Genomic DNA, 56,101 nt, shown 5'->3' on the forward strand with positions numbered 1-56,101 from the left:
ACCGGAGGTGCGGCGCGGTGCCGGCCGACAGCGCCTCCAGTGCCGCTCCGGTCCGGTCGGCAAGCCTCCGGGCCCCTAGCTCCCACGTGCCGCGCCAGTGCGGTACGAGGGGACGGACGATGCGGACGGCCGCGCGGTGGAAGGCGTCCAGCGCGCCCGGCCCCTCCTCGTCGTATGCGGCGCGCAGTGCCGCGAAACCCTCCAGGGCCAGGTCACGGCGGTGGACGGCGGAGGCCGTCCGGACTTCTCCCTCGCCGGTGAGCGCGGCCGCCTCCAGGTAGGTCTCACGGTCGGCGAGGAGGTGCGGCGGCAGAGTGAGCACGGCGTCCCCGGCCTCGGGCAGTCCCGAGTTGGACATGATGACGAGGATCTCCAGTCCGCCGCCGTCGACCAGCCGGTGGATCGTGCCCGGGTCGAACCAGACGAGGGTGCCCGGCCGCAGGGGCGTCGTGGCGAACCCGCTCGCCACGCCCAGGGTCTGCACGGCGCCGGAGCCGGACAGCACGTAGTACCCCTCGGCGCAGGCGAGGTGGACGTGCGGGGTGCCGCCCGCCTGGCCGTGCGCGTCCTCGACGTCGTACACGCGAAGCCGTGAGACGCCGATTCCTCCCGGCAACGCGGGGAAGGACGCGTCGGTCTGCTCGCCGTCGACCGTGCACATGTGGGTCTCCTGGATCGTTGTCGGGTCGGTTGTGTGGTGGTGCGGCGTCCCGTCGGCTTGCCGGTGGGGCCCTCGGCCGACCGTCCGCCCGGGTCACCGCGCGGACAGGCGCTGGTCGACCGCCTCGGCGCAGAAGACCTGCTCCCGCACGGTCGCCGTGGCGCCCGCGATCCCGACGCGGTCGCCGAGTTCGCTGGTGGCCAGTGTCAGCCCTCGCGTGGCGAGGGGCTGGGTCCGTCGCAGCAGTGCCTCGTGCACGCTGCGCAGGAGGTGTTCGCCCGTGTCGGCGATGTCGCCTCCGAAGACGAGGGTCCGCGGATTGACCAGGCTCACCACCGTCGCCAGCACTTCCCCGAGCAGCGCTCCCGCCGCCTGGACGGCCGCGCGTGCCCGCCGGTCGCCGTCGCGGACCAGCCGGACGACGTCCCTGCCGGAGCCGGCGTCGATGCCGAGGGCGCGCAGGTCCCGGCAGATCGCGGAACCGCCGGCACCGGCCGCCAGGCAGCCGACGGCTCCGCAGGCGCAGGGGTGGGTGATGCCGGGGACGCGCACGTGGCCGAGGTCGCCCTCCGCGCCGTCCACTCCGCGCAGGAGCCGGCCGCCGACGACGATGCCGGATCCGACCCCGGTGCCGACCTTCACGAAGATCAGCGAGGAGGTGTCGGGGGCGGCCTGCTCGTACTCCCCCATCGCCATCATGTTGGCGTCGTTGTCCAGCAGGACCGGTACGTCGAACCGCCGTCCCACGAAGGAGCGGACGTCGAAGCCGTGCCAGCCGGGCATGACCGGTGGCCGGACCACGCGACCCGCGCGGAAGTCGACCGGCCCCGGCACGCCGATGCCGATACCGCACACGCTGTCGGTGCCGCGGGCCGCCCGCTGCAACAGCCCTTCGAAGGCGTCGCAGACGCTCGACAGCGCGCGTCGCGGACCGACGTCGATCCTGCTTTCCAGGACGTCCTCCGCGAGGATCCGGCCGCCCGCGTCGGTGACCGCCACGCGCCCCCGGGAGGCGCCCAGATCGGCGGCGAGCACCGTCGGCGTCCGGTCGTCAAAGGCCAGGAGTGTCGGCGGGCGCCCACTGGAGGAGGACGCGGTGCCGCCCTCCCGTAAGTAGCCGGCGCCGATCAGCTGGTCGACCCGGGCGGTCACGGTGGTACGCGACAGGCCGGTGGCGTCACCGAGTTCGCGGCGGGTAGCCACCCGCCCCTGACGGAACAGCTGGAGGAGGCGGCCCGCGCTGTCCGGTGGGAGTGGGCGCTCCTTCCTCATCCCTTCTCCGCGCCCGAGGTGAGGCCCTCCACCAGGAGTCGCTCACCGGTGAAGAACAGCACCACGATGGGCACGGTCAGCACCACCGAGCCGGCCATCAGCACCGTCGTCGGGACCTCGATGCTCCCCGAGAGCTGGGACAGTCCCAGTGACACGGTCCACTGGTCGCGTCTTTCCACCAGGAACAGCAGGGCGAACAGGAACTCGTTCCAGGCGATCATGAAGACGTACAGGGCGGTCGCCATCACCGAGGGCTTCGCCAGCGGCAGGCTGATGCGGCGGATGACCTGGAGGCGGGTGCAGCCGTCGACCAGGGCCGCCTCCTCCAGGCTGACCGGGATGGTCGCGAAGTAGCCGCGCAGCATGTAGATGGCGACCGGCGCCGTGTGCGCCACGTAGACGATGGCCAGTCCGACGAGCGAGCCCCGCAGTCCGAGGCGGGTGAAGATGACGAACAGGGGCACCGCCACGATGACGGACGGGAAGAGGTAGACGGCCAGGAAGAGCGCGCTCACCTGCCGCCGCCCCTTGAACGCGATCCGGCTGATGGCGTAGGCGCCCGGTATGGACGCGAGGAGGGTGACGACGACGGTCAGGCCGGCGACGACCAGGCTGTTGCCGATCAGCGCGAGGAAGCCCTGGCCGCCGGCCTCGGTGGAGCTGAGGACGCGGTCGTACGCGTCCAGTGACACGGTGCGCAGGTCGACCCACAACGAGGCGGGGTTGAGCAGGACTTCGTCGATGCTGCGCACCGAGAGAAGCAGCATGTAGTAGAAGGGCAGTGCGGAGGCGAGGACGAAGCAGCCCATGGCCACCCATCGGAGCACCCGCAGCACTTCGGTCTCGACGCGTTCGCGCGTCCACGGTCTGCGGGGCGGACCGGCCGGCGCCGGGCCGGCCGCGGTCCGGCCGGAGTTCTCCCTGACGGTGGTCGTCACAGTTCCGACCCTCCCTTTCGTCGGCCGATCCACCACTGGAAGACCAGGTAGCCGGCCAGGACCAGGGCGAGCACCGCGGCCTGGGCCGAGGCGGCTCCGACGTCCTTGTGCGCGGTGAGGAAGTCGAAGACCCTGACGCTGACCACTTCGGTACCGGCGCCGCCGCCGGTGAGCAGGAACACGTCGTCGAACTTGTTGAAGGTGAAGACGAACCGCAGGGCGAAGAGCACACCCATGGTGGGCAGCAGCTGCGGCAGGATGATGTGCCAGAACACCTGGAGCGGGGTGGCGCCGTCGACGCGTGCCGCTTCCTCGATCGAGTCGGGCACGGCCTGCAGCCTGGCCATCATGAAGAGGAACGCGAAGGGGTAGTACCGCCAGATCTCGAAGGCGATGACGGTGAGCAGGGCGGTCGACGGCTGGGACAGGAAGGCGACCGGGGCGTCCCACCCCAGGTACCGGGTGCCCCACTCGTTGACGATGCCGAACTGGGGATTGAGCATCACCGACCAGACGAAGGTGACGGCGACGACCGGAGCGACGTACGGCAGCAGCATCAGCGCTCGTACCAGGGACCGGCCGCGGAACTTCCGCCGCACCACGAGGGCGGCGACCATGCCCACCACGATGGAGCCGGCGGTCGACCCGAAGGTGTAGAGCAGGGTGGTCCACAGTGCCGAGTAGAACCCCGGGGAGGTGAGGACCGCGCGGAAGTTGTCCAGGGTGAACGTGCCGAAGAACCCGGCGTAGCTGACGTTCAGCAGCGTGATGGGCTGGAAGGCCAGCGAGAGGGTCCACGCCAGGGGGATCAGCACGACCAGCACGACCACGACGAGTGTGGGGGTGATCAGTGCGAGGCCGGTTCTCGCGTCGCGTTGGCTCAGCGTCCTGCCACGGGGCGCCGTGGTGCGCTGCTTTCCCGGTGTCCTCACTTCAGCGACTCGGCGATCTCGGTCACCGCGGCGTCGGCCTGCCGGGCCGCCTTCTCCGGCGCCGTCCCGTTGACCATGTCGTTGACGGCCTCGGCGACGGGGAGCCGGCCGTTGGTGGCTCCGACCAGCGCGCCCTGGCCCTGACTGAAGCCCCAGGGGGCGACCTCGTCTGGGCCCGTGATCAGGGTCTTGATGACGTCGGCGGGATAGAAGTCGGTGAGCGGGGCCTTGCGGTCCACGCCCGCTTCGAGTCCACCCCACGCCTTCACGAACTTCTGGGGGTCGCGTGCGGTGCCCTTGCGTACCGGCACCTTGCCCTCGGGCGCGACGGCGAGCCAGTCGGTGTAGGCCTCGTCCATCATGTACTGGACGAACTGCTTCGAGGCGGCCGCGTTGCCCGCCTTGGTGAGCGCCCAGGAGGTGACCCGGCCGTACTGCGCGGGCTTGCCGGAGGGGCCGCTGACCGGACCGACGACGCCGGTGTTCTTCGCCAGGAACCCGGGATCGTCCTTGCACGCGGGGCAGGTGGGGAGCGCGTCGTCGCGCAGTCCGGCCAGTTCGTCCAGCAGGAAGGTGGACCAGATCACCATGGCGGCCTTGCCGGAGAAGTAGTTGGCCCGGGTGGTGTCCACGTCCTGGTTGCCGTCGGCCGAGTACGAGCGGGCGAGGTCGCCGTAGAAGGCGAAGGACTCCTCGCAGGCCGTGCTGTCCAGTGTCACGGTGCCCTTGCCGTCGACCATCTCGCAGCCGTTGCCCAGCGCGAGGTGCTCGAAGGACTGGTGGGTGAAGGGGTCGCCCGCCTTCGTCGAGAGCGCGATGCCCGAAGTGCCGCCCTCGGTCAGCTTCTTGGCGGCCGCCTCGATCTTCTCGTACGTGTCCGGCGCCTCCAGACCGGCCGCGGCGAAGAGGTCCTTGCGGTAGTAGAGGAGCTGGGTCCAGGCGTCGCTGGGGACGGCTGTCTGCTCCTGGCCGTCGCGGGTGAGTTGCAGCGCGGCCGGGGAGAAGGTGTCGCGGCCGAGGCTGTCGACGACCTCGCCGGTGGCCTTGGTGTCCAGCAGGCCGCTGACCGCCATGGACTGCACGCCGGCGGGGCTGAGGGCGGCCACCACGTCGGGCAGGGTGCCGCCGGCGGCCGAGGTCGTGACGACCTTGTCGAACTGGGCCTCCGAGATGGCGACGAGCTTGACCTTGACGCCGCTCTTCTCGGTGAACCCGGCGATGATCTTCTCGGTGGCGGTGATCCGGTCCTGCACGTCCTCCACCGTCCACACGGTGATCTCGTCGGCGACCCCGGTGTCGGCGGCCGCGTCGTCGGGCGGGGCGCCGGTCGTGCAGCCGACTGCCAGCGAGAGGAGGAGTCCCGCCGCGATGACGGGTCCGGTTTTCATGCGAATCGCTCCTGAAGGTAGGGAGGTGGGGTGGGAGTGGGGTGGTGAAGGAGGTTCTGGGGGTGCGGCCCTTGTCCGTCCGTCCGTCCGTCCGTCCGGCCGTCCTGCCGCCCTGCCGGTCGACGGGGCGCGGACGCGTGCGGGGGCGTGGGGCGGATCGGCGTGCGGCCGCCCGCGTCAGGCCGACCAGTCGATGACCACACCGAGGTGGCCGGCCGGTTCCTCGGCCAGGGCGCGGAAGGCCTCACCGCCCTGTTCCGGTGGCACGACGTCCGTGATCAGCGAGTCGACCTCGAGGGCTCCGTCGCGGATGAGTTCGAGGATCACCCGGCGGTTGGCCGCCTCCGTCCACCTGTCGTGCACGGTCGCGCTCTTCGGTGCGGTGGAGACGTGCGCACCGATCACGTGCAGGCCCTTGAGGTGCAGGGCCGAGTACGGGTCGAAGTTCTCCACCCGTCCCCGGGTGCTGCCCAGCAGGACGACCCTGCCGCCGCGGGCGGCGAGTTCGAGCGCCGGTACGAAGGCGGAGGGCGCGCCGGTGGCTTCGACCACCACGTCGTACCCGTCCGGCGCGAGCGCCTGCAACCGCTGGTCCGTGTCCGGGTCCGCGGGATCGGCCACGAGGTCCGCACCGGTCGTGCGGGCGGCCTCGCGCCGGGGCGCCAGCAGCTCCACCACGGCCAGGCGGTGAGCGCCGTCGAGGCGGGCGAACCGCGCCGCCAGCAGGCCGACGAGTCCGGCGCCGACCACCGCCACCCTGTCCCCGAGCTGGACGGCGGCCGGCCGGACGGCGTTCAGCGCGATGCAGGCGAGCTGGGTCATGGCCGCCTGGCGCGAGGTGACGCCCTCGGGGATCGTCGTCATGCGGGCGAGACGTTCCGGACGGTCCTCGACGGCCCACGACGCGTGCGGGAGCGGCCCGCAGATCCGGTCGCCCGGACGGAAGGCGTCCACTCCCTCGCCCACGGCCTCCACGACGCCGGCGCACGAGTAGCCGGGGTGGTAGGGCTCGGTGCTGGTGAGCGTGCGCTGCGCCGTGCGGCCGAGGTAGTTGGCCACCTCCGTGCCGGGACTGATCAGCGTCACGTCGGCCCTCACCAGGATGCCGCCCGGCGGCGGCTCGTCCGGTATGTCGTGGCGCTCCAGTTCCATGCGGCCGGGTCGGTGGGACACCAGTCGGCGGGCGGTGCTCATCGTGCTGCTCCTTCGTCGGGGGCGGCGTCGCCACGTGCGGCGCGCACCGCGCAGTCGCGCAGGTAGGTCAGGCTCCGGCGGGCCACGGTCTCGGCACCGGGGGTGGCGTCGAACGCCTCGACCGACATGTCGCCGTCGTATCCGACGGCGGCGAGCGCCCGGAACACGGGGACGAAGTCGGTGGTGCCGAAGCCCGGGCCGCCCCGGTTGGCGTCGTTCGCCTGGAAGTAGGCCAGGTGCGGTGCGGCGAGTTCGACGAGCTGTGGGATCGGCACCCGCTCGTCGCTCATGCTCTTCACGTCGAGCACCATCCGCACGGCGGGCGAGTCGATGGTGCGGACGACGTCGACGACCTCCTGGGTGGTGTTGAGCGTGTCGGTCTCCGCGACGGGCAGTGCTTCGAGGCATACGGTCACGCCCAGTTCCGCGGCGGTCCGGCCCCAGGCGGCGAAGGTGTCGACGGCACGGGCGAGGTCTCCTCGGGGGGTGTGCCCGGCGGGGTGGAGCGCTGTCCGGGGGACCCGAAGACCAGGACACGGCCACCGAGGTCGGCGCACAGACGCGTGAGGTGCGTCAGGTGGTCCAGGGTCCGTCGGCGCCGTTCGGGGTCGGCGGCGCCGACGTGCAGATCCCGGGTGCCGGCCAGCAGCCAGTGCAGTCCGGTGAAGTCCAGGCCGTAGCGGGCCGCGAGACGTGCGACCTCCGCGGCCCGTTCCGGCGTCACCGTTCCGTCGCTCCCGGCGATGGTGAAGGGCGCCAGCTCGACCGCTTCGTAGCCGGTCTCGGCGATGAGGCGGAAGGCCCCGTCGAGGGGTCGGTCGTCGAGGAGTTCGTTGCAGAGGGCGAAGCGCATCCGTCACACGCCCCGCTCGGCGGCGTAGTCGACGAAGCGGTCCGCGACGTGTCCCGCGGCCGCGTCACCGGTGTGCAGCACGAGCCGGTACCGGAAGGTCACCGGTGCGTCGGAGTCCAGGAGAAGGCTGCCGTCGCCGTCCTGACCGGGGAAGAAGTCCTTGTGGCCGAAGGGGTTGGCGGCGAGGAGGCCGTAGTCGCGCACATGCCACGGTGTGGGGTGGCGGGGATTGTCCGGGTGATCGAGCACCGCGACGCCGACGACCTCGCCGTCGACCGGACCGGAGTAGTCGCACCACGCCGCGGGCCGGCCCCAGCACCGGTCTTCTCCGACGGCCCCCTCGGCGTTCTCGATGCGCCCGCCCCGCGCCTCCTCCATCGGCGGAGCGACGCGCAGCGCCACCATTCCGGCTTCCTTGGTGTCGCCCAGCCGGAGCGGACCGTCCGCCGGCGCGAGCATGGTGCTCACGTCGATGAGCCGGGACCCGTCCGGCAACGGGCTGTGGAAGCGCAGTGTCCTCCGCTCGGTCAGGCGGGGCGCACCGGATGCGTCCAGCCAGTCCAGGGTGTGGCGTACCCGGGCCTCGCCGGGCCGCTCGGTCAGTTCGTCGAGCGCGCGGTGCGCGATGCGGCCGTGCCCTTCGAACTCGGTCCAGAAGTCCGTGCCGTCGACATCGCGGTGGCCGGTCCAGACGCCTCGGTGGTGCGGGTGGTCGGCGTTCTCCCCGGCCGGATGGCGTCTGGTGAGCCGGCGCCGGCGCGGGCCGACGAGGTCGGTCAGGTAGGGGCGGGGCCCCGACACTCCCAGGTGGTAGGTGGCCAGAGGCGCCTCGCCGAGCAGCACACGGATCGACGAGGCGTCGGCACTGAGGAGGAGAGTCGGTTGATCGATCACTGAGGCTCCGATCGCGCACAGGCGTGGGCGGGGTGGGGTGGGGTGGGGTGGGAGACATACGTCTGGTGGCTGGGCAGAAGAAACCTACAGGGCGATCGAAAGTTTGGTAAGCGCTTTCTCACAATGTTTGTGTGCCACCGTGTGATCTGGGCGGGCGGGCGTCGGTACCGAGGTGCCGACCGTCGAGCGGCTTCGGAGGGCCTGCCGTACACGCGCCGAACCGGCAGCGTCGCGACCTGCGCTCGGAGCAAGGGGACGTCCGGGACGGCAGGAACGGGGCGGCCTGGACGGGCCGGGGCCCAACGAGAGAAGCCCCGGTCGCCGACTCACGGGGGAGCGAGTCGGCGACCGGGGCGCCGTACCTGCTGGGCGCTGGACACGGGTACGGCAACACATGTTCCCGCACCGCCCCACGGGATCGTCCTGCCGTGCGGGAACACTGTTCACACTATAGGGGATCGTGTTGATCCGGGTTCACGCGGTGGGACATGGTCCGGGCGAGCGGCAAGTGCTCCGGGCTTGACGTCCCCGGTCAGACCCCGAGCACCGTGAAGCTCCCGGCGGACAGCCGCGCGCTCAGTTCGGCCAGGGCTGCCGGGTCCTCGCAGGAGCCGTTCGGGGCGAGGCCGTTGTCGTTCTGGAACGCACGGACCGCGCCCTGGGTACGCGGCCCGTCGGCCCCGTCCTGGGCCCCGGGGTCGTACCCGAGAACGAGCAGCGCGCCCTGCACGCCGAACACGTCGGACAGGTCGAGGGCCAGCCGGTCGGCGGGCAGGCCGCGGTCCTCCACGATCCCGGCCAGCAGGAAGTGCGCCCGGTCGAGTCTGTTCCGGATCCTGATGGTCCCCTCGTCCGGGGTGAAGTGGCACTCGTCCGCGGCGCCGTTCCACTCCCGCGCCGCCACATGGCTCTGGAACCTGGGGAACCGGAAGGCCGGTCCGAGTGCCCAGCACATGCTCAGCGTCGCGAGCTGCGCGTTGGCCGGCCAGGAGGCGAACCCGGAGAAGTCGGGGGCCTGTGCCGTGCGGAACGCCTCCATCTGGTCCAGCTTGGCGAACACATGGCGGTCGATCTCCTCGTCCGACAGGTGCAGTGAGGTGAACGGCGGCTGGAAGGCCTTGTGCCCCTGCCGGGCGAGGTGCAGGTGCGCCTTGACCTTGTCCCAGTCGTGGGCGACGAGGTCCGCCGTCGCCGGGGAGCCGTCGGCGTCCAGCCACCGCAGCTCGCCCGCGAGCGCCAGGGACGCGGACCGCTCCGCGGGACTCGGTGCGGAGTCGGCCGCCTCCGTCTGGTCGATCTTGTTGCCGATCCCCGTGCTCACCCATCCCTTCTGGTCCAGGTACATGAAGTGCACTCGGCCCTCGAGCGGGTCGTTGAAGGTGATCCAGTGATCACGGACGCTCTGGTGCATGGTGGCGGGCCTCTCTGGGAACCGCCGGTATGCGACCGATCGGCAAGCGGCGACGGCTGCCGCCGATGGCGCCGCGGCGGGAGAACCGGATACGTCGACCCGCCCGGGCGGCCGGGACCGGCGGCCGGAGCGAGTGGGCCGTAACTCCCTTCCAGCATCCGTCCGTTGCCCGGCGTCCGCAACCAGGATGAGTGCGCTCGGCGCCGGCCGGCACCACCGGTCGGACCCGCCCCGCCGATGGCCACCGGGACGCCCGCGGCCGCCGCCTTCGGCCCAGTTCCTCGCGTCGCGCGGCGCACCGGACGGTGTCACCCTGGAAGTGGTGCCGTGCGCCGCTCCACGGCATGCGCGAGGAGGGATGATCATGTCCGCGCGTCTGGTGGTCTGTTGCGACGGTACGTGGAACTTCGCGGACCAGCCGAGCAAGACGAACGTCGCCAAAGTGGCTCTCTCCGTGCGGCCCGGGTCCGTCGCAGGGAGGGATCAACGCGTCTACTACCACAGCGGTGTCGGCACCCATCGGCGCGAGCGCCTGCGCGGCGGCGCGTTCGGCATGGGGCTCTCGCAGAACATCGTGGACGCCTACCGGTTCCTCGTCGAGACGTACGAACCCGACGACGAGCTGTTCCTCTTCGGGTTCAGTCGAGGTGCCTTCACCGTCCGCAGCCTCGCCGGGCTGATACGCAACAGTGGCATCCTGCGCCGCGACCACGCCGACCGTGTACCGGACGCGTGGGCTCTCTACCGCGACCGGATCGAGCAACCGAACGGCGCGGCCGCCACGTTGTTCCGGCGTTCGTACGCGCGGGAGACGGACATCGCCTTCGTCGGGGTGTGGGACACCGTCGGCGCCCTGGGCATCCCGGCACCGAGCACGACGTGGCTGCGGCCGGCGGCGAGCCGCTTCAACCGCCGATGGGCGTTCCACAACACCGAGCTGAGCAGTCGTATCAAGGCGGCTTTCCACGCGCTGGCCGCCGACGAGCAGCGCTCTGCGTTCCGGCCGACGCTGTGGCACCAGCATCCCGGGGCGGCGGCGCGGGGTCAGGAGCTGAAGCAGGTCTGGTTCGCCGGGGTCCACAGTGACGTCGGCGGCGGCTACGAGGAGACCGGACTGTCGGACATCGCCCTCCTGTGGATGGTGGACCACGCCCGCAGGCACGGGCTGGAGTTCGACTCCGAGGTGCTGAGCACCACGGGGCCCCAGGTGATGCGGCCTCAGGAAAGCACCGACTTCCGCGTACGACCGGACGGTTCCGGCCCGCTCCATGTCTCCCGGACGGGCATGTACCGCTTGTCCACGCCCTTGCACCGGCCGCTGGGGCAGGCGGTGAACGACGACGGCGAGCCCGACGGCAACGAATTCCTGGCGGTACCCGCCAAGGAGCGGTACGACCGCGACACGGGCTACCGGCCGCCTGAGCTGGAACGCTACCTGAGCAGGCAGGATCGGGTCCGGCTGGAACCGGTCCTGGTACCGGGCGCGTTCTCGGGGCTGCCGCCCCTGCATCCGTCCCAGGGCGGCGCGTTGTCCAAGTGAGGGCCGGTGAGGGCCGGTGAGCGCCCTGTGCGCTGTCCCAGCGGGCCGGTGCGGTGCCCATGTCGACGTGTGCGCCGATCAAGTCGACAGTGCGGTGTTCAGGGTGGCTGCGTAACGCCGCTCACAGGGTGGCTGCGTAACGCCGCTCACAGGGCGGCTGCGTAGCGCCGCCTGGTCCGCGTCGGCCGGTGCGACCGCGGCCGCCCACAGGGGGCGCCGCGGGAGCCGTGCGGCCCGCCGAGGGGCACGCACGCACGCCTCCCGCGACGCACCGGTGTCATCAGCAGCGAGGCGGCTTCGGTGTACCGCCCCTACGTCGGTGCCAGGTCGGAGCCGAAACCGCCACCGGCCGGACGCTTCTCGAAGTGCAGGTGGGGCCCGGTGGAGTTCCCGGTGGAGCCCACCTCCCCGATCTTCTGGCCCGCTCTGACCGAACCCCGCTTCACGGTCTGCTCGGAGAGGTGGCAGTACCAGTAGTCGAATCTTCCGGCACGCAGGACGAGGAAGTTGCCGAAGCTGCCGTCCTTGCCACTGCGGACCATGGAACCGCTCCGTACCGCGACACAGGGAGTGCCGTTCGGCGCGGCGTAGTCCGCGCCGGTGTGGTAACCGAGGCTCCAGTGCCGCCCCTTCACCCGGTAGCGGGTCGAGACGGGGTGCCCCGGTACGGGGGACGCCACGCGCCCGCCGGAGGCCGACGGTGCCGGCGACGACGAGGGGACACGCAGCCGGTCCCAGGAGAGCTTCCCCGGAATGCCGTCCGCGTCGTCCTTGCTGAGGCCCAGCTTCTTCTGCCAGGCGGCGTACGAAGCCCGGTCGGCCTCCGTCCACACGGGCCCCGGACCGCTCTTGTACTTGCCGCACCCTTCGGCCACCAGTCGCTTGCCCATCGAGGCGATCACGGGACTGCGCTGCCCGTTGTGGAAGAACGCCGCTCCTGGGAATGGCGCCAACGCAGGCATGGCCCTCACTCCTTCCTCATGTGCCCCCACGGCACCCGACTCCCGACCCGAGTCGCCCTGGTGTACACGAGGTGCCCGCGCATCGGAGTGCGCAGGAGAGGTCAGTCCTGTGGCCGCCCCCGGGGCACTCGCAAGGCCGCCGGTCAGATGCATGCCACTTCCACCATGCGCCCGGAAGAGGGCCCGCGCAAACCCGGAGGCGCGCCGGCGGGTGAGGTTCTGACGATGCGTCGGACCACACCCGTGCCCGGCGTCCCCCGGCATCCGGGCGGCTTCATGACGGGGGCACTTCGAGCTGCTCCCAACTGAATCGTCCAGGGACACCGTCTGCCTCGTCCCCCTCGAAGCCGAGCTTCTCCTGCCAGGCGGTGTACGACCGGACGTCACCCGCGCCCCACACGTCCTTCCGGCTGCCGGTCGCGTAGCGGCCGCATCCTTCGGCGACCAGCCGGCCGTGCATGCTCGCGATGACGGGCGAGGTGCGACCCGCCTGGAAGAAGGACGCACCGGGGAACGGCTCGAACAGCGGCCTGGCAGGGGTCGGTTCTCCCGGCCCGGTGAGGAACGAGGGCCAGGAGCCGGGGTCGACGTGATCGTTCTCCGGGACCTGACCGTGGGCGTACCACCCGCCTCGCGTCCGCCACGTACCGGCCGGGCAGGTGTTGCGGGACAGGGAGGTCGGGCGGCCCATGGGCCAGACGTCCGGCACGCCCCAGGAACTGATCCAGGAGTGCAGCTCGGCCCAGCCCCTGCACGGGGTGTCGACCAGCCTCGCGAACACCTCGTCCCCGACGCGGCAGTGCGGGAAGAACAGGGCCTCGATCTGGAGGACGACCTTGCCCGCCCGGTTGGTGCGCGTGCCGCCGGGGGCGTCGGACAGGGCCTTGCTGCGGGATGTGGCGGGCAGGAACTGGGCGAACGCTCCGGTGAAGGGGTCCCAGAGGACGTGCGGCGCCGAACCCCTGCCGCCGTCGGTGAAGAAGCCCTTGAGATTCGCGAAGGGCACCAGGTCCTGGGGGGCGGCGGCGGTGGCCTCCCGGTCCGCCGTGATGTGGGCGATGGCGCGGGCCGGGAACTCAGCGTCACACGGCGCGTGGTCCCCTACGTCCGCTTTGAGTGCTTGAGGCATCCATGGAGTGGGCACGGCGGGTCCTTCCCTCTGCGTCACACGGGATCGTGTCGACCACGGGGTGAGACCGAAGGGGGCGGCGGGAGCCGTACGAGCCACCGGCCGCGCAGCCGGCACTCCCCCGTCCTTCCACGATGCGTCCGACGAGGAGGGCCGGCAAACCCTGGGCGCTCCGGGACGGGCCTGCCCTCGACTGCCGCTGCGACGTTGCCGGTTGAACCGTCGACGACACCGGCGGCACCGCACGGGGGGCGCACGCGGACGTGCCGGATCAGCGCCCTCCGAGAGGCCCGCTGGTGAGCGCCGGCACGTTTGCCGCCCCCTGGTCATCGTCGTAGCGTGGTGTGTAGAGGACCTGAAGTTGCCGTGGTCCGTCATGTCAGTCGCGCAGTCGGGGGTGCGCGAGAACAGCACGGCGCCAAGCGTGTCTGGAACCATCATGGCCAGAATTTCTCGGCGACACCTCCTTCGCACGGCCGGTGCGTCCGTTGTGGCAGCGGCACTTGCCCTGCCCGTGGGTGTGGCGGTGGCCGCGGCGGATCCCCGGGACATGCCCGGAGGCACCGCCGGAGCGCCGGCGCGGGTCACGGACCCGCCGCCCTCTCCTTCGTCGACGCCGGGTGAACCGGACGGTCCCGTGACGCCCCCGGCGCCGGACACCACGACGGAGCCGGAGCCGGGCGACACGACGGAGCCGGATTCCGACCCGCCCGGCGAGCCGCCCGAGGACTCCCCGCCGCCGGACACCGACACCACGGACGGACAGACCTCAACCCCTTCGCCCGACCGGGAGACCGGCATCGCGGAAGCCACGACGGACCTCGAAGGGATGCGACAAGACGTTCCCGAAGAGCTCACGGCCACCGTGGACACACTGCTCACGCTCGTCTCCACGGTGAAGAGCCCGGAGACCCTGCCGCAGGACCGGCAGGGCGTCATCGAGAGCACGGAGCACCTGACGACCGCGCTGGCGGCGATCAGCGACCCGCAGACTCCGCCCGAGCTGCGCCGGGAGCTGACCTCCGTCGTGAAGCAGGTGACCTCGACGCTGCGGGTGGTCAGCGATCCCCGTGCCCCGGCCGAGGAACGGTCCATGCTCATCCTGGTCGTCAAACGCTCCACGTCCACCCTGCCGCTGATCTGTGCCCCCGGTACGCCGCAGGAACTGCGGGACAAGATGCTCGCCGGCGTGGAGGAGAGCGCCTTCGCCGCGGAGCACAGCGCTGACGGCGGGGAATCGGCTCACTCACCGGAGGGGAGCGGGGCGCCGGCCCCGGACGCCACCGTGAGGCGAGCGCTCTCGGAGAAGAGCGGCTCCGACGAGATCACTCAGGACAAGAGGACACCACCGGAGGAACGCGAGCGACTCGTCACCGCCACTCAGCAGGTCAGCGCCCTGCTGAAGAAGATCAGCGATCCCGAGACCTCGTCGGAGGAGCGGTCCGAGGCGACCAGGGACCTCGAAGACAAGACCGCTCGCATGAAGGACCAGCAGGAGCAGGCCGCCTCCGCCCAGGAGCGCCCGGAGGAGTCGCTCGGCAAGGCCGCCGCGGTCTGCACCAGTGCCATCTTCGATTCCACCTCGGAGTCCGCCCTCGCCCAGGGGCTGGAGAAGCTCGTACCCCCGGACTGGGAAGGGGAAGGAGTCAAGGACTTCTGGAAGGCGGAGGAGAAGACCGACGACCGGCTCGAGGTCCTCGCTCAGTTGCGCAACAACGAGAACGCCCGCGGCCCGTTCGAAGTCGTACCGCTCATCACCGAGCTGGCGGAAATCGTCCCGCACAAAGAGCTGTTCGGAAGCCTGGGAGGATCCGCCCTGTCCTGCGAGCAGACTGCCACGTACCTCGAGGAGAAGTTCGGCATCACCGTGGGAACCTGGCTCTCCTGACCGGCACGCGACCGGTCAGACACCTGCGGAATTCAACAGCTCCGCCACCGAGATCTCCGAATCCACCCGGGCGCCGGCGGCTCCGTACCGCTCCAGCTCCCGTCTCTCCTCGCCGTAGTCGCCCGCTCCGGAGAAATTGAACGGGACCGACGAGATCGAGGAGATGAACCGGCCCCCCGGGGACCAGACGGCCGTCACGTAGCGCGGTCTGCGCGTCACATTGATGAGGTTGTTGTTGTGCCGCACTCTGGCGCGGTAGATGAGCTGTCCTCCGCATACGGTCGGTTCGCAGTAGTAGCGCCTGTCCCGCTCGTTCCACGAAGGGTGAGATGACCTGAATTCCTCGACGTCCAGCTTCCCCCGGTCCTTCCGCATGTAGGAGATCTGCACGTCCACGCTCACGGTGTCGTACCCGACGTTCCTGGGAAGCTGGAACACACGCTTGAGGGAGTGTTCCTGGCCGACGTCGAGGGAGTCGCCGGACTCGTAGAACCGTCCGCTGCTGACGGTGAAGTACCTGAGCCGGTCGACATACAGTTCGGCCTCCCCTTCGCGCGCTCCCTGCTTCCCGACGCTCTGCCGCCATTCCTCCATCAGCCCCTCGTCCCCCGGCGAATACAGGGCGACCCTGCCGCGCACCGTGTAGATGTCGTTCATGATGTACACCGGGATACCTCCGGTGTTCTTCATGTGCAGGGTCAGGGGGACGTGCACGAAGGCGAGGTTGTCGTCCTTCCAGGCCTTCCCGAATTCCGCCTTCAGGGTGAAGTGCATCGGGGCGGCCGCCGGCTGGTACATGGTCGAGTAGGCGAGGCTGACAGCCGTCAGAAGGGCCGTGGCGACCACCCCGGCCGCGAACCTCTTGGGCTGGGGAACCCCCTTCCACGACTTCTGGCGCACGAGAAGGCAGAACGCCCAGAGGGACCAGCACACGGCGGGCAGGAACACCAGCAGGTGACGCGTGTACTCCCGCTCCTCGAACCAAAGCAGCAACAGGAGGCCGTCGGTGGCCAGGGCGACGATCACGCCGAGCAGGACGACCGCTCCCGAGGCCCTGAACTGCCGTCGCCCCCAGTGGTCGAGCGCCGCGACGGCCGCGGCGCCCAGCACCAGCCCGGAAAGGACGAACAGGACTCCGGTGATCCGTTGCGCGAAGGTCAGGGCTCCCGCCGCGTCCGGCCAGCCGATGACCGCGTTGAGCACCATGGACACCAGCAGCCCGGCCACCATGAGGGCCATGACCGAGCGTCTGCGCCAGGTCCGGTCGGGCCAGACGTCGCTGTCCCCGCCGCGCCAGCACAGGGAGGACCGGTCCGCCAGATCCACGTCCTCCGGGTAGCCGAGGCGACCGAGCACCGTGCGCAACTCGGACGGGGACCAGGCGCTGCCGATCTCCTTGCCACCTACCGTGACACGACGAAGGCCGCGGTCGTCCGGCGGTTCCACGACGGCCCAGGGACGGATGCTCATGATCACAGAATCGAACCTGTGGGGGCTCCGTGCACGCGGGGCTACCCCGTTCGCCCCTCCGCCCCTTCCCTCCCCCGAGGCCGACGGTTACCGGGGCGCGGGGGACGCGCCCCGGTACTTCTACGCCGTGCCTTGCCGGGTGCCCGGCGCGTCAGTCGGTTCCCAATGCCTGGCGCAGCACGTGGACGGCCTGCTCCACAGCCGCACCCGAGGCACGGCTCCCGCGCACCGGGTTCAGCATCATGAAGTCGTGCAGGGTCGCGTTGTAGCGGACGCTCGTGGTCGGCACGCCGGCCTGGACGAGTTTGCGGGCATACGCCTCGCCCTCGTCGCGCAGCACGTCGCACTCATCGACGATCACCAGCGCCGGAGGCAGCCCCCGCAGGTCCTCCAGGGTCGCGCGCAGGGGGGAGGCCGTGATGTGCGCGCGCTCGGCGGGATCGGTGGTGTAGGCGTCCCAGAACCACCCCATGGCCTTCGCCGTCAGGTGCGGGCCGTCGGCGAAGGTCCGGTAGCTCTCGGTGTCCTGGGCCGCGTCCGTGACCGGGTAGTACAACGACTGGTGCAGGAACTTCACGTCACCGCGCTGCTTGGCCATGTGCGCGAGAGCCGCGGCCATGTTGCCGCCGACCGAGTCACCGGCGACGACCATGCGGCTGCCGTCCAGGCCCTCCCCGGCACCCTCGCGCACGACCCACCGGGCGGTGGCGTAGGCCTGTTCGATGGCGACGGGGTACTTCGCCTCCGGGGAGCGGTCGTACTCCACGAACACCAGGGCCGCGTCCGCGCCCACGGCCAGCTCACGCACCAGACGGTCGTGGGTGCCGGCGTTGCCCAGGATCCAGCCGCCTCCGTGGACGTAGAGGATCACGGGCAGGACGCCCGTGCTGCCGGCCGGCCGGACCACGCGCACCCTCACGTCGCCGACCTCGGCGGGAACGGTCGTCCACTTCTCGTCGACGTCGAGCTTCTCGACGGGTTGCGCCTGCACGTCGTCGAGCAGTTTGCGGGCGCCGTCGACTCCCAGTTCGTGCAGCCGGGGCGGTTGCGCCGTGGCGTCGGCGAAGGACTGGGCGGCGGGCTCGAGAACGATGTCGTTCACGGTGTTTCTCCTCCGGATGGTGCGGGCATTTCGGTGGCTTGCGCCCCATGTGACCGAAGACGGAGTCGATGTGTGACATTTACACGTACGCGGGTGGGTGCCGCCTGCCGGGTCGTCTGCCGAGTGCCGGGAGAGGAGTCGGTGGGCCGCTTCGGCAACGCCACGCGCGGCGGCACCGTCCGGGCGCTGCCGACTCGCACCGGCAGCCGAGTGCCTTCCCCTCGACGGGACCACCCGCATGCGGTTCCGGGCGCCCACTCGTCCGATGCCAGTGGCTGCGCACCGGGACGGCCTGCGCAGCGGGGGCCCGGCCTGCCTGCGAGTGGGGTGGCCCGCACCCGGGTCAGCGGTCGGTCGAAGCCAGTTGCCGCGGGGTGTAGCGGGCTCCCCGTACGGCCTCGGGCCGGACCACCGCGTCCAGCGAGGCGAGGTCCTCCGCGGTGAGTACCAGGTCGGCGGCGGCGGCGTTCTCGGTCAGGTAGGTGCGGCGTCTGGTACCCGGGATGGGGATCGCCCCCTGGGCCGACACCCAGGCCAGCGCCACCTGGGACGGGGTGGCCCCGTGCCGCTCGGCGACGACCCGGACATGGTCGACCAGCGCGAGGTTGGCGGCGATGTTCTCCGGGGCGAAGCGCGGCAGCTCCCGGCGGGAGTCGTCCTCGTCCAGGTCGTCCACGCTGCGGATGGCCCCGGAGAGGAAACCGCGGCCGATGGGCGAGTAGGCGACCAGCCCGACGCCCAGCTCGTCCAGGGTCCGCTTGACGCCGGATGCCAGCGGGTCCCGGCTGAAGAGCGACAGTTCCGACTGCACGGCGGTGAGCGGATGCACCGCGTGGGCACGGCGGACGGTGTCCGCGGAGACCTCCGAGAGCCCGATGTGGCGCACCTTCCCGGCCGCCACCAGTTCGGCCATACCGCCGATCGTCTCCTCCACCGGAGTCGCCGGGTCCAGGCGGTGCATGTAGTAGAGGTCGATGCGGTCCGTGTCCAGGCGCCGCAGGGAGCGTTCTACGGCTCGTCGGATGTGCGCGGGACGGCCGTCCAGTGGACCGGGCTGCCCGTCGTCGGAGAAGTCCAGACCGAACTTGGTCGCCAGGAGTACCTCGTCACGGCGATGGGCCAGGGCGCGGCCGAGCAGCCGCTCGTTCTCGAACGGGCCGTAGGACTCGGCCGTGTCGAACAGGGTGATGCCCAGGTCCGCCGCGTGGTTGAGGGTGGCGGTGGCCTCCTTCTCGTCGGCGCCGGCTCCGTACGCCCCGCTCAGGCCCATGGCGCCGAAGCCCTGGGCCGACACCACGGGGCCGTGATGGCCCAGGCGAACTCGTCTCATGTGCTGTCCCTCGCGTCGTCGAGGGCTTCCGCGCGGACGGAAGCACCTGCGCGGGTCGTCCGACCCGGCATACGCGACCCTACACACCGTGTGACTGGTGCGAGCAACGGTTCGTGTCATGGAGCGTGTGAGAGCAGGGAGCATGCTGTGGCCTGGTCCGCCCGATGGTGCGACGGCGGCGGCGGACGGTCCGCCTGTCACAACATCCGGAGCCGTCCGGTCATGGGGTAGTCGACACGGTGGTGCGTCGTCCGTCCGCGTGGGCGTGCGGCGCGCCCACCGGGCTGCCGCGCGGCACCGTCCGCGTCCGCCGTTCCCACCACCACGCAGTGCCAGGAAGGCCGCCATGAATGACCCGTCCCGGCTCACCGGGGCCTCCGCGCCCAGTGAGCTCGACCAGCTGCCCGACCGTGACCGTGAGGAGACCGTCGAATGGCAGGCCTCCCTGGACGCCGTCGTGCGCAACGCCGGACCCGAGCGAGCGGTCTACCTGGTACGGCGGGTGCACGAGTTCGCCGCACGATCCGGGATGTCCCTGCCGGGCCTGCTGTCCTCCGACTACATCAACACCGTCCCGGTCGCCGCCCAGCCGGCGTACGCCGGTGACCTGGAGACGGAGACCCGGATCACCGCGCTCAACCGGTGGAACGCTGCCGCGATGGTCAGCAACGGGGCGCCGCTAGGGCTCGGTGGGCACATTGCCACGTACGCGTCCGCGGCCTGGCTCTACGAGATCGGCTTCCACCACTTCTTCCGCGGCAAGGACGGTGACGGATCGGGCGACCAGCTGTTCCTCCAGGGGCACGCCTCCCCGGGCATCTACGCCCGGGCGTTCCTCGAAGGCCGTCTGGACGAGGAGCAGTTGAACGCCTTCCGCCGCGAGGCCGGTGGCAGGGGCCTGCCCTCCTACCCGCACCCCCGGCGGCTGCCGTGGCTCTGGGAGTTCCCGACGGTGTCCATGGGGCTGGGCCCGCTCGGCGCCGTCTACCAGGCGCGGTTCAACCGGTATCTGCACGCCCGCGGCATCAAGGACACCTCCGCCTCACGCGTGTGGGCGTTCCTCGGCGACGGGGAGACGGACGAGCCGGAGTCGATCGCCGCGCTGACCCTGGCCTCCCGCGAGGGCCTGGACAACCTCACCTTCGTCGTCAACTGCAACCTCCAGCGCCTGGACGGTCCGGTGCGGTCCAACTCGAAGATCGTGCAGGAGCTGGAGGCGCGGTTCCGCGGATCGGGCTGGAACGTGGTCAAGACCCTGTGGGGTGAGGCCTGGGACCCGCTGCTGGCGCAGGACGCGACCGGCGACCTGGTGAAGCGTCTGGGCGAGGTGCCGGACGCGCAGCTCCAGACGCTGGCCGCACGGGACGCCGCCTACATCCGGGAGAGGTTCTTCACCGGCGACGTGCTCTCCGCCGTGTCCGCCTCCCTGAGCGACGCCCAGGTGGTCGAGCTGTTCGAGAACTCCCGCGGCGGCCACGAACCCCTCAAGGTGTACGCCGCCTACCGGGCCGCCGTCGAGCACCGGGGCGCGCCGACCGTGGTCCTCGCCCAGACGGTCAAGGGCCACACGCTGGGCTCGGCGTTCGAGTCCCGCAACGCCAACCACCAGATGAAGAAGCTCACGACGGCGCAGTTCCGTGCGCTGCGCGACACGCTGGAACTTCCCATCCCCGACAGCGCCCTCGCGGGCGACCGGATCCCGTACTGGCACCCGGGGCCGGACTCGCCCGAGGTGCGCTACCTGCACGAGCGGCGGGCCGCGCTGGGCGGTCCGGTGCCGTCGCGGCGCGTGGTCGCCAGGCCGCTGCCCGAGCCGCCCGCCAAGCCCTTCGAGGCGCTGGAGAAGGGCTTCGGCAACCAGGAGGCGGCCACCACGATGGCGCTGGTCCGGCTGGTGAAGGACCTGATGCGGGACGAACGGACGGGTGCGCGCTGGGTGCCGATCATCCCCGACGAGGCCCGCACGTTCGGCATGGAGTCGATGTTCCCGACCGCCGGGATCTACTCCCCGCTGGGGCAGACCTACGACCCGGTCGACGCCGGCCAGCTGCTCTACTACAAGGAGAGCAGGACCGGCCAGGTGATCATCGAGGGCATCACCGAGGCCGGTTCCGTGGCCGAGTTCACGGCCGCCGCGACCTCGTACGCCACCCACGGCGAGCCCATGATCCCGTTCTACATCTTCTACGCCATGTTCGGGTTCCAGCGGACCGGCGACCAGTTCTGGGCGCTGGCCGACCAGATGGGCCGCGGCTTCGTCGTCGGCGGCACCGCCGGGCGCACCACGATGACGGGTGAGGGCCTCCAGCACGGGGACGGCCACTCGCACCTGCTGGCCTCCACCAACCCGGCGGCGATCAGCTACGACCCGGCGTTCGCCTACGAGATAGCGGTGATCGTCCGGGACGGATTGCGCCGCATGTACGGCGAGCGGTCCGAGGACGTCTTCTACTACCTGACCGTGTACAACGAGCCCAGGATCCAGCCGCCCATGCCCGCCGTACCGGGTATCGAGGAGGGCATCGTCCGGGGCGTCTACCGGTTCCGGTCCGCCGAACCCACCACGACCGGCCCGCGCCTGCAACTGCTCTCCTCGGGTACGGCCGTCCACTGGGCGCTCCGTGCCCAGGAACTCCTGGCCGCCGACTGGGACGTGCACGCCGACGTGTGGTCGGTGACGTCGTGGACGGAGCTGCGCCGCGACGCGATGCGGGCGGACGCGGCACGGATGCGGGGAGAGGACAGGACGCCGTACGTCACCGCCGCGCTGGCCGGCGCGCCGGGGCCGGTGCTGGCCGTCAGCGACTGGATGCGGCAGGTGCCGGACCAGATCAGCCAGTGGGTGGAGCAGGACTACTACTCCCTGGGCACCGACGGTTTCGGACTCTCGGACACCCGTGAGGCCGTGCGTCGCCACTTCGAGGTGGACGCCGAGTCGATCGTGGTCACGGCGCTGGTCCGGCTGGCCCGCTCCGGGCAGGTCGCCCCGTCCTCGGTCGCCCTGGCCCGCGCGCGTTACGGCCTCGACCGGTGACCGGCCCGTCGGTACCCCTCCCCCGGCACACGCGGGCCCCGCACACGCAGACCCGGCACACGCAGACCCCGCACAGTCAGACCTCGCACAGGAAATAGGGACACAGCACCATGAGCAACTTCGAGACCCGGCCGGTGGAGGTGACGGGCTCGGGCGGGGGCCGCACCCGGGGAGTGGAGGTCCTGGCGGCGCGGAGCGTGCCTCTGGGCGGTCCGCGGGCCATGACCGTACGGCGGACGCTGCCGCAGCGGTCGCGGACGCTGATCGGCGCGTGGTGCTTCGCCGACCACTACGGTCCCGACGACGTGGCGCTGACCGGCGGCATGCGGGTCGCGCCGCACCCGCACACCGGGCTTCAGACGGTGAGCTGGCTGTTCAGCGGCGAGATAGAGCACCGCGACAGCCTGGGCACCCACGCCCTCGTCCGTCCCGGGGAACTCAACCTCATGACCGGCGGCTTCGGTATCAGCCACTCGGAGTTCTCCACGGCGGACACCACCGTGCTGCACGGGGTGCAGTTGTGGGTCGCGCTGCCCGATGCGCACCGCGCCGCCGCCCGCGACTTCCAGCACCACGTCCCCGTCCCCGTACCTCTGCCGGGCGGGCTGGCCCGTGTCTTCCTGGGCGCGCTGGCCGGTGCCGCGTCCCCCGTAACCACGTTCACGCCCCTGCTGGGCGCGGAGATCACCCTGGAGGCGGGTGCCTCCGTGGCCCTCGACGTCGACGTGGCCTTCGAGCACGGCGTCCTCGTCGACAGCGGCGAAGTCGCCCTGGAAGGCGCCGTCCTGCGGCCCGCGGAGCTGGGTTACGTGCCTCCCGGCACCACCCGGCTGCACCTGTCGTGCTCCGCGGACCGGCCGGCCAGGACGGTGCTGCTGGGCGGTCCCCCGTTCGGGGAGGACATCGTCATGTGGTGGAACTTCGTGGGCCGTACCCACGAGGACGTCGTCCGGGCCCGGCAGGCGTGGCAGGACGGCTCCGACCGGTTCGGGCACGTGGACGGACACGGCGGGGAACGCCTGCCCGCGCCCGAGCTGCCCAACGCCACGCTCACGCCTCGGCGCGACCCTCCCCGACCGGAGGCGACCGGCGGACCCGGGGCTGTCACAACTCCCGGGGTTGTCCGGTCTATGCCCATGACGGCCGGGTGACGCCGCCCGGAGTCCTCGCCGCCAGGAAGGAAGTGACGCCCGTGCTGTCCGGTGCCCCTACCACCCGAAGCCAGGACGTGCCGGAGGACACCACCGACCTCGGGGTGTCCCTGGCCGCCCAGGCGGCCCTGCTGGAGACGCGTGCGCTGATGCTGCGGGAAGCGCTCGACGCCGTCGACGCGAGTATCCGGGAGACCTCCGAGAGACTGGGCCGACTGCGCCGACGGAGCGGCGACGGCGCGCAGTAGGTCCGGTGCCCGGCCTCCCACGGGCCGACACCCACACGTCGGCCTGGGAACGTACGCGGCCCCGGGTGTCGGCTCACGGGGGAACGAGGGGACACCCGGGGCACTCACCCGCTCGGCTCTTGAGGCGGGTGCGCACGTGCTCCGGGCCCTCCTCGGGTACCGTCCACCGGTGTCCGGAGCACTGCCATGAACCTAGCACACTGTGACACTGTTTGCGCCAGTGACAAAGAGGACTCGCCCCCGAGCAGCGCCGACCGCGCAGGTGAGCGGCGTTCCACCAGGGCGCGAGGAGCCCTCGAAATCACACGGTGTTCCCGATGACACGGTTGTCAGGGCCCGCTTGTAGCATGTCCGGTGCCACGCGAGAAGGGACGATCCATGCACGCTGGCGCTCACCCCGACCCCCTCGACCGGGCGACGCACGACTTCCTGGCGGTACGCCCCCGGCTCTTCGGCATCGCCTACCGCATCCTCGGCAGCGCGGCCGAGGCCGAAGACGTCGTCCAGGACACCTGGGTGCGGTGGCAGAACACCGACCGCGCCGCCGTCCACGAGCCAGGCGCCTTCCTGACCACCGTCACCACCCGCCTCTCCATCAACCTCGCCCAGTCCGCCCGGGTGCGCCGGGAGACCTACGTGGGTCCCTGGCTGCCCGAACCGGTCGACACCGCGCAGGACCCCCAACTGGGGGCGGAGCGCGCCGAGGCCGTCGAGATGGCGGTGCTGCTCCTGCTGGAGAAGCTGAACCCCGTGGAACGCACCGCCTACGTGCTGCGCGAGGCGTTCGACTACCCCTACGACCGCATCGCCGCGATCCTGGAGACCAGCGGTGCCAACGCCCGCCAGCTGGTGAGCCGCGCGCGCAGGCACCTGGCCGACGAACGCAGGGAGCGCGTCGACCCCGCGACCCATCGGCGCCTGCTGGAGGTGTTCCTCTCCGCCGCGCAGACCGGCGATCTGACGGTGCTCGAAGACGTCCTCGCCGCGGACGTCGTCAGCTACGCGGACGGCGGCGGGATCAGGGGCGCGTCCAGGATCCCGGTGGTCGGGCGCCTGCACGTCTCCCGTTACCTCGCGGCCTTCGCGCCCCGGTTCTGGCCGCAGGCGGACACCCGTTGGGCCGAGGCGAACGGTCGGCCCGCGGTGCTGGTCCGTGCGGGCGGTACGGCCGTGGCCCTGCTGTCCGTCGACGTCTCCGCCGACGGCATCGACCGGATCATGTGGGTGATGAACCCGGCCAAGCTGGCGCCCTACGTGGCGTCCCTGAACGGCTGACCCACCGCGGCCGCTGCCCGTGGCGTCGGGCGCATGTCACAGGAACGACGGCTGATCGGTCACCCGGGAGTCCGGACCCGGACCAGCGCCATCCCCGGTGCACGTGTCCCCGGCCCCGCGCCGGGACACGCACCACGACGCCATCGGAGCCTTGCCGTGACCGAACGGATCCCGCTGCCCTCCCTGTCGACCGAGAAGGACTTCGACGGGGACACGTTCTCGCCCCTCTACACGACCACCGTGACCGTGCACGGCGGTGTGGCCGCGCACGGGCGGGCGTCCGGCCGGGCCCGCTCGGCCGACGGAGTCCTGGACCTCGAACTGCGCATGCCCGCGGAACTCGGCGGTGACGGCCGCGGGTCCAACCCGGAGCAGCTGTTCGCGGCCGGGTTCGCCGCCTGCTTCCATGGCGCGCTGGCCCTGGTGGCGCGGCAGGAGGGCCTCGACCCCGCGGAGATCTCCGTCGCGGCGACGGTCGCCTTCGGACGCGACCCCGGGGACGGGGGCTACCTGCTGAGCGTCGACCTCGTGATCCGGTGGCCCGGCGTCCTCAGGGAGGTGGCGGCCGCCCTGCTGGAGAAGGCCGACTCGCTGTGCCCGTACGCGCGCATGGCCGACAAGGGGACGCCGACGACCATCACCCTCGTGTCCTGACGGCCCGCCCGTCCGCCCCGCCGGCGAGCGGGTCCCGCCCCTGTCACAGAAGACGACCGCACCCGGTCATTCCGGACGTGGCCGCCGACGCACACGGCTGGTCCACGGGCCCCGCCGCCGGGACGGACCTGCCCGGTGACGGGAGCCCAGGGGTGGCCGGCGCCGCCGTGCGGGCGTGCGCCGGTCACCGAACTCCCGCGACCTCACAGAAGGCCCACCATCATGTCCCTCCCCCGTCACCGGGCCGCGCTGCACAGCACGGACTCGTACGCGGCGGCCACCGGTGTCTACACCATCGACCCGTTGCGCAGCACGATCGGCTTCTCCGTCCGGCACGCCGTGCTCCGCGACGTCCGCGGTACGTTCGACCGTTTCGAAGGCCTGCTCAAGCTCGACGGCTCGGCGCCGGTGAGGTCCGAGGCGTACCTGAGCGTGCAGACCGACAGCCTGAACACGGCGGTGCGCGAACGCGACGCGCGGTTGCGCGGGCCCGGCTTCCTCGACTCCGCCACGTACCCGCTGATGGTCTTCGGTTCCACCCGGACCGTGTCGCTGGGCGGGGGTGCGTTCCGCCTGGCGGGCACCCTGCGGGTCAAGGACCTGGTACTGCCGCTGGACGTCGACGTCGTCTTCGGCGGCGTCGGCGAGGACGCGCAGGGGCGGCACCGGGCGCACTTCTCGGGCTCCGCGGTCCTGCGCCGGTGGGACCGGGGGCTCACCCGGAGCACGGTGCGGGACCCGAGCGGTGTCCTCGGTGAGGGGCTGACGCTGACCGTGGACGTCTCGGCGGTGCGCGTCGACCACGACGCGGCGGCCTGACCCCGACGGCCGGAGCGCCCGCGTGTCAGGCGCCCGCGTCTCAGGCGTCGGAGGGACGCGGGCGGTTCCACTCGCGCAGTTTGTCGGGGTTGAGGACCACCCAGACCTGCACCACGTGCGATCCGGCGACGTCGAGGGTGATGACGGCCGCGACCTGGTCGTCGTAGCGGGCCACAAGCCCCGTGCGCCCGTTGACGGAGTGGGTGTCCAGGGTGGTGCGGGGGTGGCGGGAGAGCAGCGTCAACAGGCTCCGGGCGACCCGTTCGGCGCCGTCGACCGGACGGCTCAGGGCGCGGAGCTTGCCGCCCCCGTCGAAGTAGGCGGTGGCGTCGGGGGCCAGCAGGGACGCCAGCCGGCCGCTGTCCGCGTCGGCGCACGCCTGCCGTACGGCGCTCACGACCTCGGCGTGCCGGCGCGGCGAGGTGGGGTGTGCGCCCTGGGCGCGAAGGCTCCGGCGGGCCCGGTCCGCCAGCTCGGCGCACTGCGGTTCCGACTGCCCGACGACGCCCGCGACCGTGCCCGGCGAGACCCCGAAGACGTCGTTGAGCACGAAGGCCGCCCGCTCCGCCGGTGCGAGGGACTCCAGTGCCCGCAACAGCACCGCACTGGCCTCGCCCTCTACCCCCGTCTCCGTCTCCCGGCCCTCGGTTTCCGGCCGCGGTCGCCGTGGTTCCCCGTCCCGGCCGGGCGGGGTCAGCCGGGCCAGGCAGATGCCGCCCACCACCTGTGTCAGCCAGGCCCTCGGCGAGGCGGCCCGCTCCCGCCGGCCGTCCGTGAGCCCGTACCACCGGCGGTACGCCTCGTCGACGACGGCCTCGGCCGTGACCCGGCTGCCCAGCATCCAGTGGGCGACCTCCAGCAGGTGCCGTCGCTCGTCGAGCAGTTCCGCGATCGGCACCGCCTCACCGGCGTGCTCCATGGCGCATCCTCCCCTCGAACGGGCCTCGGGCGCCGCTGCCGCGGCTCCTGTCGGTATGGAAGGTGGACCGAGCAGGGCCGCGGGTTGTGACACAGCCCCCACCACGGCCCGCCGGGTCAGGGCCGAGGCCTGTCACGGTCGCCCGGTCCGGCGCCGGCGCTCGTGACCCCTTCGCCGGGCCGTGGGGCCCCGTGGGAGACGAATGCCTCCCGTGGGCGCTGGACCGAGGCGAGGGAGACGATGTCCCGGCCGAAGAGGGCGGCGGTGATCCACACGGCGAGGACACGGGCCTTGCGTTCCCAGCTCGGTACGGCGAGGACGTGGTAGCCGCGGTGCATCAGCCAGGCCGGGAACCCCTTGACCACCAGGCGCCGGTACTGGAAGACGCCCCGGCCCAGCCCCAGGGTCGCCACCACCCCCAGGCTGCGGTGCGCGTAGTCCTTGGCCGGCCGGCCGCGCAGCGACGCCAGGATGTTCTTCGCCAGGCGCTTGCCCTGGCGGACCGCGTGCTGCGCGTTGGGCACCGTACGGGCCCCCGGGCGCCCCACCGCGAGGTCCGGCACCGACGCGTCGTCCCCCGCGGCCCACACGTCCGGCACCGCCTCGGTGTCCGTGCCGACCCGGAGGTCCGCGCGGACGGTGAGCAGGCCCCGCTCGTCCACCGGCAGGTCGGTGTGGTTGTGCACGATCGGGTTGGCGGCGTTGCCCGCCGTCCACACGATCAGACCCGAGTCGTAGGCGACGCCGTCGGACAGCTCCACGTGTCCGCCCTCGGCGGAGACGAGCTGGGTGTTCAGGTGGACCCACGCACCCCGTTTCTCCAGCGACCGCACCACCCACTCGCCGGGCCCGTCGGTGACCTCGGGCAGGATCCGTCCCCGCGCCTCGACCAGGTGGAAGGAGAGTTCCTCCGCCCCGATCTCCGGGTAGCGCCGCAGCAGCGCCTTCGCCAGGGCCAGCAGCTCCCCGAAGCCCTCCACGCCGGAGAAGCCGCCACCGACGACGGTGACGGTCAGCAGCTTCCGGCGCTCCGGACCGCGCGGCAGGGTCGCCGCGCGGTCGAACGAGGTGAGCAGGCGGTCGCGGATCGCCACCGCCTCCTCGACGTGCTTGAGGCCGAACGCCTCCTCGCTCAGCCCCGGTATGGGGAAGGTGCGGGTGACCGCGCCCGCCGTCACCACCAGGACGTCGTAGTGGAGGTCGAAGTCCGGCCCGCTGTCCGGGCGGACCGTCACCGTGCGCGCTCCGTTGCGGATCTCGGTGACCGAGCCCGCGATCAGGCGGGTCCGGTGCAGGTGCCGGCGCAGCGACACCGCCGCGTGCCGGGCCTCCACGGAACCGGCGACCACCTCGGGCAGGAACGGCTGGTACGTCATGTAGGGGCGGGGGTCGACCACGGTGACCCGTGCCTCGCCCCGGCGCAGCTTCTTCTCCAGGCCCCACGCGGTGTAGAAGCCGGCGTAACCGCCGCCCACGATCAAGATCTCTCGCACGGTGTCCTCTGTTCCTGTCGGCGTCCTGGAGAAGAACCGGTCGCCCGCGAGGCGGGACCGGTCGTCCGTGAAGAGGACCGGTCGGACCCGCACCTTGTGACAGGCACGAGCCGAACCGGTGGGAGGCGGGCCGCGAAGCCTGCGCGGAAACCCGTTGGCGGGCCGCGGTGGGCCGTTGCTACTCTCCCCGAGGCCGTGCGAACGAAGGAGGAGGTGGTGTCCGTGACCGCAGGATCGACATGGGTGCTCCCCTTCGGGGTCACGGTCGGGCGGTAGGTCGCCCGGGAGCGCCGTTCACGCGCACTCCCGAAAGGCACGACCATGCAGTTCACTTCCGAGCAGCGCCTCGACGACGGCGTCCTGGAGCGCGAGTTCACCCTCGGGGAGATCCCCGGCACCCTGTGGACGTCCGGGTCCGCGCCCGCCCCGCTGGTCCTCATGGCCCACAACAACGGTCTGCCCAAGGCCGACCCCCGGCTGGTGGCCCGGGCCAGGTACACCGCGGCGCGCGGCTACGCGGTGGCCACCATCGACGCCGCCGGGTGCGGTGACCGTCCTCGGTCCGCCGCGGACGAGCGGGCCCGTGCCGACCTCCGGCGGGCGATGCGGGCCGGCGAGCCGGTCGACGAGATCCTCGAGTCCGTCGTCGGACCGCTGGTCGAGAACGCGGTCCCGGAATGGCGGGCCGCCCTGGACGCCCTCCTGGAACTGCCCGACACCGGCGGACCGGTCGGGTACTCCGGGGGGTGGACGGCCCTCGGCATCCGGCTGGCGGTGGTCGAGCCGCGCATCGCGGCCGCGGGCTTCTTCGCCGGGGGGTACGTGCCCCGCGCCCAGCGCGAGGAGGCCCGGCGGGTCACCGTTCCGCTGCTGTTCCTGGTGCAGTGGGACGACGAGGGGAACCCCCGGCAACGCGCCCTGGAGCTGTTCGACGCCTTCGGCAGCGAGGAGAAGACGCTGCACGCGAACACGGGAGGGCACACCGGCACCCCGTTCTTCGAGCTGGAGGACGGATGCCGGTTCCTGGACCGGCACCTGAAGTGAGGCCGCTCGTCCCGCGGGCGGCGGACGACGGGCGGTGCGGTCACGGGGAGGCCGTCGTCGAGGACCGTCCCGGGTCCTGAGCGGCGGTGCCCGCCGGTACCGCCCGTGGGCGGTACCGGCGGGACGGGCCGTGGGCGGTACCGGCGGGACGGGCCGTGGGCGGTACCGGCGGGACGGGCCGTGCCCGGCCCGCCGGTCGGCGCCCCGCGGGCGACCGATCGAGGTCACCCGACGGGACCGTGTCAGTCGCGGACGACCTGCGGAGCGATGTCCTCGGTGACGCCACCGCCGGCGGCGGAGCGGGCGAGGGTCTTCGCGGCGGTCGGGTCGGTGCCGCAGAACGCGGCTTCGAGGGTCCCGCCGAGGATGGTGTTCACCGTGCCGTTGTTGGAGGTGTTGGCCATCGACGTCATCCGGCGCTTGCCGTCGGCCGTCGTGAACGCGTAGGTGTAGTAGCCCTGGACGGTGCCGGTGTGGCCGTAGACGGTCACACCGCAGGACAGCTTGCGGCCGCGCAGTCCGAGTCCGTAGGACTGGGTGCCGTCCGCGTTGACCGGGACCAGGCTCATCATCTCCCGCAGCTGCGCCGGAGCGACGAGCTTGCCGGTGACGAGGGCGGCGAAGAAGCGGTTCAGGTCGGAGGAGCTGGAGATGACCGCGCCGGCCGACTGCGCCCAGGAGACGGTCTGTTCGGTCGAGTCCACCAGCGGCAGCGTGGTGTCGTCGTCGCGGACGTAGCCCCGCGCGTACGAACCGGTGAGGGTCGTCCGCGGATGCACGTACGAGGTGTTCCGCAGGCCGAGCGGTTTGAAGATCCGCTGCTCGTACTGCGTGGCCATCGGCTGACCCGTGAGGTGCTCGATCATCTGCCCCAGCACCACGAAGTTCGTGTTGGAGTAGCTGTAGGCGGCACCGGGCTCGCCGGTCGGGGCATGAGCGGTCGAGAGGTCGATCAGCTCCTGGTACGTGAACACCTTGTTCCGCACGGCCTCGAAGCCCGGAACGGTGTGGTAGAACATGTCGTTCGTGTAGTCCCACAGCCCACTGCGGTGGCTCAGCAGGTGGCGCACGGTGATGCGGTCGTCCGGCAGCGCCTCGGGCAGGTAGTCGTTGGCCGGCGCGTCCAGGTCGAGGCGGCCCTCGGCGACGAGCTGCATCAGCACGACGGTGGTGAAGCTCTTGCTGACGCTGCCGACCCGGAACCTGCGGTCGGCGTCCATGTCCGTCCCGGCAGCCCGGTCGGCCTTGCCCATGGAGAGCCGGTAGACCGTGGAGCCGGAGTCGATCCGGGTGAGGGCGCCGGGCGCCCCGGCGGCCATCGCCTGCTTCTGTACGGCGAGGACACCGGTGAGCGAGGGCTGGGGAAGTGTGGGGGTGGAGTCCGCGACGGCCGGCGAGGCGGTGACCAGGGCGGCCACCATCGCGGAGCCTACGAGCGCGAGGCTCGTGCTTCTGATGCGCATCCGATTCTCTCTACGTGTGATCGGGCGGAGGCCCTGGACTCCGTTGAGGAACTGTGAATCCCGTCTGTACAAGGGCGTGTTGCCGCACCTTGTCCGCGCGACGGACGTGATCTCCAGGGCGCTCAGAACGATAGCCCAGACCGGATCACGCGAGGTCGAGGTCGGCGTACAACCGGTGGTGGTCGGAGTAGCGGGAGGGGTGCACGCGGTACTCGCCGGGGGCGATGCCGCGCAGGAAGACGTAGTCGAACTTGCTCTGCCAGTCCGTGGTCGCCCCGCAGGTGCCGGCGGCGGTGCGCGTGGGATGGCACCGGGGGTCCGTGTCGACGGCCAGGGCCCACAGGCGCGAGAGTTCGGGGGCGTCCGGCACCGCGTTGAAGTCGCCGATGACGACGGCGCGTTCGTGCCGGGCGACCTCGGTGGCGAGCACGGCGGCCTGCGCAGCCCGGACGGACTCCTGCCGGCGCTGGGCGAGGTGCGTGTTGAAGACCCGGACGTCCTGGCCGCCGATCTCGGTGGTGACCGCCATGTAGCCGCGGTCCTCGGAGCCGCCCTCGGGGTACTCCTTGCTGACCTGGTCGGTCATGGGCGCGGCGGAGAGGACGGCCTGGCCGAACGCGCCCGGGTTCCACGGCGTTCCCCCGCAGCGGCTCCGCTTCTCCAGGACCATCCCGTACGCGACGTGGTAGACGAGTCCGTGGATGTTCTCCAGGTGGTCCCGGATCGCCTCGACGTCCCGCACGCAGGATTCCTGCACGCCGAAGACCTGGGGGGCGAGGGAGGCGATCTCGGCGGCCCGGTGGACGTTGCTCTCCTTGCAGGGGTTGCAGAGGTTCCACGTCATGACGCGGTTGGCCACCACGTCCCGCACGGGCTCCACGGGCCGGCCGGAGTCGGGGCCGCCGGAAGAACCGGAGCCGACGAGGATGACGCAGAGTACGGCCATCGCCCCCACGAACCACCGTGTCCCTCTAGCGAGCACCATCGCCTCCCCCGGTGTCGACGCGCGGAACGTCCGCCGTCCGTCCTCACGCACGAGGTTATGGGACGGACCCCTTCCGTCACAGGCGGGGTCCCGGGAGCCGTACCTGAGTAGGGACTGAGTACCTGCGCTCATGTCCGGCAAGGTGACGGGGAGCACACTCCGTGGCATGACGAACCTTCCGCCCCCGGCCGAGGAGCTGCGGCTCCTCGACGCCGAGTTGTGGCACCTGGACGCCCGAAGGGCCGTCCTGCTGCGGCGCCGTGCCTGGCTCCTCGACACGCTGCGGGCCGCGTCCGCGGCCGGAGGCGGCCGGGTCCACGGGGCCGTGCCACCCGTGTGGCCGGCGCGGGACGCCGCCGCACACCGGCCGGAGACCACCGCGCCCGGCGTGCAGAACGTGCTGCTGGTCCTCGGTGGCGTGCTGCTGACGGTGGCCGCGATCGCCTTCACCCTGGTCGGCTGGGGCCACATGGGCATCGTCGGACGGTCCCTGGTGCTCGGCGCCGTGACCGTCGGCGCGCTGGGTGCGCCGGTGCCGCTGCTGCGGCGCGGACTGGAGTCCACGGCCGAGGCGGTCGCCTGCCTCGGACTCGCCCTGACCGTGCTCGACGCCTACGCACTGCGTGAAGTGGTGTGGACCGGCACGGACGCGCTGACGTACGCGGCCGCCGCTTCGGCGCTGCTGGCGGCGGCCTGGGCCGCCTACGGGCCGGCCGTGTCCGCCCTGGTGCCGGCGGCAGCTCACGGCGACGGGGACGGAACCGCGGATCAGGACGGCGCCCGGGGTGAGGACGGGACCCGCGCCGAGGGCCGTGGGCCGGGACGGGCCGTGCTCCGTCTCCCCCTCCCGCTGGCGACGGCCACCGCCCATCTCCCCCTGCTCCTGTGGGCGCTGGCCGCCGGCGCGGGTGCCCACACGGTCACGGCCGCACTGCTGGCCACCGCGGCGGCCGGCACCGCCGTCGCGCTGCGGGCGCCGGCGCTGCCGGTCCGGATCGTCGCGCTCGTCGGCTCGCTCTGCACCGGCGTGGTGGGGGTCGTCTCGGCGGGCCTGCTCGTGTGGAGCGCGGACGGTCCGGGAACCGCCGCGCGGTCGGCGGCGCTGCTGCTCCTCGCCGCCGCCGTCGCCCTGCTGGCGGCCCGGTCCGTCCGGGAACCCGGTGTCGCCGTGGCCGCCGCGGCCGCAGCGGGACTGTGCGCGGTCGCCGGAGCGGGCGGGGTGCTGCGGGCGTCGCTGCCCGGTGTGTGGACGGTGCCGGGGTACCTGGTCTGCGGTGCGGCTCTGCTCGCGGCCCTCCGGACACCCCTCGACCGGGCCTCCCGGCGGGGGCTCGTCCTCGCCTCGCTGGCCGTCCAGGGCCTCGCGGTGCTGTGGTCCGTGCCGCTGGTCGCCGGGACGCTCCTCGGTCCGGTGACCGCGCTGGAGCGGCCCTGGTCCGGTGTGCCGCATGACGTCCGGGCCGCCGTGTTCCAGGACGTGCCCTGGCCCCCCGACGCGGCCACCGTGCCGCTCGTCCTCGCCACCGTCGCGGGCGCCCTGACGGTGGTGGCCCGGCGGCGCGCCCAGGAGTGGCCGCTCGCGGCGGTCGGGGCGACCGTCCTGGGCTGGGCGGCGCTGCTGGTCCTGCCGGGCGTACTGGAACTGCCCTACGGCGTGGGCCTGGCGGCGCAGGGTGCCCTGGTCGTGGCCGCGCTGGGTGGGGCGGAGCGGGCCCGCCGTGCGGCCGGCGGCACGTCGCCGCTGATGCTCACGACCATGGTGCTGGCCCTGGTGACGTCCGTCGTTCTGGTCCTGGTCTCGCTGGCGTCGGAACCGGTGACGCTCGGCGTGCTCGTGGCGACGACCCTCGTGTTCGGCGCCGCCGCCACGCGTCCGGGATTCGGCCCGTTCGCCGCGCCCGCCGCCTTCGTCCACGCCACCGCGCTGGCCTGCGCGATCGGGGCGTCCGCCGGTTGGCAGCCACCGCGAACCGCACTGCTGGTCCTGCTCGTTCCCGCCGTCGCGGCCCTCGTGGCGGCCCGCCCGATGGGCCGGGCGACGGCCGTGTCCGCCGAAGCGGCGGGCGCGGCGGCGGGGCTGCTCGCCCTCGCCCTGGCCGCGAGCGACCCGCCGATGCTGGCGCTGGTGCTCTCCCTCTGCGGGCTGGTGGCGGCCGGGACCGCGCTCCGCCCGGACCGGCGGCCGGCCGCCCATGTCGCCGCCGGGCTGCTCCTGCTCGCCACCTGGGTGCGGTGGGCGTCCTGGGACGTCACCACTCCGGAGGCCTACACCCTGCCGGTGACCGTGCCGGCGCTCGTCGTCGGCTTCCTGCGGCGCCGCCGCGACCCGGACCTCTCCTCCTGGCCCGCGTACGGCGCCGGCCTGGCCGTCACCGCCGTGCCGAGCCTGCTCATGACATGGGGCGACCCGCACTGGCTCCGGCCCCTGCTGCTCGGTACCGCGGCCCTGGCCGTCACCCTGGCCGGAGCCCACCACCGTCTCCAGGCGCCGCTCGTCCTCGGGGGGACCGTGCTCGCCCTGGTGACTCTGCACGAACTCGCCCCGTACGCCGCCCAGGTCGTCGGCGCGCTGCCCCGGTGGGCGCCTCCCGCACTGGCCGGGCTGGTGCTGCTCGCGCTGGGCGCCACCTACGAGCAGCGCCTGCGCGACGCGCGACGGGTGCGGGAGGCTCTCGGGCGGCTCCACTAGCGCCCGTCCGACGGGGTCGGGAGCCCTGTCCGCGCCCCGGCCGACACGTCGAAGGTCGCTGAAGGGTGACGGCTACGGTACCGGCCCCGCGCGCCGGTACCGGTGCCGTCCGTGCCGGCTACGGGGCCATCTCGTAGGCCCCGGACAGCGCCTCGACCCGCTCCCACACCCGCGCCGAGCGCGCCTCGTCGACGGCGGGCCGCCGGACGGCGCCGAGGGCCCAGTCCTGCTGGAGCCGCGTGGCGGAGTCCTTGCCGTGGAGCTCCACGGCGTGGTGCGAGAAGTCGCGGACGAGGACGGCGAACAGTTCGTCGAGCACGTCCTCGTCGAGGCCGGTCAGCGCGGCCTGTTCCAGGATCAGCTGGCCGTGGACGACGAGGGCGAACAGCTGGCCCACGGAGAGCAGCAGGTCCAGGTCGCGGCTCTGCTGCTCGTCGGGGGCCGCGGTGGTGACGAACGCGCACAGGGCGTCGGCCTGTTCCCGGAAGCGGGCCACGTTCGGCACCCCGGCGTAGGTGTCGAAGGCGGTGCGCCAGTCGTGGAACCGGATGGAGCCGAGCCCGCGGGCCGGTCCCTGCCGGAAGAGGAAGGTGTCGTCGCCCGCGTCGAGGCGGGTCGGCACCGGCGGGTGCTCCACCGGGTCGAGGAGGTGGTTGCGCAGGAACTTGAGGATGAGCGCCAGGTTGACGTGGACCGTGCCCTCGAGCTTGGGCAGGCTCCGGATCTCGACCGCGGCCTGGGCGAAGTAGGTGTCCTTCTCGAATCCCTTGGCCGCGATGACGTCCCACAACAGGTCGACGACCTTCTCGCCCTCGGTGGTGACCTTCATCTTGGTCATCGGGTTGAAGAGCAGGTAGCGGCGGTCGTCCGGCCCGGCGGACCGGAAGTAGTCGACGGCCCGGTCGCTGAACAGCTTCATGCCGACCAGGCGGACATAGGCGTCGATCAGCTCGCGCCGGACGTGCGGGAAGGCCGTGACGGGGCGGCCGTACAGGATGCGCTGGTGGGCGTGGGTGACGGCCTCGTACAAGGCGTGTTCGCAGATGCCGATCGAGGCGGTGCACAGGTTGAACTTGCCGACGTTGACGGTGTTGAGGGCGGCGTCGAAGGCGGCACGCCCGGTGTGCAGCACGTCCTGGGGTCCGACCGGGTAGTTCTCCAGGCGGAACTCGCTGACGTACTTGGAGGAGTCGACGACGTTCTGGACCAGGCGGTAGTCGGGGTGACGGCTGTCGGCGGCGAAGAAGACGTAGCCCTCCGGCCCCTCGACGTCGGTGCGGCGGCCGAACACCGACACGAGCCCGGCGGCGTTGCCGTTGCCGATGTAGTACTTGGAGCCGGTCGCCCGGAAGCCCCCCTCCCCGTCGGGTTCCAGCAGCATGTCGGTGGAGTAGATGTCGGCGCCGTGGCTCTTCTCGGAGAGGCCGAACGCGAACACCTCCCCCCGCGAGAGGAGTTCGGCCGCCCGGACGCGGGCGTCGGCGTTGTCGCTCTGCCAGACGGGGCCGAGGCCGAGGATGGTGACCTGCCAGGCGTACCAGTAGTCGAGGCCGTAGAACCCGAGGATCTCGTTGAGGGCGGCGATGCGGGCGGTGTCCCAGCGCTGGTCGGGCCGGTCGCCGTCGGTCGCGGGGGTGAGGAAGGTGGCGAAGAGGCCCTCCTTCGCGGCGAAGGCGAGGAAGTCCTCCAGCCATGCGCGCGAGCGGTAGTCCTCGATCAGCCTGCGCTTGCCGCGCGCCTCGAACCAGTCGACCGTGGCGCGCAGCAGCCTGCGCGTCTCCGGGTCGAAGTGCGCCGGGTCGTAGGTCCGGGGGTTGAACAGGAGCTGGTCGGCCATGAGGGTGCCTTCCGGGGATCAGGTCGGACGGGGCCCGACGGATACGGGTGGGACGGTGAACGGGGTTCGTGCGGGCGGCGTTCGGGGTCAGCCCGGGCCGCCGGGCGGGGCGGCGCGGAGTCCGTGCAGGGTGTCGAGGACGTCGTCGAGCCACGCGATGGTCATCCGCTCGAAGGCGATGCCGCCGCGCAGCACGACGTGCTGGAGCTCCTGGCCGGCGTCCAGCGACCGCGGCGGGCCGGGGGCGCCGAAGTCCCTTGCCTCACCGGCGAGGTAGCGGCGGAGGCGGTCGTCGTGTGCCTCGCGGTGGCGTTCGACCTCGGTGATGAGCGCGGACGGGTCGCCGAAGGCCGCGCCGCGGATCTTCACGGCTAGCTCGTGCCGGATGCTCTCCGGCTGGACCGGCTCGTGCAGCCATGCCGCGAGTGCCGCGCGGCCCGGCGGAGCGACGGAGTATTCCTTCTTGTCCGGTCTCCCCCGCTGTGCCACTTCGCGGACGTCCAGCAGGCCGTCCGCCTCCATGCGCCTGAGCACGCGGTAGATCTGCTGGTGGGTCGCGGTCCAGAAGTACCCGATGGACCGTTCGAAGCGGCGCGCGAGTTCGTAGCCCGAGCCGGGTTGTTCCAGCAGGGAGACGAGGATCGCGTGTTCGAGCGCCATGCTCCGGATCCTTCTATGCAACTTGTTGCATAGACAAGCCGCCGAGCTGCGATGAGACACGCCTCACTCGCCGGTTCGCACGATTTTCACGTTTTCTCCATGATCGGCGCTCCCGTCCCGTATGGTCCTGCACTACGGCGGACGCCCAGCGCCCTTCCGGCCCTTCCTGCCGGCCGGGCACGGCGCACGGGCCCGCCGGTGGCAACGACCCGTTCGGGTGAGAAGGCGGCTGCCGGGGGGCATCGCCGGGGGGACGACGACATGAATCAACTTCAGGAACAGCCGCGTACACGCGGATCCGGCCGGCCGCACCCGCTCACACGACGCGTCGTCGCGGTGCTGAGCTGCTGCCTCGCCGGTGTCACGGCGGTCACGGCGTGCGGCGGCGGGGACGGCTCGGGAACGGCCGGCTCCACCACGAGCAGCACGCCCACGACGGTCGTGACCAGCTCCGAGCCGGCCATCGACACCCCGCTGGAGGCCGGGACGACACCCACCGAGCCCGAGCCCGCGTTCACGGAGGAGAGCGAACCCGACGAGGACCCGTACGAGACGGACCCGGAGACGGAGACGGAGAGCGGCACCGACGACGTCTCCGACGGGACGGGCGGTGTACCGCACGGCGAATGGACCGGTACCGCGCTCGTCACCGTGGACTTCGCCGACCCGGGATGCGCCGCCGACTCCCGGTCCTACGAACTCCCCGCCACGCTGGTCATCGACGATCCGGTGGGGACGGAGGGAAACCCCTTCCACCTCTCCTGGGCCAGCGACGACCAGACCGCGGACGGCGCCTTCGGTGTCACCTCGGCGCACAGCGGTACCGACACCGTCGACGGGGAGTCCGTGGAGATCGCCTACTGGTCGCTGTCGGACGACGGGGACGGCTCGTTCTCCGGCCGCCTGACCGACATGGCCTCCGCCTCGGGAGCCTCGCTGAACCTGCTCTTCGTACCCAAGCCCCTGTTCCAGTGCGGCACTTACACCAGCTTCCCGTACGGCATGGGCACGGACACCACCGTCGAGGGCAGCGTCACCGACGCCTCCGCGTCCCTCACGGTCAGCGGCACCTCGGCCGACGGCACGAGGAGCTTCCGTGTCGCATGGTCATGACGCCGCGCCCGCCCTGCTGGAGACATGGGCCACGGTGATCGCCTCGGCGTCCGCACCGCACGAGACCGACTTCGCCGTGCACACCGCGCTCACCTGCGCGCGGGGCGGACGCGGACGCCGGGCGCTCGTGCGGCGGGCCCCGTCGGTCCCGGCGGGCAGCGGAGGCGAACTCACCACCGTGCTGCCCGCGCTGTGGGACGCGCTGGCCGCCGGCTGTGAACTGCTGAGGAGTGCGCTGAGTTCGCCCGTGGTCGCCAACGGCGTCTCCACCGCCACCCTGCTGCTCGCCGTGCACCAGCGGCGCGAGGGCGACCTCGCCGAGCGGGGAGCGAGCCCGACCGGGCCGGCGGAACCGCAGCCCGTGAACGGTGGGGCGGAACTGCTGGCGCTGGCGCGCGCGGTCGCCGAGGTGTCGCGGCGCCTGCAGGCCCACGGGATGGGCCCCGCGGCGGCGGACCGGGCGGCCGCCGCGGCCGTGGCGGCGCTGCACGCCGGCCGGGACAGTGGCGCGTCGGCCTTCCTGGAACTCCTCGCGGGCGGGAGCCGGTCCGACGTGCCGGGCGAGCGGTCGGCGGGTGCGGCGCGGAAGGGTCTGCGCCGGCTGGCCGCCCGGCTGCCGGGGCTGGGCCGCTCCGCCGGTGCCCGGGGCCGGCCGCGGTGACGGCACGCACGGCTCGTGGCGGCGGCGACCTGCCGCCCCCATGGCTGTGGCTGCTGCTCTGCACCTACCTGTGGGAGCTGCCCTCGGGCGTGGTGTGGTGGCACGAGCAGATCCGCGACCTGTGGACGGACCGGGGCGCCTACGGTCCGGAGGTCGTCGCGAGCCCCGGCTTCGCCGCCCTGCGCGTGTCCACGCTCAGCCAGATCATGCCGTCCCTCGTCCTGGTCGCCGGTCTGGTGACCGTCGCGGTCCCGCACCTGCGGGGGCGGTACACCCCCCGGCGGTACCGCCTGGTGCCGCTGACGGCACTCGGTCCCCCGGGGACGACGCCGCAGGGGGTGAGCGGTCTGCGGGACTTCGCCGCCGCCGTCGCCCCGGGCGCCACGGTCATGGTCTCGCTGTGGGGCAGCAGCCCGCCGGCGCGCGTGTACGCGGCCGGCTGGCGCGGGCGACGGATCGCGGTGTCGCTGGGCTTCGTCGCCCTGTGGCGCCGGGACCCGGAGCGCGCCAGGGCACTGCTGCTGCACGAGGCGGGACACCTGGGATCGGGAGAGCACCTCATCGCGGGTCTCGGCAGCCCGTTCACGCGCGCCGTCCAGGCCTGGCCCGTGGTCTTCCTGGCCTGCGGGGCCGCCCCGTTGGTGTGGCTCGCGTGGCGGCACGAGCCGACGGCTTCGCTGATGTGGCCCCAGGTCCTGGTGGTCCTGTCCAGAGCGACTGTGATCATGGTGCCCGTGGCCGCGCTGTGGTGTGCGGAGCTGGCCGCGGACCGGTACGCGGCGGCGACCGCCGGACGGCCCGCCGTCCAGCAGGCGCTGGACGAGATCGACGCGGTCGGCGGGCGGTGGTGGGGCGGGCCGACCCACCCGCCGTCGCGCCTGCGCCGGTGGTGTGTCCAGCGGGCGGACGGGCCCTTGGTCCCCGTGCTGCTGGCCGTCGCCGGTCCCGTGGCGCTGCTCGCACACGCGGCCGTGGTCGCCTGCTTCACGGCCGTGGCCCTGGTGCTCGCGGGCGACCCCGGGTCCTCCGCTGTGGCCACCACTCTCGACCTGGCCCACCGTGACGTCCTGACGGTTCCGATGTGGTCCGCTCTGGTGGGCCTGGCCGTGGTGTGGCCGTGGCTCGCCCCGCGCTGGGGGCGGCTGTGGGGCGCGGGAGGGCCGGGGAGCGGGGAAGCCGGTGGTCCGGCCGGCCGGGTGAGCGACGGACCCGGCCGGCGGGCGCGGGCCGCGGTGATCGCGCTGCCCGCCGGCGCCCTGGCCGTGGCCCTGCTGCCGTCGACCGGTGCCGTCGAACGGGACCGGTGCTCCGCCCGGCGGCCGCGGAAGCGGACCGCTGACCGTCACCGGACCTCGGGAACGGCGACCGGCCGGGACCTCGGACGTCCGCGGGCCCACCCGTGGCCTCCTGCACTGCTCACAAGGTTTGCACACCGTGTGACGCGCCGTCGGTGGACGCGGACCTCAGGACCGCTCGGCGCGGTAGAGACCCCGGCCGGACCTGCGGATACGCGACGCACCCACGAGGCGGTCCAGCGTGCTGCGGACCGCGTTGATGCTGCCGCTGTCACTGTCCCGGCCCAGGGCCGCCGCGACGTCACGGGCGCGCACGTCCACGTCGCCCACACCGGCGAAGTAGTCGAGGATCTGCTCGGTCAGCCTGCCGTAGCCGCGCTGGTCCGGCTCCGCACCCGCCCCGGAGGAGCGCGGCTTCCCGGTGGCCCGGCGCCCGGACCGCCGGACGGCGGGTGTCCGCGTCGCGTCCGGGCCGGGGGCCTGTGCGGGGGCGGCGGTTTCGGCCGCGGCCTCCGCGGCGGGTGCCGCTGCCGCCGGGACACCGGAGACGGCAGGCGCCTCGGCAGCCGACGGGGCCCGCATCAGCACCTCGAGCGCGCTGAGCGCCCGCTGGACGGAGCCGAGATGGGCCACCACCGCCGCCAGTTCCCTCTCCAGGGCCTGCTTCTGGAGTTCGAGGCGCGCCAGGTCTTCCTGGAGACTCTCAGCGGTGACCTCGATGTTGTGCGCGGCGCCGGTTGCCGAGACCATGTGTTCCTCTCATCCTCGACTCTTCCCCGGCCATCATAGGCCGCGGCCGAACTCCAGGTTCCCTTGACAGGTGTCGAGAGGATGCCTCATCAATTGTTGCCGCTGTTGGGACGTGAACGCAACAGGCGTGCGGTACATCCTGTGCAGCTTCTCCGAGACCGCCGCCATGCGTGTGTCGATCAGGTGGATCGCCTCCTGGAGCGTGCGTATCCGCGCCTCCAGCAGGGCTGACTCGGCTGCCAGGAAGACACTGACGACAGCGGGATCGGGGGTCTGGCCAGGGTCTGCGGGCATGATGCGTCCTTCATTGCGGCTGGGCCTGGGTGCGCTCCAGAAGCGTAGGCACAGGCCCGGTGGCGCGGCCACACCGGTACGGCGTGAGGAAACACCCTCACCGCCATCCGTCACAAGATGCGCATGTGCCCTGTCATAAGGGCGAAAGCCGCACACAGGCTCTCTGCCGGACCACGGCATCACCGTCGCCCGGGCACGTCAACGGCTCGGCCGATCAACCCCGAAGAGGTTTCCCCCATGAACCGTCGTTCCCTCCTCCGGCGTGTCCGCATGCCGCTCTCCCTCGCGGTCACCGCCGGCGGTGCCGCCGCGCTGCTCGCCACGTCGGTCGCCCCGGCCGGTGCGGACAGCGGACCGTCCTCGCAGCACCGCAAGCCCACCGTCGTACTGGTGCACGGCGCTTTCGCCGACTCCTCCAGCTGGGACGGGGTCGTGAAGGAGCTGAAGCGGGACGGCTACCCGGTGGTCGCCGCCGCCAACCCGCTGCGCGGGCTGAGCATCGACGCCGACTACGTCAGGCAGGTCGTGGCCGGCATCGACGGGCCGGTGATCCTCGTCGGGCACTCCTACGGCGGTGCGGTCATCAGCAACGCGGCCCGGGGCGCCGACAACGTGAAGGCACTGGTCTACGCCGCCGCCTTCATGCCCGACAAGGGGGAGAGCGCGCTGCAGCTGGCGTCGAAGTACCCCGGCAGCTCGCTGGGGCAGGCCCTGCGCCCGGTCCCGATCACGCACCCCGACGGCACCCAGGACGCGGACCTCTACATCCAGCAGCCCAAGTTCCGCGCCCAGTTCGCCGCGGACGTGGCACGGGGCACCGCAGATCTCATGGCGGTGGCCCAGCGGCCCGTGACCAACTCCGCGCTGGAGGAGGCCTCGGGAGAGCCGGCCTGGAAGACGATCCCGTCCTGGGCGCTCGTGGCCACCGAGGACCTCAACATCCCGGCGAAGACGCAGCGTTTCATGGCCGAACGGGCCGGGGCCCGCACGGAGGAGGTCCGGGCGTCGCACGCGGTGGGCGTGTCCCAGCCCGACGACGTCGCCCGGCTCATCGGGAAGGCGGCACGGACGGTCCGATGACCGGCCGGTGATCCGGGAGGGCGGAGTGGCGCGGGATCGCCGCTCCGCCCTCTCGCTGTTCCGTCCCCGTGGCCGGCCGGTTCGGCGGGCCGGCCACGGGGACGGAACAGCGGCAGGAGACGACACAGGGAGGTGGCCCCTGCGGACAGGGGCCACCTCCTCACTGCGGACGGGTCACGACCGCGGGTGGGTCACGCCTGCGTGGCGAGCCAGTCCGCGAACCGGGTCTCGGCGATGTGGGCGTCGGGGCCGGGCAGGAGGCTGCTCTCCTGGAGTTCGGCGCCGAAGTACGGGGCGTGCGGATCCGTCACCACCGTGCGGGGGTCGTTCTGGGCGGCGAGGGTGTCGCGCAGGAGCTCGTCCAGCTGGAATGCCTCGGGGCCCGCCACCTCCACGACGCCGTCGACCGGCGCCCCGGTGGCCGCGCGACCCACGGCGGCGGCCACCTCGTCGGCGGCGATGGGCTGGATCCCGACAGGCGCGAGGTGCACCGTGTCGCCGACCGTCGACGACGCCGCGATGCCGGCCATGAACTCGAAGAACTGCGTGGCGTGGACGATGGAGTACGGGATGCCCGACTCCTTGATCAGCTCCTCCTGGGCCACCTTGGCACGGAAGTAGTCGCTCTCGGGGAGCCTTTCGGTGCCCACGACGGACAGGGCGACGTGATGGGTCACTCCGGCCTCCGCCTCCGCTTTGAGGAGGTTGGTGGTCGAGGTGCGGAAGAACTCCATGACGGCGTCCTTCTCGAAGGACGGGGAGTTCGAGACGTCGACCACGACGTCGGCACCCCGCAGGACCTCGGCGAGTCCTTCGCCGGTCAGTGTGTTGACGCCGGTGTTGGGCGCGGCGGCGACGGCTTCGTGGCCGTGCTCCGTGAGCTTGGCGACCAGTTTGGAGCCGATGAGGCCGGTGCCTCCGACGACTACGACCTTCATGATGTCTGTCCTCTCGATACGTCTCTCGTCAGGGGTGCGGGGCACGCCCGGAAGGCGGTCCGCCCGGCCCGGTCGCTTCCCTCACCAGGAAGGACCGGACGGCGGCCGCGTGTGTGACACGGCAGCGGAACGCGGAGCGCGACCCGCCGCCCGCGGAAGGCCGGAGCGCTGGACGCCCGGGAGCTTTCCGCCTATTCGACCAGCTTTCCTTCGGCGGACACCTCCTCCATCAGGGTCGCGATGTCGTCGGGGATCGGCGCGATGCTCTCGTGGGTGATTCCGGCCGTCGGGGACCACACCAGGTTGACCCGCAGGGCGGGGTCCATGTCCGGGTGGTCGCTGCGGTTGTGGCAGCCTCGGGTCTCGCGGCGTTCGAGGGCCGCCTCCAGGGTGGCCCGGGCCGCCAGCGCGGCGGACTTCAGGTCGAAGGCGTGCGCGAGGTCCTGGAAGCCGGCGATGTCCGGGTGGACGCCGACGTCCTCCATGCGCTTCTCGATCACACCGAGTTCCTCCAGCCCGGCACGCAGCCCCCGCTCGTCGCGGACGACGCCCGCGTGCTCGGTCATGGTGTTGCGGATGGCGCGTTGCAGGGCGCGTACGTTCTCCGGCCCGTCCGCGGCGAGCAGGTCGTCGATCTCCGCGCGCGCGGAGGCCACCGCCGCCGCCGAGCGCGGCTGCGCGGTCAGCGCCTCGGAGTAGGCGGCCGCCGCCCGTCCCGTGATGCGGCCGAAGACCAGCAGTTCGATGAGGCTGTTGCCGCCCAGACGGTTGGCGCCGTGCAGTCCGCTGGACGCCTCACCGATGGCGTACAGGCCGCGCACGTCGGTGCTGTGGTCCTCGTGCCGGACCCAGACACCGCCCATCGAGTAGTGCGCCGTCGGCGCTATCTCGATCGGCTCGCGGGTGATGTCCAGCATTTGCAGGTCCAGCAGCGTCTGGTAGACCCGGGGCAGCCGGTTCATGATCGTCTGCCGGGGCAGGTGGGAGACGTCGAGCCAGACGCCGCCACGGGGAGTGCCCCGGCCCTCCTTGATCTCGGTGTAGGAGGCGAGGGCGACCCGGTCGCGTGTGGACAGTTCCATGCGTTCGGGGTCGTAGCGGTTCATGAAGCGTTCACCGAGGGCGTTGCGCAGGATGCCGCCCTCACCCCGTGCGGCCTCGCTGACGAGGGTGCCGGCCGCGTTCTCCGGCTCGATGATGCCCGAGGGGTGGAACTGGACCAGCTCGGGGTCGCGCAGCCGGGCCCCGGCCTCGACGGCCAGCCGGAAGGAGTCACCGGTGTTCTCGTCGCGCCGCGAGGAGGTACGCCGCCAGATGCGGGTGTGCCCGCCCGCCGCCAGGATGACCGCGTCGGCGTGGATGAGGTAGCGCTGTCCGTCCGTGAGCCCGAAGCCGTAGGCCCCGAACACGGCGCCGTCGTGCACCAGGAGCCGGGTGATGTACACACCGTCGAGCACGGGGATCCGGAGCTGGTCGGCACGCCGGATGAGCGTGCGCTGGATCTCCAGGCCGGTGTAGTCGCCGGCGAAGGCGGTGCGCCGGAACTTGTGCGCGCCGAAGAAGCGCTGGGAGATACGGCCGTCGTCCTCCCTGGCGAAGGCCATGCCGTAGCGCTCCAGGTCGTCGATGCCCAGGGCGGCGCCCTTGGTGACGATCTCCACGGTCCGCGGGTCGGCGAGCAGATAGCTCTCCTTGAGGGTGTCCGCCGCGTGCTGCTGCCAGCTGTCCTCGGGGTCCATGGTGGCCAGGGCCGCGTTGATACCGCCCGCGGCGAGGGCCGTGTGGGCGTCCTCCTTGGGACGCTTGCCGACGGCCAGGACGTCCATCCCGGCCTCCGCCAGTTCGATGGCGGCCCGGAGGCCGGCACCGCCCGTACCGATCACGAGTACCGACGTGGACAGACGTTGTTCGGTGAGAGCCATGTTCGTTCCGATCACTTGGGTCGTCTTCCAGTACGACCGGTCGATCGGGCCGTTTGTGACACCGTGTGCGCGGGCACGGCCGATGAGTCCCGACGGTGGGCTCAGCCGCCCGACGACGCCGCGTAGGTGGACAACTTGTCCGGGTTCATCACCCACATGAGCCGGTCGATGCCCTGCTCCGACGCGTCGATGCAGAGCAGGGCCACGGCCTCTCCCGCGGACCGGACGAGCACGGCCGGGCGGTCGTTGGCCTCGACCCAGCTGACGTCGGACCGCGGCCAGAAGCGGGGTGCGAAGGCGGCGAGGTACTTGGAGACGTGCGGGCGCCCGACCACCGGGATCCGGGACGCTCCGCGGATGCCTCCGCCGTCCGTGTAGCTGACGACGTCCGCAGCCAGGACCCGCTCCAGGGTCTCGAGGTCGCCCGTCTGCGCCGCGGTGAGGAACACCTCCAGAAGACGCTGGTGCTGGGACCGGCTCACCTGCTCGCGGCGTTCGCTGGCGAGGTGTTTGCGGGCCCGGCTCACCAGCTGGCGGGTGTTGCCCTCGCTCGTCTCCAGGATGGCGGCCACCTGCTTGTAGGGGTAGTCGAAGGCCTCCCGCAGGACGTAGGCGGCCCGTTCCACGGGGTTGAGCCGCTCCAGCAGGAGCAGCACCGCCATCTCGACGGCCTCCGCCCGTTCCGCCCCCATCTGCGGGTCCGAGCTGGTGTCGACGGGTTCGGGGAGCCACGGGCCGACGTACGCCTCACGCCGGACCCTGGCGGACTGGGCCGTGTTGATCGCGAGGCGGGTGGTCACGGTGGCCAGGAAGGCGGCCGGCTCGACGATGTCCGTGCGGTCGGCCTTCTGCCACCTCAGCCACGCTTCCTGCAGCACGTCCTCGGCCTCGACGGCGCTGCCCAGTACGCGGTAGGCGATTCCGAAGAGCCGCGGCCGCGCCTCGACGAACCGCCGTGTCGCCTCTTCGAGAGAGTCGGGGTCGTCGCCTGCGTGCATGGTGCCCCCTTCGGCACAGCTACCGGCCATGCTACAACCGGCCCGCCGGGAGCGCCGGGCGGGAAACGGGGCCGGTCGCACGTGCCCGCGGACCGTCCCACCGGCCGCCGACCGGACAGTCGGCGGCGGGTCGGAGCCCTGCCGTGCCCGCCCTCTCACGCCCGTTCCGCCCCGCTCCGCCGGCCCCGTCCCCGCCTCGCTCCGGGTGGGCCGGGGAGCCCCGCTGTCACAGATCGGCGTGCTGCCCGGTCCTGGTTCCAGCACAGCGACACGACGCCCCTCCACGGGTGAGAGAGGTACATCATGATGCTGACCCGCCGCCGGAATCCGTCGGCCCCGCCGCCGCGCACCGGCTCCAGCGAGGGCGACCCGCGAGGCCCGGAGCCGGTGGGCCTGGACGCCCTCCCCCGTCCCGTGGCCGTGGTGGTGGGCGCCGGTGGCGTGCTCGGAGCGGCTCATGTGGGTGTGGGGCACGCCCTCGAGCAGCGCGGATTCCGACCGGACATGATCATCGGCACCTCGGTGGGCGCGCTGAACGGGGCCATAGCGGCGGCGCATCCCGACCGTGCCGCCCCGTGGCTGGAGCACGTGTGGACCGAACTGCGCCGCCGCGACGTCTACCAGCTCGGTCTCCCGTCCTCGCGGGCCAGCATCTTCACGGACCGGGGCCTGCGCCGCCTGATCGCCCGGGCCGGACTGCCGTCGCGGATCGAGCGGTTGGCGGTGCCGTTCACGGCGGTGGCGATGGACCTGGTCACCGGTGCTCCGGCCCTGCTCGACCACGGTGACCTCGAGTCCGCCCTGCTCGCGAGCGCGGCCATCCCGGGCATCCTCCCGCCGGTCGACCGCGAGGGGCGCACCCTCGTCGACGGCGGGCTGATCGCGTACGTTCCGGTCCTGGCGGCCCTTCGGGCGGGGGCGGCCAGCGTGGTGGTGGTGCCGACCGGACCGGAGAGCTCACCGCTGCCGGACACCACGCCGCCCCCGCGGGCGAGTGCCATCGCGGCGCGGGTCGGCCTGGTGCTCATGCACCGTCAGATCGAACGGGACCTCACCGAGGTGTCCCGCCGGGTGCCGACCGTCGTCCTGCCGACCGGGACGGACGTCTGGCCCGCCCCGTGGGACTTCCGCCACAGCCGGCGGCTCATCGACGCCGCCGCCACGACGGCCGGACGCTTCATCGACGGCCTGCGGGTCAGCGGGCCGGGCCTGTACCGGGCCGATCAGGCCCCGGCCGGCCCCGCCGTCACCGCGCCGGCACCGGCCGCTTCGGCCGTGACCGGGTGGGCACCGCACCGTACCGCTGCGGGGGCGGGCCTGTGAGTACCATCGCGTTCCTCAACATCGGCATGCACGGACACATCAACCCGACGCTGCCGGTCGCGGCCGAACTGGTCCGGCGCGGCCACACCGTCACCTACCACACGTCCCCCGCGTTCCGTGAGGAGATCGCGGCCACCGGTGCGGCCGTGCGCCTCTACCCGGGCGGCGACCAGCCGCTCCCGGACCCGCCGACGCCCGTCACCCTGGTCGAGGCTTTGGCGCGCACCGCACTCGGTCTGCTGCCGGCCGTCCTCGCCGACCTGCGCGGCGACCGGCCCGACCTGATCGTCCACGACAGTGCCTGCCTGTGGGGCGCGCTCGCCGCCCGTGAGCTGGGCGTGCCGGCCGCGTCGTCGTTCACCACGTTCGCCTACAACCCCCATGTTCCCAGCCCCACCCGCGGGTCACGGGAGCTGCTGACCGCGGCGGCGGCCCGCCCCCGCAGCCTCCTCGGCTACGCGGCGGCGCGACTGGCGCTGCACCGCCGCTACGCCACGTCGGGGGTGCCCCTGCTCGATCTGGCCGACATACGGCAGCCGCTGAACCTCGTGTACACCTCTCGGGCCTTCCAGCCCGCCGTCGAGGAGTTCGACCGGTCCTACCGGTTCGTCGGCCCCAGCATCGGCGCCCGGCCGGACGACCCGTCCTTCCCGTCCGACCGGCTCCGGGACCCGGTGCTGTACGCCTCGCTGGGCACGGTCTTCAACGCCGACCCGCGGCTGCTGCGCACCTTCGCCAGGGCGCTCGCCCCGCTGGGAGGAACGGTGGTGGTCTCCACCGGGCAGACCGACCCGGCGGCGCTGGGAGCCCTGCCCGGCAACGTGCTCGCCCGCCGCTCCGTGCCGCAGCTGGAGGTGCTGGACCGTGCGGCGCTGTTCGTCACCCACGGTGGAATGAACAGTGTCAACGAGGCCATGTTCTCGGGCGTGCCGCTGCTGGTCGTCCCGCAGGGCGCCGACCAGCCGATGGTGGCCCGCCGTGTCGTGGAGCTGGGAGCGGGCCTGTCGATCCGCACCGAGAACGTCACCGAGGACTCGGTGCGTGCGGTCGCCCGGCGCCTGCTGGAGGACTCCCGGTTCCGGGCGGCCACGGCCGGTCTGCGGGCCACCCAGCGTGAGGCGGGCGGGTACCGGCGGGCCGCCGACGAACTGGAGCGGTACCTGCGTCCGGCCGGCCCGGCCGCTCCCCCGCCCTCCGTCCCGCCGCAGGAGGGCTGAGCGATGTCGTCCGTCGTCGTCGCCCTGCTGGTGCTCGCCGGGCTGTCGGAGGCCCTCGGGCGCGTCACGCCCGTCGCGGTGGGCCGACCCGGTGTGCCCCGCAGGCGGATCGTCCGGCTGTTGCTGGCCGGCGCGGTCGTCGAGGGTGCCGTGTTCGCGCTCTGGCCGCTGACGGCCTGGACCCTGGCCGAACTCCTGCTCTCCTCGCCCCCTCCCGCCGGCGGGCTGGAGTGGACCCCCGGCCTGCTCGTCCCCCTGTCCCTCTCGGCCGTGCTCGCGTTCCCCCTGCTCGGGCCCCTGCTCCACCTCCTGCTCTTCGTCGGGGTGGGCGCCGGTCTGACCGGTCCGCTCTCCGTGGAGACCGGTCTGGGCTGGTGGACCGCCGCCGGCTGCGTGGCCGTGGCCGGAGTGCTCCTCGGGGTCACGGTCGAAGGGGTACGGCGGCTGGTCGTGCGGATCAGCGCCGGCGACGCGGCGGTGACACCATGAACGACTTCGTGCTCTGGGCCGTCGCCCTGGGACCCGCCCTGCTCGCCGAGGGCCTGCTGGCCCGCTACGAGGTACTGGCCTACGGTGCCGGCTGGCGGGCCCCGATCACCGAGCTGCCGGAAGGCGTGCCGTACGCACGCGGCGCGGACCCGGACCGCCCCCCGGACGCCTACCTGGTCTATCTGGACGGGATCGGCAAGCGCCGCGTCCGCGACAGCCGGGACGGCGGTCAGCTGGTCCGGGCCGTGCTCGACGGGGCGCCGGAACTGCGGGTGCTGGGGCAGGTCCAGCCGTACTCGCCGCTCGCCGACCCGCTGGCCGACCGGCCCGTGTGGTCGTGGCTGCGCCGGCGCGTCGGTCTGCTGCTCTTCCTGCACAACGTCATGCAGATCTTCGTGGCCGCCGACCACCGCTACCGGCCGCTGTACAACCGGGCCGTCGGTTCGCAGATCGCCACCCAGCTGCGGCTCGCCGGGTACCGGCCCGGCAGCGGCGTACCCGTGGTCCTGCTGAGCTACAGCGGCGGGGCGCAGGTGGCCACCGGCGCGGTCGACGAACTGCACGAGCGGCTGGGCTGCCCGCTGCTGCTCATCATGTTCGGCGGCTTCCACAACGGCGCCAACGACCTCACCCGCGCCGAGCACGTGCACCGGCTCACCGGTTCGGACGACCGGATCGAGCGGATCGGTACCTGGATGTTCCCGCAGCGCTGGCCGCTCTTCCGCGGCAGCGGCTGGAACCGGGCCGCCCGCGAGGGGAAGATCACCGTGCACCGCTTCGAGCCGGCCACGCACGTCGGGCCGCGGAGCTACATCAGCCGGACGGCTCTGCTGCCGGACGGCCGCAGTCATCTGACCCACACCGCCGACACCGTGGTCGCGCTGATCCGCGCGCACTGCCGCGGCCGTGCGGAGGAACGACCGGGCCGGTGACGGGCTGAGCCCTCGGTGAGGTTCCCACCGAGGGCTCATGCGTGTCCGGGGCCGAGGTCCCCGTGTTCGTCGATCCCGGTGACCGGGGCGTCCCACGCTCCAGGTCCACCTGCTGGGGCGCTCCTGCAAGGGCGGCCGGGGGCCGACATGACGCCACGCCAACGGGTGGAACACACCGTTGGCGTGGCGGGTGGTGTACCGGCGGCGGCCGCCGGGGCCCGGGCGTCAGCCGAACTGACCGGGCTGGTAGTCGCCGGCGGGCTGCTGGTTGATCACGTTGATGCGGTTGTAGGCGTTGATGATGGCGATGAGGGAGACGAGCGCGATGAGCTGCTCCTCGTCGTAGTGCTTGGAGGCGTTCTGCCAGACCTCGTCGGGGACTCCCCCGGCGGCGTCGGCGATCCGGGTGCCCTGCTCGGCCAGCTCCAGCGCCGCGCGCTCCGCCTCGGTGAACACGTTCGCCTCACGCCACGCGGCGACCAGGTTGAGCCGCAGCTGGATCTCTCCGGCGGCCACCGCATCCTTCGTGTGCATGTCGGTGCAGAAGCCGCAACCGTTGATCTGGCTGGCGCGGATCTTCACCAACTCCTGCGTCGCGGTCGGCAGGCCCGACTCCGCAGCGATCCTGCTGGCGGAGTTGATGTGCCTGAGGATCTTGCCCGCGAAGGCGTTGCCGAAGAAGTTGAGACGCGATTCCATGGTTTCTCCTAGCCGAGTAGGGAGTTACACACTGATGACAGTTCTGCAGGGGAATGTGTGACAGGTCTGGAGAACATCGCAGGTCGGAGGCGCGTGGCTGGTGCCCGGACGCGTGGCGGAACCGTGCGTTCCCCGCGTGTGGCGCGAGGGAGGGAACACACCGAGTTGAACGCCCTCGCGGCCTCGCCCGACGAGCCCGCCGAGCACGCGCGGTTCGCCGCCCACCTCCGCGAGCTGGCCCAGGCCGCCGGCGCGCGGGAGCCGGCCGTGGTGGCACGGGTCCTCGGCGATCCGGACCGGACGATGGCACGGTCCGCCGTACTGCGCCACCTGGACCGCCGGGCCGGCGACCTCCTTCCCGAGCCCGGATTCGCGGCGTGGAGCGAGGCGATGACGCGGACGGTCGGGGACGACCCGTACCTCACACGTCGTCTGCTGGAGTGGTCGTTGCTCCGCGCCGTGGTGCGGCAGGGGCCGTGGCGGCCGGACGACCTGCTGGCCGCGTCCGACTGGCTCCAGCTCAGGGCCGCCGCGACCTCCAACGCCGAGGTGCTCCGGCTCCTCGCGGAACGCGGTCGCACCAGGCGGATCCGCCGTACCGCCGGGCTCAACCCCGCGCGATCGGCGGACGGCTGAGCCGCGCGGGCACCGGACACCGTCGCCCGCACGACGGCCCCCGCCATCCCGGGCCGCACGCCTAGGAGAGCCAGTCGGTGTACCGGGTGGGAGCCAGGTGGGCGCCCGTGTCGGTGAGGACGTCGCCCTGGACGGCCGCGAACATGCCGGCGGTCGGATCGGTGACGACCGAACGCGTGTCGCCCCTGCGGGAGAGCGTCAGCCTGCCCAGCTCGTCGAGGGCGAACACCTCGGGTCCGCCGATGTTGCGGATGCCGTTCAGCGGGGCGCCGACGGCGACCTCGGCCACCGCCGCGGCCACGTCCCTCGCGGCGATCGGCTGGATCGGCGTGGCGGGCAGGCGGACGTGGTCGCCGTCTGCCGTCCAGGTCAGGACCGCGTCCATGAACTCCATGAACTGGGTGGCACGCACGATCGAGTACGGGACCCGGCCGCCTCGCAGGAGTTCTTCCTGCAGCACCTTGGCGCGGTAGTAGTCCAGCTCGGGCACCTTGTCGACGCCCACGATGGAGAGAACGACGAAGTGGCCCACCCCGCCGTTGCGTGCCGCGGCCAGCAGGTTGTCCATGGAGTCCCGGAAGAAGGCCGGGGACGCGTCGTCGAAGGTGGGGCTGTTCGTCAGGTTGACGACGACGTCGGCTCCTTCCATCGCCCCCTCAAGACCCTGACCGCTGAGGACGTCGACGCCGGTGGACAGCGAGTGCGGTACCGCCTCGTGTCCGGCCGCGTCCAGCTTCTCGACGACCTGCGAGCCGATCAGCCCGGTACCACCGATCACCGCGATCTTCATGGCGTGCCTCTCCTCTTCTCGGAAAACGTGTGGCTCAGGAACCACTGTGTGGGCGAAGGAGGCAGACGGCGCTTCGAGCGCCGCGAAGGGAGGAGTCTCAGGGCCCGTCCACGAACGTGACCGTCTCCTCCAGCGGGGCCCGGCCCGTTCGGGCGGCGTGCACGGCGCTGTCCTCGTACCCGATGGACATGCCGCAGAAGAGGATCAGATCGCGCGGGGGTGCCACGGTCTCCGCGACGGTCCTGTGGAACTTCGCCCACGCCATCTGTGTGCAACTGTGCAGGCCTTCCGCACGCAGCAGAAGCATCACGTTTTGCAGGAACATGCCAACATCGGACCACTGCGGGCGGCCCAGATCGCGGTCGATGTAGCAGAACAGCGCGGCGGGTGCCCCGAAGCACTCCCAGTTCGCGGACGCCGCCCTCTGGCGCGCCTCCGTGTCCTTGCGCGCGATGCCGAGGGCACCGTACCGCTGCTCCCCGAAGGCCGACCGGCGCTCGCGGTACGGCGACTTCAGCTGGGGCGGGTACTGCTCGTACTCCGGTTCGTCCCAGGGGTCACCGGCGGCGAGACGGGCCCCCGCGCGCTGCTTGAGCGCGGCCAGCGGCCCACCGCTGAGCACGAAGGCGTGCCAGGGCTGGAGGTTCGACCCGGAGGGCGCCCAGGCCGCGGCGGACAGCACACGCCTCAGCACCTCCCGCGGGACGGGCCGGTCGGTGAAGCGGCGTACGGACCGCCGGGTCTCGACCGCCTCGTAGACATCCATGAGGACACATCTCCTTGTCGTTCAAGATCATGGTTGCGATTGCGACAGTATCATTCGCGACTATCTCGTGTATAACTAGTGGCCTGAGCAGCAACAGTCCCGGCTCCCGCCGGGCCCCTACCGCTTTCTGGAGAAGCTCCATGGCCACGCTTCTGCACATCGACTCGTCCGTGTTCCCGACCGAGGCGTCCGCGTCCCGCTCCGTGACGGCCGCGTTCCGCCGCACCTGGGAGGAACAGCACCCGGAGGGCACGGTGATCTACCGCGACCTCGCCACCGACCCCGTCCCGCACATCACCGCCGACGCCTGGTCCGCCGGTTACGCCGACCCCTCCGAGCGCACCGCTCGGCAGGCCGCCGCGTTCGCCGTACGCCTGGAGCTCATCGAGGAACTGGAGCGGGCGGACGCCATCCTGATCGGCGCTCCCATGTACAACTACACCGTCCCGTCCACCCTCAAGGCATGGCTGGACAGCGTGCTCCTGATGGGCCGCACGGCCGGCGAGGCGCCCTCCGCGCAGGGCACGCCGACCGTGGTGGTCGCCAGCCGCGGCGGCTCCTACGCGCCGGGCACCCCGCGCGAGAACTTCGAGTTCGTGCAGAACTACCTGGAAGCCGTGCTCCGGAGCACCCTGGGCCTGGACCTCGACTTCATCGTTCCGGAACTCACCATGGCACCCCGCAACCCGGCCATGTCCGAGCTGACGCCCCTCTTCGAGACCTCCCGGGAGCGCGCCCACGCCGACGCCGTCACCAAGGCCGAGGAACTCACCGAGCGCCTCACCGCGAACAGCGGCGGCTGAACCGGCACACCGAAGCCCGCACCGCCCCGGCCCACCGCCGGGGCGCCCTTCGACCGGGTGCCCTACTCCTCGCCACCGCCCGGGTGGGCGAGGCGGGTCAGCAGACGCGTCAGCTGCTCGGAGCCCTCGGGTCCCAGGTCGGCGACCAGCCGCTCGGCGAGCGGCTCGGCCGCGACGTGGGCCGCGTCGAACAGCTCCAGGCCTTCGGCGGTGATCTCCACGGCCCGCGCCCGACGGTCCCCGGGGACGGCCCTGCGCACGGCGAGGTTCTTTCGTTCCAGGTCGTCGACGACCCGCATCACCCCCGCCTTGTCCGTCCCCGTCTCCGCCGCCAGGTCCCGCTGCATGGTGGGTCCGCGGTCGACCAGCACGATGAGCACCGCGAAGTGCCGCAGTTCCAGGCCGAGCGGGCGCAGCGCCTCCGACATCAGGCCGGCCGCACGCCAGTGCGCCCGCCGCAACAGCAGGCCGAGCGCGAAGGGCGAGGTGTCTCCGGGGCGGTCGCTCGCGCGCGGCGCGGCGTCCCGGGAGGAAGCGTGGGCGGCCATGACGGCATGCTACAGCGGCCGCCTCACCCGATACCGTCTCACCTGAAACGGGTATTCCGCCTGCGGGCCGAGGGCCGGAGCGGCCACGCGTCAACCGACGGAGCACCGGACGTCATGTGACCATCACGCGATTCACTCGTTTGAGAGACAGGTAGCAGCAGATCCCCGGTCGCGAAGGGCGCCTGTCCATGTCACTCGGTCGGTTCCGCAGCCCGGTCGTCACGTCCCGCACCCGCGTCGAGCGGTCGGAAGCCGTGCTGGTCGAGCAGTACGGCTCCCTCGTACGCCTCGCCTACCTGGTACTGCCGGCGTCGGCCGGACGGCACAGGCGCATCCTGACGGCCCACTCCGTGGTCCAGCGGGCGCTCCCCGGGGCGGGTGGGACGACACCGCGCACTCCGCGGGTGCCCGCACCGCGCCGCGGTCCCGCGTCGTCGGCGCCGGAGACGGCCGACCTGCGCAACGAGCTGCGCACGGTGGTCCTGCGGGCCGCGCTCGGCCGCGGCCGGTGGCAGCGCCGGCATCCGGCCTCCCCGGGTCTGCTCCCCGCGCTGCCGATCGTGATCGGACTGCGGCTGCTGCCCCGGTCGGGCAGCTCCGAGGACATGACGGTGGCCCGGTTGCTGGCGAGCGAGCAACCGGCCACCCGGGGCGCCTACGTCCTGCGCCACATGGACCGGCTTCCGGAACCGGACGTGCTCGAGGTACTGCGGGCGGCCGGGGCCGAGGACCCGGAGGGAGCCGTGCGCAAGGCGGACCGGTTACGGCTCGACGTCGGCGGCCCGATGGACGTCGACTCCGTCTCCCCGGGCCCCAGCGAACTGGACGCCTGCACGGTGTGGGCCCAGCCGACGGACCTGCTGCGCCGCAGGCGGCGTATCCGGGTGGCCGGTGCCGCGCTGCTCGCCGGCGCCATCACGGCGACCGCCCTCGTCGTCCTCCGCGACACACCGCGCACCACCTCCGAGCAGCCGGCCTCGGCGCCTGCCCCGCACCTGCTGCGCCGGACGGCTCCCGGGACGTGGGCGGACACCTCCCGCGTCGACTTCACCGCCTGGCCGGCCCGGGGCGACCGCACCCGCGACGACGAGCTGCTCGGCCGCGCCCTGAAGACCTGGCGGCGTCCGGCGCGCACGGCGGCGGACGTCGCCCTCGCACCCGGCACACCGACCGACCCCCCACCCCGCTCCCCCCAACTCCTGTACGCGGGCGAGGTGGACGGGCAGGCCGTCGTCCTCCTGCACGACGGCCTGCGGCTGGCAAGGTACTCCGAGGCGGTCGGCGCCGGTGACCGCGCCCCCGCCCTGTCCGTGGCCCGCGCCGACGAAGCGGACGTGACCACCGCCGCCGCGGTCACCCTGACGACGGACGGCGCGACCGCCCGCTACCTGCTGGCCCCCTGGATCGCCGAGGCGGGCCGCCGCGACCTGCTGCGTCCCGACCGGGCGGCGGTTCCGCTCGACGTCTCCGCGACCGGCGTGACGGAGCCCGTGCCGGTCACCCCCGCCGGCGCCGGCTGCGAGCGGCGCCCCGTCCTGCAACTGCGGTCCTCCTCCCGCATCGTGGAGGACCACGCCTTCCTCGTCGCCGACCTCGGCGGCCTCTCCCCCAC

At 72.4% G+C, this 56,101-nt stretch carries 50 protein-coding genes (2 of these 50 only partly in view); 20 read left to right on the forward strand and 30 right to left on the reverse strand.

The window, feature by feature from the left end:
• The 10 genes from AC07FV_RS16190 to AC07FV_RS16235 form a co-directional block, all read right to left on the reverse strand.
• Nucleotides 1-661: the 5' portion of a cupin domain-containing protein gene (locus AC07FV_RS16190; protein WP_479087764.1), read on the reverse strand. Its footprint begins 131 nt before the window's first position; the window shows 661 of its 792 coding nt (coding positions 1-661); it begins with the start codon at nucleotides 659-661; its stop codon lies off the left edge, out of view.
• 93 nt (nucleotides 662-754) lie between these two features.
• The gene (locus AC07FV_RS16195) at nucleotides 755-1,933 is read right to left on the reverse strand and encodes an ROK family transcriptional regulator (RefSeq protein ID WP_479087766.1); all 1,179 of its coding nucleotides are present in this window, start codon (nucleotides 1,931-1,933) and stop codon (nucleotides 755-757) included.
• Nucleotides 1,930-2,742: a carbohydrate ABC transporter permease gene (locus AC07FV_RS16200; protein ID WP_383644282.1), complete on the reverse strand. Its 813-nt coding sequence runs from the start codon at nucleotides 2,740-2,742 to the stop codon at nucleotides 1,930-1,932. Before AC07FV_RS16200 ends, AC07FV_RS16195 begins: the two co-directional genes overlap by 4 nt.
• Nucleotides 2,743-2,867: 125 nt before the next feature.
• Entirely contained in the window at nucleotides 2,868-3,803 is a 936-nt protein-coding gene (locus AC07FV_RS16205; RefSeq protein WP_479087767.1) for a carbohydrate ABC transporter permease, read from the reverse strand.
• Nucleotides 3,800-5,191, reverse strand: a complete 1,392-nt coding sequence (locus AC07FV_RS16210) for an ABC transporter substrate-binding protein (protein ID WP_479087769.1) — start codon at nucleotides 5,189-5,191, stop codon at nucleotides 3,800-3,802. The genes AC07FV_RS16205 and AC07FV_RS16210 overlap by 4 nt, the downstream gene beginning before the upstream one ends.
• Before the next feature lie 177 nt (nucleotides 5,192-5,368).
• Nucleotides 5,369-6,385, reverse strand: coding sequence for a zinc-dependent alcohol dehydrogenase (locus AC07FV_RS16215; protein WP_479087771.1), 1,017 nt, complete (start codon nucleotides 6,383-6,385; stop codon nucleotides 5,369-5,371).
• On the reverse strand, nucleotides 6,382-6,801 hold the full coding sequence (locus AC07FV_RS16220; RefSeq protein WP_479087773.1) for a sugar phosphate isomerase/epimerase family protein: 420 nt from the start codon (nucleotides 6,799-6,801) through the stop codon (nucleotides 6,382-6,384). The genes AC07FV_RS16215 and AC07FV_RS16220 overlap by 4 nt, the downstream gene beginning before the upstream one ends.
• Nucleotides 6,798-7,238, reverse strand: a complete 441-nt coding sequence (locus tag AC07FV_RS16225) for a sugar phosphate isomerase/epimerase family protein (protein ID WP_479087774.1) — start codon at nucleotides 7,236-7,238, stop codon at nucleotides 6,798-6,800. Before AC07FV_RS16225 ends, AC07FV_RS16220 begins: the two co-directional genes overlap by 4 nt.
• Nucleotides 7,239-7,241: 3 nt before the next feature.
• On the reverse strand, nucleotides 7,242-8,132 hold the full coding sequence (locus AC07FV_RS16230; RefSeq protein ID WP_479087775.1) for a DUF6807 domain-containing protein: 891 nt from the start codon (nucleotides 8,130-8,132) through the stop codon (nucleotides 7,242-7,244).
• A 532-nt stretch (nucleotides 8,133-8,664) separates the two neighbouring features.
• A complete protein-coding gene (locus tag AC07FV_RS16235) occupies nucleotides 8,665-9,543 on the reverse strand; it encodes a peptidoglycan-binding protein (protein ID WP_479087776.1) in 879 nt (292 codons plus the stop codon).
• A 364-nt stretch (nucleotides 9,544-9,907) separates the two neighbouring features.
• Between AC07FV_RS16235 and AC07FV_RS16240 the strand changes: the two genes are divergently transcribed.
• On the forward strand, nucleotides 9,908-11,083 hold the full coding sequence (locus tag AC07FV_RS16240; RefSeq protein ID WP_479087778.1) for a DUF2235 domain-containing protein: 1,176 nt from the start codon (nucleotides 9,908-9,910) through the stop codon (nucleotides 11,081-11,083).
• 311 nt (nucleotides 11,084-11,394) lie between these two features.
• Here the strand turns inward: AC07FV_RS16240 and AC07FV_RS16245 are convergent, their stop codons facing one another.
• On the reverse strand, nucleotides 11,395-12,045 hold the full coding sequence (locus AC07FV_RS16245) for a peptidoglycan-binding protein (RefSeq protein WP_479087780.1): 651 nt from the start codon (nucleotides 12,043-12,045) through the stop codon (nucleotides 11,395-11,397).
• Between the two features lie 274 nt (nucleotides 12,046-12,319).
• A complete protein-coding gene (locus tag AC07FV_RS16250; RefSeq protein WP_479087782.1) occupies nucleotides 12,320-13,174 on the reverse strand; it encodes a peptidoglycan-binding protein in 855 nt (284 codons plus the stop codon).
• Nucleotides 13,175-13,811: 637 nt separating this feature from the next.
• On the opposite strand from AC07FV_RS16250, the gene AC07FV_RS16255 reads away from it, so the two are divergent.
• Nucleotides 13,812-15,062 carry a hypothetical protein gene (locus AC07FV_RS16255; RefSeq protein ID WP_479087784.1) on the forward strand — a complete coding sequence of 417 codons (1,251 nt, stop codon included), beginning with the start codon at nucleotides 13,812-13,814 and terminating at the stop codon, nucleotides 15,060-15,062.
• A gap of 15 nt (nucleotides 15,063-15,077) precedes the next feature.
• Here AC07FV_RS16255 and AC07FV_RS16260 read toward each other — a convergent pair whose 3' ends face one another.
• The 3 genes from AC07FV_RS16260 to AC07FV_RS16270 all read right to left on the reverse strand — a co-directional run bounded on the left by AC07FV_RS16260 (nucleotide 15,078) and on the right by AC07FV_RS16270 (nucleotide 18,964).
• A complete protein-coding gene (locus AC07FV_RS16260; RefSeq protein ID WP_479087785.1) occupies nucleotides 15,078-16,532 on the reverse strand; it encodes a hypothetical protein in 1,455 nt (484 codons plus the stop codon).
• A gap of 151 nt (nucleotides 16,533-16,683) precedes the next feature.
• Nucleotides 16,684-17,634, reverse strand: coding sequence for an alpha/beta hydrolase (locus AC07FV_RS16265; protein WP_479087787.1), 951 nt, complete (start codon nucleotides 17,632-17,634; stop codon nucleotides 16,684-16,686).
• Between the two features lie 343 nt (nucleotides 17,635-17,977).
• Nucleotides 17,978-18,964, reverse strand: a complete 987-nt coding sequence (locus tag AC07FV_RS16270; RefSeq protein ID WP_479087788.1) for an aldo/keto reductase — start codon at nucleotides 18,962-18,964, stop codon at nucleotides 17,978-17,980.
• A gap of 346 nt (nucleotides 18,965-19,310) precedes the next feature.
• Here AC07FV_RS16270 and aceE point away from each other — a divergent pair, with 346 nt between their 5' ends.
• The 6 genes from aceE (at nucleotide 19,311) to AC07FV_RS16300 (ending at nucleotide 26,145) form a co-directional block, all read left to right on the forward strand.
• A complete protein-coding gene (gene aceE / locus AC07FV_RS16275) occupies nucleotides 19,311-21,998 on the forward strand; it encodes a pyruvate dehydrogenase (acetyl-transferring), homodimeric type (protein ID WP_479087789.1) in 2,688 nt (895 codons plus the stop codon).
• A 110-nt stretch (nucleotides 21,999-22,108) separates the two neighbouring features.
• Entirely contained in the window at nucleotides 22,109-23,149 is a 1,041-nt protein-coding gene (locus AC07FV_RS16280) for a pirin family protein (protein WP_479087790.1), read from the forward strand.
• A complete protein-coding gene (locus tag AC07FV_RS16285; protein ID WP_479087792.1) occupies nucleotides 23,146-23,397 on the forward strand; it encodes a hypothetical protein in 252 nt (83 codons plus the stop codon). Before AC07FV_RS16280 ends, AC07FV_RS16285 begins: the two co-directional genes overlap by 4 nt.
• A gap of 378 nt (nucleotides 23,398-23,775) precedes the next feature.
• A complete protein-coding gene (locus tag AC07FV_RS16290) occupies nucleotides 23,776-24,672 on the forward strand; it encodes an RNA polymerase sigma-70 factor (protein WP_479087794.1) in 897 nt (298 codons plus the stop codon).
• A 156-nt stretch (nucleotides 24,673-24,828) separates the two neighbouring features.
• Complete coding sequence (locus AC07FV_RS16295; protein WP_479087796.1) at nucleotides 24,829-25,326, forward strand: Ohr family peroxiredoxin; 498 nt, start codon at nucleotides 24,829-24,831, stop codon at nucleotides 25,324-25,326.
• Nucleotides 25,327-25,548: 222 nt separating this feature from the next.
• A complete protein-coding gene (locus AC07FV_RS16300; protein ID WP_479087797.1) occupies nucleotides 25,549-26,145 on the forward strand; it encodes a YceI family protein in 597 nt (198 codons plus the stop codon).
• 40 nt (nucleotides 26,146-26,185) lie between these two features.
• On the opposite strand, the gene AC07FV_RS16305 is transcribed toward AC07FV_RS16300, so the two are convergent.
• Together AC07FV_RS16305 and AC07FV_RS16310 are read right to left on the reverse strand one after the other, a co-directional pair.
• Nucleotides 26,186-27,064 carry a sigma-70 family RNA polymerase sigma factor family protein gene (locus AC07FV_RS16305; RefSeq protein WP_479087799.1) on the reverse strand — a complete coding sequence of 293 codons (879 nt, stop codon included), beginning with the start codon at nucleotides 27,062-27,064 and terminating at the stop codon, nucleotides 26,186-26,188.
• Between the two features lie 116 nt (nucleotides 27,065-27,180).
• Nucleotides 27,181-28,557 (reverse strand): NAD(P)/FAD-dependent oxidoreductase, encoded by a 1,377-nt coding sequence (locus AC07FV_RS16310; RefSeq protein ID WP_479087800.1) that lies wholly within the window; start codon nucleotides 28,555-28,557, stop codon nucleotides 27,181-27,183.
• Between the two features lie 321 nt (nucleotides 28,558-28,878).
• Between AC07FV_RS16310 and AC07FV_RS16315 the strand changes: the two genes are divergently transcribed.
• Entirely contained in the window at nucleotides 28,879-29,601 is a 723-nt protein-coding gene (locus AC07FV_RS16315; protein WP_479087802.1) for a dienelactone hydrolase family protein, read from the forward strand.
• Nucleotides 29,602-29,843: 242 nt separating this feature from the next.
• Here the strand turns inward: AC07FV_RS16315 and AC07FV_RS16320 are convergent, their stop codons facing one another.
• Nucleotides 29,844-31,064, reverse strand: coding sequence for a serine hydrolase domain-containing protein (locus tag AC07FV_RS16320; protein ID WP_479087804.1), 1,221 nt, complete (start codon nucleotides 31,062-31,064; stop codon nucleotides 29,844-29,846).
• 145 nt (nucleotides 31,065-31,209) lie between these two features.
• Complete coding sequence (locus tag AC07FV_RS16325; RefSeq protein ID WP_479087806.1) at nucleotides 31,210-32,010, reverse strand: endonuclease/exonuclease/phosphatase family protein; 801 nt, start codon at nucleotides 32,008-32,010, stop codon at nucleotides 31,210-31,212.
• Nucleotides 32,011-32,215: 205 nt separating this feature from the next.
• Here AC07FV_RS16325 and AC07FV_RS16330 point away from each other — a divergent pair, with 205 nt between their 5' ends.
• The gene (locus AC07FV_RS16330) at nucleotides 32,216-34,738 is read left to right on the forward strand and encodes an SCO7613 C-terminal domain-containing membrane protein (RefSeq protein WP_479087808.1); all 2,523 of its coding nucleotides are present in this window, start codon (nucleotides 32,216-32,218) and stop codon (nucleotides 34,736-34,738) included.
• Nucleotides 34,739-34,856: 118 nt separating this feature from the next.
• On the opposite strand, the gene AC07FV_RS16335 is transcribed toward AC07FV_RS16330, so the two are convergent.
• Nucleotides 34,857-36,575, reverse strand: a complete 1,719-nt coding sequence (locus AC07FV_RS16335; RefSeq protein WP_479087809.1) for an acyl-CoA dehydrogenase family protein — start codon at nucleotides 36,573-36,575, stop codon at nucleotides 34,857-34,859.
• Between the two features lie 87 nt (nucleotides 36,576-36,662).
• On the reverse strand, nucleotides 36,663-37,235 hold the full coding sequence (locus AC07FV_RS16340; protein WP_479087810.1) for a PadR family transcriptional regulator: 573 nt from the start codon (nucleotides 37,233-37,235) through the stop codon (nucleotides 36,663-36,665).
• A 261-nt stretch (nucleotides 37,236-37,496) separates the two neighbouring features.
• On the opposite strand from AC07FV_RS16340, the gene AC07FV_RS16345 reads away from it, so the two are divergent.
• On the forward strand, nucleotides 37,497-38,348 hold the full coding sequence (locus tag AC07FV_RS16345) for a hypothetical protein (protein ID WP_479087811.1): 852 nt from the start codon (nucleotides 37,497-37,499) through the stop codon (nucleotides 38,346-38,348).
• The gene (locus AC07FV_RS16350) at nucleotides 38,332-39,009 is read left to right on the forward strand and encodes a hypothetical protein (protein WP_479087813.1); all 678 of its coding nucleotides are present in this window, start codon (nucleotides 38,332-38,334) and stop codon (nucleotides 39,007-39,009) included. The genes AC07FV_RS16345 and AC07FV_RS16350 overlap by 17 nt, the downstream gene beginning before the upstream one ends.
• A 1,463-nt stretch (nucleotides 39,010-40,472) precedes the next feature.
• On the opposite strand, the gene AC07FV_RS16355 is transcribed toward AC07FV_RS16350, so the two are convergent.
• Nucleotides 40,473-41,054 (reverse strand): hypothetical protein, encoded by a 582-nt coding sequence (locus AC07FV_RS16355; RefSeq protein ID WP_479087815.1) that lies wholly within the window; start codon nucleotides 41,052-41,054, stop codon nucleotides 40,473-40,475.
• A 33-nt stretch (nucleotides 41,055-41,087) separates the two neighbouring features.
• Nucleotides 41,088-41,348: a hypothetical protein gene (locus AC07FV_RS16360; RefSeq protein ID WP_479087817.1), complete on the reverse strand. Its 261-nt coding sequence runs from the start codon at nucleotides 41,346-41,348 to the stop codon at nucleotides 41,088-41,090.
• 237 nt (nucleotides 41,349-41,585) lie between these two features.
• Between AC07FV_RS16360 and AC07FV_RS16365 the strand changes: the two genes are divergently transcribed.
• Nucleotides 41,586-42,428, forward strand: a complete 843-nt coding sequence (locus tag AC07FV_RS16365) for an alpha/beta fold hydrolase (RefSeq protein WP_479087819.1) — start codon at nucleotides 41,586-41,588, stop codon at nucleotides 42,426-42,428.
• A gap of 191 nt (nucleotides 42,429-42,619) precedes the next feature.
• Here AC07FV_RS16365 and AC07FV_RS16370 read toward each other — a convergent pair whose 3' ends face one another.
• From AC07FV_RS16370 to AC07FV_RS16380, 3 genes are all read right to left on the reverse strand, one after another.
• Nucleotides 42,620-43,366 carry an SDR family oxidoreductase gene (locus AC07FV_RS16370; protein ID WP_479087820.1) on the reverse strand — a complete coding sequence of 249 codons (747 nt, stop codon included), beginning with the start codon at nucleotides 43,364-43,366 and terminating at the stop codon, nucleotides 42,620-42,622.
• A 191-nt stretch (nucleotides 43,367-43,557) separates the two neighbouring features.
• Nucleotides 43,558-45,288 carry an L-aspartate oxidase gene (locus AC07FV_RS16375; protein ID WP_479087822.1) on the reverse strand — a complete coding sequence of 577 codons (1,731 nt, stop codon included), beginning with the start codon at nucleotides 45,286-45,288 and terminating at the stop codon, nucleotides 43,558-43,560.
• A gap of 101 nt (nucleotides 45,289-45,389) precedes the next feature.
• Nucleotides 45,390-46,286 carry an RNA polymerase sigma-70 factor gene (locus AC07FV_RS16380; RefSeq protein WP_479087824.1) on the reverse strand — a complete coding sequence of 299 codons (897 nt, stop codon included), beginning with the start codon at nucleotides 46,284-46,286 and terminating at the stop codon, nucleotides 45,390-45,392.
• A gap of 303 nt (nucleotides 46,287-46,589) precedes the next feature.
• Between AC07FV_RS16380 and AC07FV_RS16385 the strand changes: the two genes are divergently transcribed.
• Genes AC07FV_RS16385 through AC07FV_RS16400 form a run of 4 tightly spaced genes read left to right on the forward strand, consistent with a single transcriptional unit; the run spans nucleotide 46,590 to nucleotide 50,247 of the window.
• On the forward strand, nucleotides 46,590-47,609 hold the full coding sequence (locus AC07FV_RS16385) for a patatin-like phospholipase family protein (protein WP_479087825.1): 1,020 nt from the start codon (nucleotides 46,590-46,592) through the stop codon (nucleotides 47,607-47,609).
• Nucleotides 47,606-48,826 carry a macrolide family glycosyltransferase gene (locus AC07FV_RS16390; RefSeq protein WP_479087827.1) on the forward strand — a complete coding sequence of 407 codons (1,221 nt, stop codon included), beginning with the start codon at nucleotides 47,606-47,608 and terminating at the stop codon, nucleotides 48,824-48,826. Before AC07FV_RS16385 ends, AC07FV_RS16390 begins: the two co-directional genes overlap by 4 nt.
• 3 nt (nucleotides 48,827-48,829) lie before the next feature.
• Nucleotides 48,830-49,315, forward strand: coding sequence for a hypothetical protein (locus AC07FV_RS16395; RefSeq protein ID WP_479087828.1), 486 nt, complete (start codon nucleotides 48,830-48,832; stop codon nucleotides 49,313-49,315).
• Nucleotides 49,312-50,247 carry a hypothetical protein gene (locus tag AC07FV_RS16400; protein WP_479087830.1) on the forward strand — a complete coding sequence of 312 codons (936 nt, stop codon included), beginning with the start codon at nucleotides 49,312-49,314 and terminating at the stop codon, nucleotides 50,245-50,247. The genes AC07FV_RS16395 and AC07FV_RS16400 overlap by 4 nt, the downstream gene beginning before the upstream one ends.
• A gap of 225 nt (nucleotides 50,248-50,472) precedes the next feature.
• On the opposite strand, the gene AC07FV_RS16405 is transcribed toward AC07FV_RS16400, so the two are convergent.
• Nucleotides 50,473-50,946 carry a carboxymuconolactone decarboxylase family protein gene (locus AC07FV_RS16405; RefSeq protein WP_479087832.1) on the reverse strand — a complete coding sequence of 158 codons (474 nt, stop codon included), beginning with the start codon at nucleotides 50,944-50,946 and terminating at the stop codon, nucleotides 50,473-50,475.
• A gap of 165 nt (nucleotides 50,947-51,111) precedes the next feature.
• Here AC07FV_RS16405 and AC07FV_RS16410 point away from each other — a divergent pair, with 165 nt between their 5' ends.
• Nucleotides 51,112-51,582: a hypothetical protein gene (locus AC07FV_RS16410; protein WP_479087833.1), complete on the forward strand. Its 471-nt coding sequence runs from the start codon at nucleotides 51,112-51,114 to the stop codon at nucleotides 51,580-51,582.
• A gap of 61 nt (nucleotides 51,583-51,643) precedes the next feature.
• Here AC07FV_RS16410 and AC07FV_RS16415 read toward each other — a convergent pair whose 3' ends face one another.
• Nucleotides 51,644-52,372: an SDR family oxidoreductase gene (locus AC07FV_RS16415; RefSeq protein WP_479087835.1), complete on the reverse strand. Its 729-nt coding sequence runs from the start codon at nucleotides 52,370-52,372 to the stop codon at nucleotides 51,644-51,646.
• A gap of 97 nt (nucleotides 52,373-52,469) precedes the next feature.
• Nucleotides 52,470-53,138 carry a nitroreductase gene (locus tag AC07FV_RS16420; protein ID WP_479087837.1) on the reverse strand — a complete coding sequence of 223 codons (669 nt, stop codon included), beginning with the start codon at nucleotides 53,136-53,138 and terminating at the stop codon, nucleotides 52,470-52,472.
• Between the two features lie 140 nt (nucleotides 53,139-53,278).
• Between AC07FV_RS16420 and AC07FV_RS16425 the strand changes: the two genes are divergently transcribed.
• Nucleotides 53,279-53,941: an FMN-dependent NADH-azoreductase gene (locus AC07FV_RS16425; protein ID WP_479087839.1), complete on the forward strand. Its 663-nt coding sequence runs from the start codon at nucleotides 53,279-53,281 to the stop codon at nucleotides 53,939-53,941.
• Nucleotides 53,942-54,003: 62 nt separating this feature from the next.
• Here the strand turns inward: AC07FV_RS16425 and AC07FV_RS16430 are convergent, their stop codons facing one another.
• Complete coding sequence (locus AC07FV_RS16430) at nucleotides 54,004-54,489, reverse strand: MarR family winged helix-turn-helix transcriptional regulator (RefSeq protein ID WP_479026536.1); 486 nt, start codon at nucleotides 54,487-54,489, stop codon at nucleotides 54,004-54,006.
• Nucleotides 54,490-54,677: 188 nt separating this feature from the next.
• Here AC07FV_RS16430 and AC07FV_RS16435 point away from each other — a divergent pair, with 188 nt between their 5' ends.
• Nucleotides 54,678-56,101, forward strand: the 5' portion of a protein-coding gene (locus tag AC07FV_RS16435) for a hypothetical protein (RefSeq protein WP_479087841.1). The gene runs 568 nt beyond the window's last position; only the first 1,424 of its 1,992 coding nucleotides appear in the window; the start codon lies at nucleotides 54,678-54,680; the stop codon falls past the right edge of the window.

It is taken from the genome of Streptomyces sp. NPDC045956 (assembly GCF_056430705.1).

Excerpts from the sequence above, each read along its gene's own strand:
- AC07FV_RS16315 (WP_479087802.1), top strand. The coding sequence starts at position 28,879 with ATGCAGTTCACTTCCGAGCAGCGCCTCGACGACGGCGTCCTGGAGCGC.
- AC07FV_RS16235 (WP_479087776.1), bottom strand. The coding sequence starts at position 9,543 with ATGCACCAGAGCGTCCGTGATCACTGGATCACCTTCAACGACCCGCTC.
- AC07FV_RS16385 (WP_479087825.1), top strand. The coding sequence starts at position 46,590 with ATGATGCTGACCCGCCGCCGGAATCCGTCGGCCCCGCCGCCGCGCACC.
- AC07FV_RS16335 (WP_479087809.1), bottom strand. The coding sequence starts at position 36,575 with ATGGCCGACCAGCTCCTGTTCAACCCCCGGACCTACGACCCGGCGCAC.
- AC07FV_RS16280 (WP_479087790.1), top strand. The coding sequence starts at position 22,109 with ATGAGCAACTTCGAGACCCGGCCGGTGGAGGTGACGGGCTCGGGCGGG.
- AC07FV_RS16400 (WP_479087830.1), top strand. The coding sequence starts at position 49,312 with ATGAACGACTTCGTGCTCTGGGCCGTCGCCCTGGGACCCGCCCTGCTC.
- AC07FV_RS16320 (WP_479087804.1), bottom strand. The coding sequence starts at position 31,064 with ATGCGCATCAGAAGCACGAGCCTCGCGCTCGTAGGCTCCGCGATGGTG.
- AC07FV_RS16270 (WP_479087788.1), bottom strand. The coding sequence starts at position 18,964 with ATGAGACGAGTTCGCCTGGGCCATCACGGCCCCGTGGTGTCGGCCCAG.
- AC07FV_RS16345 (WP_479087811.1), top strand. The coding sequence starts at position 37,497 with ATGAATCAACTTCAGGAACAGCCGCGTACACGCGGATCCGGCCGGCCG.
- AC07FV_RS16425 (WP_479087839.1), top strand. The coding sequence starts at position 53,279 with ATGGCCACGCTTCTGCACATCGACTCGTCCGTGTTCCCGACCGAGGCG.
- AC07FV_RS16305 (WP_479087799.1), bottom strand. The coding sequence starts at position 27,064 with ATGGAGCACGCCGGTGAGGCGGTGCCGATCGCGGAACTGCTCGACGAG.
- AC07FV_RS16210 (WP_479087769.1), bottom strand. The coding sequence starts at position 5,191 with ATGAAAACCGGACCCGTCATCGCGGCGGGACTCCTCCTCTCGCTGGCA.
- AC07FV_RS16430 (WP_479026536.1), bottom strand. The coding sequence starts at position 54,489 with ATGGCCGCCCACGCTTCCTCCCGGGACGCCGCGCCGCGCGCGAGCGAC.
- AC07FV_RS16380 (WP_479087824.1), bottom strand. The coding sequence starts at position 46,286 with ATGCACGCAGGCGACGACCCCGACTCTCTCGAAGAGGCGACACGGCGG.
- AC07FV_RS16405 (WP_479087832.1), bottom strand. The coding sequence starts at position 50,946 with ATGGAATCGCGTCTCAACTTCTTCGGCAACGCCTTCGCGGGCAAGATC.
- AC07FV_RS16245 (WP_479087780.1), bottom strand. The coding sequence starts at position 12,045 with ATGCCTGCGTTGGCGCCATTCCCAGGAGCGGCGTTCTTCCACAACGGG.
- AC07FV_RS16395 (WP_479087828.1), top strand. The coding sequence starts at position 48,830 with ATGTCGTCCGTCGTCGTCGCCCTGCTGGTGCTCGCCGGGCTGTCGGAG.
- AC07FV_RS16200 (WP_383644282.1), bottom strand. The coding sequence starts at position 2,742 with ATGGGCTGCTTCGTCCTCGCCTCCGCACTGCCCTTCTACTACATGCTG.
- AC07FV_RS16290 (WP_479087794.1), top strand. The coding sequence starts at position 23,776 with ATGCACGCTGGCGCTCACCCCGACCCCCTCGACCGGGCGACGCACGAC.
- AC07FV_RS16330 (WP_479087808.1), top strand. The coding sequence starts at position 32,216 with ATGACGAACCTTCCGCCCCCGGCCGAGGAGCTGCGGCTCCTCGACGCC.
- AC07FV_RS16360 (WP_479087817.1), bottom strand. The coding sequence starts at position 41,348 with ATGCCCGCAGACCCTGGCCAGACCCCCGATCCCGCTGTCGTCAGTGTC.
- AC07FV_RS16375 (WP_479087822.1), bottom strand. The coding sequence starts at position 45,288 with ATGGCTCTCACCGAACAACGTCTGTCCACGTCGGTACTCGTGATCGGT.
- AC07FV_RS16260 (WP_479087785.1), bottom strand. The coding sequence starts at position 16,532 with ATGAGCATCCGTCCCTGGGCCGTCGTGGAACCGCCGGACGACCGCGGC.
- AC07FV_RS16225 (WP_479087774.1), bottom strand. The coding sequence starts at position 7,238 with ATGCGCTTCGCCCTCTGCAACGAACTCCTCGACGACCGACCCCTCGAC.
- AC07FV_RS16195 (WP_479087766.1), bottom strand. The coding sequence starts at position 1,933 with ATGAGGAAGGAGCGCCCACTCCCACCGGACAGCGCGGGCCGCCTCCTC.
- AC07FV_RS16355 (WP_479087815.1), bottom strand. The coding sequence starts at position 41,054 with ATGGTCTCGGCAACCGGCGCCGCGCACAACATCGAGGTCACCGCTGAG.
- AC07FV_RS16340 (WP_479087810.1), bottom strand. The coding sequence starts at position 37,235 with ATGGCGCTCGAACACGCGATCCTCGTCTCCCTGCTGGAACAACCCGGC.
- AC07FV_RS16240 (WP_479087778.1), top strand. The coding sequence starts at position 9,908 with ATGTCCGCGCGTCTGGTGGTCTGTTGCGACGGTACGTGGAACTTCGCG.
- aceE (WP_479087789.1), top strand. The coding sequence starts at position 19,311 with ATGAATGACCCGTCCCGGCTCACCGGGGCCTCCGCGCCCAGTGAGCTC.
- AC07FV_RS16300 (WP_479087797.1), top strand. The coding sequence starts at position 25,549 with ATGTCCCTCCCCCGTCACCGGGCCGCGCTGCACAGCACGGACTCGTAC.
- AC07FV_RS16370 (WP_479087820.1), bottom strand. The coding sequence starts at position 43,366 with ATGAAGGTCGTAGTCGTCGGAGGCACCGGCCTCATCGGCTCCAAACTG.
- AC07FV_RS16250 (WP_479087782.1), bottom strand. The coding sequence starts at position 13,174 with ATGCCTCAAGCACTCAAAGCGGACGTAGGGGACCACGCGCCGTGTGAC.
- AC07FV_RS16420 (WP_479087837.1), bottom strand. The coding sequence starts at position 53,138 with ATGGATGTCTACGAGGCGGTCGAGACCCGGCGGTCCGTACGCCGCTTC.
- AC07FV_RS16215 (WP_479087771.1), bottom strand. The coding sequence starts at position 6,385 with ATGAGCACCGCCCGCCGACTGGTGTCCCACCGACCCGGCCGCATGGAA.
- AC07FV_RS16365 (WP_479087819.1), top strand. The coding sequence starts at position 41,586 with ATGAACCGTCGTTCCCTCCTCCGGCGTGTCCGCATGCCGCTCTCCCTC.
- AC07FV_RS16325 (WP_479087806.1), bottom strand. The coding sequence starts at position 32,010 with ATGGCCGTACTCTGCGTCATCCTCGTCGGCTCCGGTTCTTCCGGCGGC.
- AC07FV_RS16415 (WP_479087835.1), bottom strand. The coding sequence starts at position 52,372 with ATGAAGATCGCGGTGATCGGTGGTACCGGGCTGATCGGCTCGCAGGTC.